General features: G+C 64.9%; 39 protein-coding genes, 1 tRNA gene and 1 pseudogene. 17 read left to right on the forward strand and 24 right to left on the reverse strand.

The annotated features are described in order from the left end of the window. The 5 genes from BFAL_RS08425 to dnaA form a co-directional block, all read right to left on the reverse strand. Positions 1-960, reverse strand: a 960-nt coding sequence (locus BFAL_RS08425; RefSeq protein ID WP_370696071.1) for an ATP-binding protein, incomplete at its 3' end; no start/stop codon positions are given. A gap of 257 nt (positions 961-1,217) precedes the next feature. Further along, positions 1,218-1,700, reverse strand: coding sequence for a DciA family protein (locus BFAL_RS08430; RefSeq protein ID WP_055427955.1), 483 nt, complete (start codon positions 1,698-1,700; stop codon positions 1,218-1,220). After that, positions 1,697-2,884, reverse strand: a complete 1,188-nt coding sequence (gene recF / locus BFAL_RS08435; protein WP_055427956.1) for a DNA replication/repair protein RecF — start codon at positions 2,882-2,884, stop codon at positions 1,697-1,699. Before recF ends, BFAL_RS08430 begins: the two co-directional genes overlap by 4 nt. A 174-nt stretch (positions 2,885-3,058) precedes the next feature. Further along, complete coding sequence (gene dnaN / locus BFAL_RS08440; RefSeq protein ID WP_055427984.1) at positions 3,059-4,183, reverse strand: DNA polymerase III subunit beta; 1,125 nt, start codon at positions 4,181-4,183, stop codon at positions 3,059-3,061. Between the two features lie 652 nt (positions 4,184-4,835). Continuing rightward, entirely contained in the window at positions 4,836-6,383 is a 1,548-nt protein-coding gene (dnaA, locus tag BFAL_RS08445; RefSeq protein ID WP_055427957.1) for a chromosomal replication initiator protein DnaA, read from the reverse strand. A gap of 314 nt (positions 6,384-6,697) precedes the next feature. On the opposite strand from dnaA, the gene rpmH reads away from it, so the two are divergent. From rpmH to BFAL_RS08480, 8 genes are all read left to right on the forward strand, one after another. Continuing rightward, positions 6,698-6,832 (forward strand): 50S ribosomal protein L34, encoded by a 135-nt coding sequence (gene rpmH / locus BFAL_RS08450; protein ID WP_055427958.1) that lies wholly within the window; start codon positions 6,698-6,700, stop codon positions 6,830-6,832. A gap of 28 nt (positions 6,833-6,860) precedes the next feature. Next, entirely contained in the window at positions 6,861-7,226 is a 366-nt protein-coding gene (gene rnpA, locus BFAL_RS08455; protein WP_055427959.1) for a ribonuclease P protein component, read from the forward strand. A gap of 26 nt (positions 7,227-7,252) precedes the next feature. After that, positions 7,253-7,552 (forward strand): membrane protein insertion efficiency factor YidD, encoded by a 300-nt coding sequence (gene yidD, locus BFAL_RS10745; protein ID WP_082440487.1) that lies wholly within the window; start codon positions 7,253-7,255, stop codon positions 7,550-7,552. Continuing rightward, positions 7,552-8,565: a membrane protein insertase YidC gene (yidC, locus tag BFAL_RS08460; RefSeq protein ID WP_055427985.1), complete on the forward strand. Its 1,014-nt coding sequence runs from the start codon at positions 7,552-7,554 to the stop codon at positions 8,563-8,565. Before yidD ends, yidC begins: the two co-directional genes overlap by 1 nt. A gap of 122 nt (positions 8,566-8,687) precedes the next feature. Next, on the forward strand, positions 8,688-9,206 hold the full coding sequence (locus BFAL_RS08465) for a Jag family protein (protein WP_055427960.1): 519 nt from the start codon (positions 8,688-8,690) through the stop codon (positions 9,204-9,206). Positions 9,207-9,242: 36 nt separating this feature from the next. Continuing rightward, a complete protein-coding gene (gene rsmG / locus BFAL_RS08470; RefSeq protein WP_055427961.1) occupies positions 9,243-9,911 on the forward strand; it encodes a 16S rRNA (guanine(527)-N(7))-methyltransferase RsmG in 669 nt (222 codons plus the stop codon). A gap of 250 nt (positions 9,912-10,161) precedes the next feature. Then, the gene (locus BFAL_RS08475; RefSeq protein ID WP_055427986.1) at positions 10,162-11,106 is read left to right on the forward strand and encodes a ParA family protein; all 945 of its coding nucleotides are present in this window, start codon (positions 10,162-10,164) and stop codon (positions 11,104-11,106) included. Position 11,107: 1 nt separating this feature from the next. Continuing rightward, positions 11,108-12,418: a ParB/RepB/Spo0J family partition protein gene (locus BFAL_RS08480; protein WP_055427962.1), complete on the forward strand. Its 1,311-nt coding sequence runs from the start codon at positions 11,108-11,110 to the stop codon at positions 12,416-12,418. 100 nt (positions 12,419-12,518) lie between these two features. On the opposite strand, the pseudogene BFAL_RS08485 reads toward BFAL_RS08480, so the two are convergent. The 5 genes and pseudogenes from BFAL_RS08485 to BFAL_RS11765 form a co-directional block, all read right to left on the reverse strand. Next, positions 12,519-13,586, reverse strand: a pseudogene (locus BFAL_RS08485) (NAD(P)/FAD-dependent oxidoreductase); the annotation flags it as partial. Between the two features lie 50 nt (positions 13,587-13,636). After that, positions 13,637-15,484 carry a protein kinase family protein gene (locus BFAL_RS08490; protein WP_055427964.1) on the reverse strand — a complete coding sequence of 616 codons (1,848 nt, stop codon included), beginning with the start codon at positions 15,482-15,484 and terminating at the stop codon, positions 13,637-13,639. Between the two features lie 96 nt (positions 15,485-15,580). Continuing rightward, positions 15,581-17,239, reverse strand: a complete 1,659-nt coding sequence (murJ, locus tag BFAL_RS08495) for a murein biosynthesis integral membrane protein MurJ (RefSeq protein WP_152973603.1) — start codon at positions 17,237-17,239, stop codon at positions 15,581-15,583. Further along, on the reverse strand, positions 17,236-19,569 hold the full coding sequence (locus BFAL_RS08500) for a DUF6049 family protein (protein WP_082440483.1): 2,334 nt from the start codon (positions 19,567-19,569) through the stop codon (positions 17,236-17,238). Before BFAL_RS08500 ends, murJ begins: the two co-directional genes overlap by 4 nt. Further along, positions 19,527-20,507 carry an NUDIX hydrolase gene (locus BFAL_RS11765; RefSeq protein WP_055427966.1) on the reverse strand — a complete coding sequence of 327 codons (981 nt, stop codon included), beginning with the start codon at positions 20,505-20,507 and terminating at the stop codon, positions 19,527-19,529. The genes BFAL_RS08500 and BFAL_RS11765 overlap by 43 nt, the downstream gene beginning before the upstream one ends. 90 nt (positions 20,508-20,597) lie before the next feature. On the opposite strand from BFAL_RS11765, the gene BFAL_RS08510 reads away from it, so the two are divergent. Next, positions 20,598-22,019 (forward strand): CCA tRNA nucleotidyltransferase, encoded by a 1,422-nt coding sequence (locus BFAL_RS08510; RefSeq protein WP_082440484.1) that lies wholly within the window; start codon positions 20,598-20,600, stop codon positions 22,017-22,019. 83 nt (positions 22,020-22,102) lie between these two features. Here BFAL_RS08510 and BFAL_RS08515 read toward each other — a convergent pair whose 3' ends face one another. From BFAL_RS08515 to BFAL_RS08545, 7 genes are all read right to left on the reverse strand, one after another. Next, positions 22,103-22,735 carry a LytR C-terminal domain-containing protein gene (locus BFAL_RS08515; RefSeq protein ID WP_055427968.1) on the reverse strand — a complete coding sequence of 211 codons (633 nt, stop codon included), beginning with the start codon at positions 22,733-22,735 and terminating at the stop codon, positions 22,103-22,105. Positions 22,736-22,768: 33 nt separating this feature from the next. After that, positions 22,769-23,746: a 4-(cytidine 5'-diphospho)-2-C-methyl-D-erythritol kinase gene (locus BFAL_RS08520; protein WP_082440485.1), complete on the reverse strand. Its 978-nt coding sequence runs from the start codon at positions 23,744-23,746 to the stop codon at positions 22,769-22,771. Beyond that, complete coding sequence (gene rsmA, locus BFAL_RS08525) at positions 23,746-24,699, reverse strand: 16S rRNA (adenine(1518)-N(6)/adenine(1519)-N(6))-dimethyltransferase RsmA (protein ID WP_055427988.1); 954 nt, start codon at positions 24,697-24,699, stop codon at positions 23,746-23,748. Before rsmA ends, BFAL_RS08520 begins: the two co-directional genes overlap by 1 nt. 13 nt (positions 24,700-24,712) lie before the next feature. Next, complete coding sequence (locus BFAL_RS08530) at positions 24,713-26,200, reverse strand: aggregation-promoting factor C-terminal-like domain-containing protein (RefSeq protein ID WP_055427969.1); 1,488 nt, start codon at positions 26,198-26,200, stop codon at positions 24,713-24,715. A 267-nt stretch (positions 26,201-26,467) separates the two neighbouring features. Beyond that, a tRNA-Thr gene (locus tag BFAL_RS08535) sits at positions 26,468-26,541 on the reverse strand. A gap of 115 nt (positions 26,542-26,656) precedes the next feature. Beyond that, on the reverse strand, positions 26,657-27,634 hold the full coding sequence (locus BFAL_RS08540; RefSeq protein WP_055427970.1) for a DsbA family protein: 978 nt from the start codon (positions 27,632-27,634) through the stop codon (positions 26,657-26,659). Positions 27,635-27,855: 221 nt separating this feature from the next. Continuing rightward, positions 27,856-30,030 carry a serine/threonine-protein kinase gene (locus tag BFAL_RS08545; RefSeq protein WP_082440486.1) on the reverse strand — a complete coding sequence of 725 codons (2,175 nt, stop codon included), beginning with the start codon at positions 30,028-30,030 and terminating at the stop codon, positions 27,856-27,858. A 357-nt stretch (positions 30,031-30,387) separates the two neighbouring features. Here BFAL_RS08545 and BFAL_RS08550 point away from each other — a divergent pair, with 357 nt between their 5' ends. After that, positions 30,388-33,291, forward strand: a complete 2,904-nt coding sequence (locus BFAL_RS08550) for a beta-glucosidase (protein WP_055427972.1) — start codon at positions 30,388-30,390, stop codon at positions 33,289-33,291. A gap of 556 nt (positions 33,292-33,847) precedes the next feature. On the opposite strand, the gene BFAL_RS08555 is transcribed toward BFAL_RS08550, so the two are convergent. Beyond that, entirely contained in the window at positions 33,848-35,224 is a 1,377-nt protein-coding gene (locus BFAL_RS08555) for an ATP-binding protein (protein ID WP_236691721.1), read from the reverse strand. 266 nt (positions 35,225-35,490) lie between these two features. On the opposite strand from BFAL_RS08555, the gene BFAL_RS08560 reads away from it, so the two are divergent. Both BFAL_RS08560 and BFAL_RS08565 read left to right on the forward strand, forming a co-directional pair. Further along, positions 35,491-38,022: a glycoside hydrolase family 3 C-terminal domain-containing protein gene (locus BFAL_RS08560; protein ID WP_055427973.1), complete on the forward strand. Its 2,532-nt coding sequence runs from the start codon at positions 35,491-35,493 to the stop codon at positions 38,020-38,022. 127 nt (positions 38,023-38,149) lie between these two features. Further along, entirely contained in the window at positions 38,150-38,650 is a 501-nt protein-coding gene (locus tag BFAL_RS08565) for a GtrA family protein (protein WP_055427990.1), read from the forward strand. Positions 38,651-38,652: 2 nt separating this feature from the next. Here the strand turns inward: BFAL_RS08565 and BFAL_RS08570 are convergent, their stop codons facing one another. Together BFAL_RS08570 and BFAL_RS08575 are read right to left on the reverse strand one after the other, a co-directional pair. Next, positions 38,653-39,990: a GHKL domain-containing protein gene (locus BFAL_RS08570; RefSeq protein ID WP_055427974.1), complete on the reverse strand. Its 1,338-nt coding sequence runs from the start codon at positions 39,988-39,990 to the stop codon at positions 38,653-38,655. Beyond that, entirely contained in the window at positions 39,990-40,748 is a 759-nt protein-coding gene (locus BFAL_RS08575; protein WP_055427975.1) for a LytR/AlgR family response regulator transcription factor, read from the reverse strand. Before BFAL_RS08575 ends, BFAL_RS08570 begins: the two co-directional genes overlap by 1 nt. Positions 40,749-41,160: 412 nt before the next feature. Between BFAL_RS08575 and BFAL_RS08580 the strand changes: the two genes are divergently transcribed. From BFAL_RS08580 to BFAL_RS08590, 3 genes are all read left to right on the forward strand, one after another. Then, positions 41,161-41,814 (forward strand): hypothetical protein, encoded by a 654-nt coding sequence (locus tag BFAL_RS08580; protein WP_055427976.1) that lies wholly within the window; start codon positions 41,161-41,163, stop codon positions 41,812-41,814. Positions 41,815-41,962: 148 nt separating this feature from the next. After that, positions 41,963-43,072, forward strand: coding sequence for a glycosyltransferase family 2 protein (locus BFAL_RS08585; RefSeq protein WP_055427977.1), 1,110 nt, complete (start codon positions 41,963-41,965; stop codon positions 43,070-43,072). A gap of 260 nt (positions 43,073-43,332) precedes the next feature. After that, positions 43,333-44,460: an ABC transporter ATP-binding protein gene (locus BFAL_RS08590; protein WP_055427978.1), complete on the forward strand. Its 1,128-nt coding sequence runs from the start codon at positions 43,333-43,335 to the stop codon at positions 44,458-44,460. A gap of 688 nt (positions 44,461-45,148) precedes the next feature. Here the strand turns inward: BFAL_RS08590 and BFAL_RS08595 are convergent. Further along, on the reverse strand, positions 45,149-46,558 hold the full coding sequence (locus tag BFAL_RS08595; protein WP_370696072.1) for a DUF4032 domain-containing protein: 1,410 nt from the start codon (positions 46,556-46,558) through the stop codon (positions 45,149-45,151). Positions 46,559-46,682: 124 nt separating this feature from the next. After that, positions 46,683-47,678, reverse strand: coding sequence for a 23S rRNA (guanosine(2251)-2'-O)-methyltransferase RlmB (gene rlmB / locus BFAL_RS08600; protein WP_055427980.1), 996 nt, complete (start codon positions 47,676-47,678; stop codon positions 46,683-46,685). Positions 47,679-48,057: 379 nt separating this feature from the next. Between rlmB and BFAL_RS08605 the strand changes: the two genes are divergently transcribed. Continuing rightward, positions 48,058-51,030, forward strand: coding sequence for a cation-translocating P-type ATPase (locus BFAL_RS08605; RefSeq protein WP_236691723.1), 2,973 nt, complete (start codon positions 48,058-48,060; stop codon positions 51,028-51,030). Between the two features lie 725 nt (positions 51,031-51,755). Here the strand turns inward: BFAL_RS08605 and BFAL_RS08610 are convergent. Together BFAL_RS08610 and dcd are read right to left on the reverse strand one after the other, a co-directional pair. Next, positions 51,756-53,459 carry a sugar-binding domain protein gene (locus BFAL_RS08610; RefSeq protein WP_152973605.1) on the reverse strand — a complete coding sequence of 568 codons (1,704 nt, stop codon included), beginning with the start codon at positions 53,457-53,459 and terminating at the stop codon, positions 51,756-51,758. A 614-nt stretch (positions 53,460-54,073) separates the two neighbouring features. Continuing rightward, positions 54,074-54,655: a dCTP deaminase gene (gene dcd, locus BFAL_RS08615; RefSeq protein WP_055427983.1), complete on the reverse strand. Its 582-nt coding sequence runs from the start codon at positions 54,653-54,655 to the stop codon at positions 54,074-54,076. Between the two features lie 681 nt (positions 54,656-55,336). Between dcd and BFAL_RS11080 the strand changes: the two genes are divergently transcribed. Beyond that, the coding region (locus BFAL_RS11080) for a hypothetical protein (RefSeq protein WP_201780451.1) at positions 55,337-55,741 on the forward strand (405 nt) is incomplete at its 3' end.

The following is a 55,741-nucleotide window of genomic DNA, read 5'->3' on the forward strand; positions in this document are numbered from 1 at the left end:
GGTGGTCCACTGCATCGCGATCTCGGCGGAGATGCCGAGCTTGAGGTCCTCGGCGTCGAAGTTGATGACCTCGTCCTCGACGGGCGTGGACTTGCGCGACCTGACCAGATAGTCGACGTAGTCCTTGATGCCGTTCGCGTACTGGTAGGTGACGGTCTGGTGGGTCTCCTCGAGCGGGTTGTCGCCGTCGCCGGCCACCTCGTCGCCGGCCTGGTCGGCCTGGCGCAGGTCGGTCAGGGAGATCTTGAGTCCCTTGTTGAGGAACGCCATCTGCTGGAAGCGCGAGCGCAGCGTCTCGAAGTCGTAGACGGTGGTCTCGAAGATCGCCGGATCGGCCCAGAACGTCACGGCGGTGCCGGTCGACTCGCCTTCGGCCATCGGCTCGCCCTTGGCCAGCCGCGCGGTCGGGTGCTGGTTGAGGTACGTCTGTGTCCAGTGGAAGCCCTGACGGCGCACTTCGATGTCGACGCGCGTGGAGAGCGCGTTGACCACGGAGATGCCCACGCCGTGCAGGCCGCCGGAGACCGCGTATCCGCCGCCGCCGAACTTGCCGCCGGCGTGCAGCTTCGTCATGACGGTCTCGACGCCGGAGATGCCTTCGCCGGGCACTTCGTCGACGGGGATGCCGCGGCCGTCGTCGACGACGCGGATGCCGTTGTCCGGCAGGATCGACACCTCGATGTGGCTCGCGTAGCCGGCGAGCGCCTCGTCGACGGAGTTGTCGACGATCTCGTAGACCAGGTGGTGCAGGCCGCGCGGACCGGTCGAACCGATGTACATGCCCGGGCGGATGCGCACCGCCTCCAGGCCTTCGAGCACCTTCAGGTCGGAGGCGTCGTAGTGCTCGGGGGTCATCGACTCGTCGAGCTCGCCTTCCTGCAGTTCGGTGGTGTTGATGTGTTCGTCCGCGGCCTTGAGCTGTTCTTCCTTGCTGCCGGCATTGTCCAACGAATCCGCCACAGGGCTTCCTTCCTACATGTTCCCTGCATGTTCTTCACGCGAAGGGTTGTTTCGCGGGTCATTGCCCCAAAATCGCCCGTTATGGGGGCATGGAGCGTTTTGACCATACTGCATGTGATTCTACTCGTTTTGTGCGACGAGCGCCAGAGAGCCCCGTAGAGCGCCTTGTACGTCCATATCCGCCCCGTCGGCCCCGCGCACACGCACGTCGCGCGGGCGGCGCACGTCACGCCGCGCACACGCGCGTGCGTCGCGCGCTAACCCCGCCGCGCGCCGCCGCGCGTCCACCGGCGCGTGTACCCGGCGGACGGTCCGACGACGCGGATGTGCGCGACGTCCAGTCCTTCCAGATTGCGTCTGATCGCGTCGGAGATCTGGGGGATGAGATAGGTGAGCGTCGTGGCCCATACCGGCGATTCGGTGCCGATGGTGAGCACGCCGTCCTTGAATCCGATGACGTGCGAGTGCCGTGCGACGTCCGCTCCGACGACGCGGTCCCAGTGGTTGTTGAGTTCGGAGATCTTCAGATGCGGTATCCAGGCGCCGTCGCGTGCGATGAGGGCCGCGACGCCGCCGAGGCGGGCCGGTTCGCGCCCGGGTTTGCCGAAGCTCTCCCACGCGGCCTCGGCGCGTTCGGCGCGTGCCTTGCGCGAGGATTCGCGCCGCGCGTAGCCTTCGAACACCTTCGCCGGCAGTTCGCGCGGGTCGAGCTTCAACGTCACGGCGATGGGCGGCGTCATCGCGCGCTCCCCGCTTCGCCGCCGGCGTATGCGCGCGCCAGCTCCTCCACGTCGATGATGGAGACCTCCCGCGCCTGGGCGGACGCGGGGATGTCGGGGATGTCGCCGGTCGCGGCGACGGTGACGAGCACCTGCTCCTGGTCGAGCGCGAAGTCGAGGATCTGCCGGCGGCGTGACTCGTCGAGCTGCGCGAAGACGTCGTCGAGGATGACGACGGGCTTGACGCCGCGGTCCTCGGCCACGGCCTCGTACAGCGCCATCTTGAGCGCGAGGGCCATCGTCCACATCTCGCCGTTCGAGGCGAATTCGCGCGCGGGGACGCCGTCGAGCGTGACCGTCAGATCGTCGCGTTGCGGGCCGATGAGGTTCATGCCGCGCGCCACCTCGCCGGCGTACAGCCGCTGGAAGTGCGCCGCGATGGCGGGACGCGGGTCGTATGCCGCGTCGCCGTCGGGCGCGTCCATGATCTCCGCGAACGAGGGCGCATAGGCGAGGCCGGCTTCGCCGCGCCCGGACGCGAGCCGCGCGTAGATCGCGGCGAACGGCGCCGCGATGCGGCTCACGATGCCGTCGCGCACGTGCGTGAGTTCCAGACCGGCGTCGATGAACTGGCCGGTCCAGACCTCCAGTCCGCTGATAGCCGCGTCGTAGGAGCCTTCGCGCGCGCCGAGCTGCTTGAGCAGGGCCGCGCGCTGCCGGGCGATGCGCGTGAACTGCTGGAGCCGCTGCGCGTAGCGGGGGACGAGCAGCGCGCCGGCCTGGTCGAGGAACGTGCGCCTTGTGGCGGGATCGGCGGAGACGAGCCGCTGGTCGTCCGGCGTGAACGCGACGGACGGCACTTCGCCGACGATGTCGCGCAGGTAGCGTGACGGTCCGGAGTCGACGCGCGCGCGGTTCGCGCCGCGCGCCGCGATCGTCGCCTCGTAGGTGGTGACGCGCGCCCCGCCGCCGGTCTCGTCGACGACGTTCGCGCGGATGGTGGCCTTCGCCTCGCCGCGCTCGATGAGCGGCAGCGAGGAGGACGTGCGGTGGCTGGTTCCGGTGGACAGCACCTCGACGGCCTCGACGATGTTCGTCTTGCCGAGTCCGTTCGCGCCGTGGAGCACGTTCACGCCGGGCGTGAAGTCGACCACCAGACGCTCCCAGGAGCGGTAGTGGTCGAGCGCGAGGCGTGAGACGTACACGATGGCGGCCTTTCCGGATGAGGGGTGACGTTCGGTTCTGTTCGATTGGAAGGGCCGGGGCGTCGGCCCCGGCCGTGATATCGCTTGTGGTATCGCCCGAGCGGGGCGAAAAAGCGATATCGGTGGTGATATCGCCGCTGGTGCTTGTCGGCAGCCCTTCAGACAGCCGTTCGGTCAGCTGTTGAAGCGCATCGGCACGAGCAGGTAACGGTAGTCGAGCGATTCGTCGGAGTCGGATTCCTGCTGGCCGTTGAACTCGACCGGCTTGACGGCGGTCGTCATCTTCATGCGGATGAACGGTTCGGTGATCGCGCTCAGACCCTCGATGAGGTAGGCCGGGTTGAACGCGACGGTGATGTCGTCGCCGTCCATGTCGATGTCGAGCACCTCAGTGGCCTGCGCCTCGTCGATGGCGCCGGCGGAGAGCGTCACCTCCTGACCGGAGAAGACCATGCGGATCGGCGCGTTGCGTTCGGCGACCAGCGCGACTCGCTTGATCGCGGCGATGAGCTGCTGGCGGTCGACGACCGCCTGGATCGGGTACTCGTCGGCGAAGAGGCGGTCGACCGCGGGGAACTCGCCGTCGATGAGCTGCGAGGTGGAGGTGCGGCCGGCGTTCTCGAAGCCGAGCAGCGACGGGTTGTCGACGTCGAAGTCGAGCACGACGTTCTGGTGCTCGTCGAGCGAACGGGCGATGTCCCGCAGCAGCGAGCCGCGCACCAGCGTCGTCGTGTCGACGTCCATGTCGTTCGGGGTCCAGGTGAAGCTGGCACGAGCCAGACGGAAACGGTCGGTCGAGGTCATGATCACCTTGTCGCCGTCGAACTTCATGCGCACGCCGGTGAGCACCGGGCGGTTCTCCTCGCGGGAGACCGCGACGCACGCCTGGGAGACGCACTGCACGAAGGTCGGGGCGTCGACCTGGCCGAGTTTCGCCGGAATTCCGGGAAGATCCGGGTATTCGGCCTCGGGCATGAGCTGCAGGGTGAAGTGCGATTTGCCGGAGGTGATGGTCAGCGTCGAGCCGTCGGTGGCGAGGGTGGTCGTCTCGGCGGGCAGGGATTTCGTGATGTCGGCGAGAAGCTTGCCGAGCACGAGCACGGAACCGGATTCGTCGACGCCGGCCTCGATGTGGTGCCGGGCGGAGATCTCGTAGTTGAACGCGGACAGTTGGAGCACGCCGTCCGCCGCTTCGAGCCTGACGCCGGCCAGGATTGGGTTGGACGGACGGGCGTCGATGACCCTGGTGGTCCACGCCACGGCGTCTGCCAGTGCGGCGGAATTGGTTTCGACCTTCATGGTTCCTGCTTTCAGTTCGTTTTCGTTCGCCACGCGCGATTCTCTCGTTCAAGCGTCGGTGGCGGAGGTTGTTCGTTCGGTTGTCGAGCTGGATTTCATTCTAGGCGATGCGCCGTGCGCGTCGCTTCGCTCGCGCGCGACGCAACGGTCACCACTGTGGTGATTGGGGAAGAACGTAAGGTAGTAGTCGTAATAAGGCCTGTGGATAGTGTGGAAAACACGGCGCAGGGCTTGCGGCTGTTGGCGTGGACGAGACTCTGACAGTGTGGATAACTTTGCGGAATAATGTGGATAACATGCCGAGTTATCCACAGGCTCTGGCTCGGTTTTGAGTTTTCCACATTCGACCCGGTTTCATCCACCGGTTTTCCACATCGAAACATGGAGTAATCCACCGGTTTTCCACTGGGGTTACCCACATTTGTGAATAAGTATGTGGATAACTTTTCCCCGTTTTTCTCGTTCCGCCGGAGTGTTGCAGGGCCGTTTCGGCCGGGAGAATCGATTGTGGCGAACGTTTTCATCGTTTTTTCAGGCACGTCGGAAAACCTGCCGGATTCGTTCGCCAGAAGAGATCCTGCCGGGCGTGGATGTCGTTCGGAGCCGGAACGGACGAGGCCGGGCCCGTGTCTTCACGGTGCCCGGCCATCGGTCATTGCTGTTTGAAGTCGGTATTGCCCTGCTTGAGGCGTACGGTGAGCTCCATCACGTAGGTGTAGATCTCCTGACGGTCCTGCATGCCGTTGGAGATGCGGTCGCAGGCGTGCATCACCGTGGTGTGGTCCTTGCCGCCGAACACCTTGCCGATGTCGACGAGGCTCAGACTCGTCATCTCGCGCGTGAGGTACATGGCCACCTGCCGTGCCGTCGCGATGTTCTTCATGCGCGATTTGCCGGTGATGTCCTCGAAGGTCAGATGGAAATACCGCGCCACCTGGCTGATGATGTCGGTCGGTTTGACCTCCACGTCGGTGGTGAAGAAGTCCTGCAGTGTCTGCTCGGCCATCGCGCGCGTCACCGGCTGGTTGCTCAGCGAGGCGACGGCGGTGACGCGCGTCAGCGCGCCCTCCAATTCGCGGATGTTCTCCGTGAACCGTTCGGCGATGAGATCGAGCACATCGTTGGGGATGTTGCTGTGGTTCATCGAGGCCATCATGCGCAGGATGGCGATGCGCGTCTCCAGGTCCGGCGGCTTCACGTCGACGGTCAGACCGGAGTCGAAGCGCGAGATGAGTCGCGCCTCGAAGCCCTTGAGGTTCTTCGGCGCCACGTCGGAGGCGATGACGATGCGCTTGTTCGCCTGATGCAGCGCGTTGAACGTGTGGAAGAACTGCTCCAGGGTGGCTTCCTTGCCGCCGAGGAACTGGATGTCGTCGATGAGCAGGACGTCGACCTCACGGTAGCGCCGGTTGAACTCGGCGATCTGCCCCTGGTTCTGGGTCGTGTTCTGCAGCGCCTCGATGAACTCGTTGGTGAACTCCTCCGAGTTGACGTAGCGCACCTTCAGGGTCGGGTCCTTGACGAGCGCGTAGTTGCCGATCGCGTTGAGCAGGTGGGTCTTGCCCAGACCGGACCCGCCGTAGATACACAGCGGGTTGAAGTCGCGGCCGGAGCCTTCGGCGACGGCCAGCGCCACCGTGCGGGCGAACCGGTTGGAATCGCCGGGCACGAAGGTGTCGAACGTGGCGTTCTTGTTGAGATGGGTCTCCGGATCGCGGGCCACTTTGTTGCGGCTCGTCGGGTATCCTGCGGACGTGGCGACGTCGGCCGGGGTCGGCACCTTCGGCACCGGCCCGTGGGAGCCGAACGGCTCCTTGCCGAGATCGGCGATCGACGGCGGTTCGTCATGATCGGCGGCGCGCTTCGGCGCGGACGCTCCTCTTCGGGCTGGTGCCGCGGGTTCGGCCGCGCGCGGGGCCGGGCGTCGGGGCGCGATCTTGAATGCGGGCGTCATGTCCTGGCCGGTGACCATGCCCATCGCTTCGAGCAGCGGCTGGCGGAGTTCGTTCTCCAACGCCTGACGCGTCACCGCGTTCTCGACGCACAGCACGATCGTCGTGCCGAAGACGCCCTCCGGGTACACGCCTTCCAGCCACCCCTTGTCGCGTGGGGAGAGGGAGGAGTTGTGCTTGAGCAATGTCAGCGTGTCGGACCAGATATGGTTGGCTTCCGCCACCGGGTCGCGGGGCTCGTCGGCCATGCCGGTCCTCCTTCCATCGCTCGCTCGAAATAAAGTGCGTCCACTATTGTTACTCAAGACTTGGAAGTTATCCACAGGCTTGCGTGTTGCAATCATTGGATTGTGAATAACATTCCTGTAATTTGTGGATAACTCGCGGCCCATAATCGGCTTCATGGCGCGCTTCCGGCGCGTCGCGGCGTGTCGTGACGACTTGGTGAATTGTGAATGAAATGCCTCTGTGTTGACGTTGGGGGAGGGGTGAGGGTAGTTTGGTATAGCTTGACTCACGTGGGAGCCGCGCGTCAGCGTGGCCGAAAGACTTAGGAGCAACTATGAAGAGGACCTTCCAGCCCAACAACCGCCGTCGTCACATGAAGCACGGCTTCCGTCTGCGCATGCGCACCCGTTCCGGCCGCGCCCTGATCAACCGTCGCCGCGCCAAGGGCCGCAAGACCCTGTCCGCCTGATCGCGGACGGTCGGCGGCTGAGGCATCAGTGGAACGACTGAAAAGCCACAGCGAATTCGTCGCCGTGCTCAAGCGCCGCCACAAGGTGTCGCGCAACGACATCGTCGTGCATTATCTGATGCGCGACGATGCGTCTTTGCATACCTTCGTGGCGCCTGAAGCGCGGCGCTTGGGCCTTGCCGTATCCAAAGCGGTCGGCAACGCCGTCACACGCAATACGGTCAAACGACGGTTCCGTGTACTCGCGCGGCGCTACGAGCAACGTCTCCCCGAGGGATGCGACATCGTGATGCGCGCGAAACCGTGTGCCGCCGCTGCGTCGTTCGATATGTTGGACGATCAGGTCGCGTCGGCGTTCGGGAAGATCGCCGAGCGCGTCGCGCAGGGGCGTTGAGCGCGATGCGCGGGGCGGCCGGCTTGATGATACGCGCGGTGCGTTGGTATCAGCGCACATTCTCCGCGCATCGCGCCGTGCCGTGCTGCAGGTATTACCCGAGCTGCTCGAACTATGCCATTCAGGCGGTGGCCCGGTTCGGTGCCTGGCGGGGAGGATTGCTCGCCATGTTGCGTCTGTTGCGGTGCCGTCCGTGGAGCCGTGGCGGCATCGACGATGTCCCGCGTCGGTTTTCGGTGTTCTATCGTTTCCGTTGGTCCAAGGCGCATGAGGAGCCTCGGCTCACGCCGCTGCCGACTGATGAATGGGGGAATCCCTTATCATGATGAATCAAAACCAATTCCTGCTTGACAGTGGTTTCTGGGGCTGGCTCTACAAGATCCTGACCCCGATCGAATGGCTCATGACGCAGATCATGAAGCTGTTCCACGATTTCCTGGTCATGCTCGGCATGCAGGAGATCGGTGTCTCCTGGGTGTTCTCGATCATCTTCCTCGTGCTCGTCGTCCAGGCGTGCATCCTGCCGATCTTCTACAAGCAGATGCTGTCGATGCGCAAGATGCAGGCGCTGCAGCCGAAGATGCAGAAGATCCAGAACAAGTACAAGGGCAAGACGGATCAGGCCAGCAAAGAGGCCATGAGCCGCGAGATGATGAAGCTCTATCAGGACAACGACGCGAACCCCGCCGGCTCGTGCCTGCCGATGCTCATCCAGGGCCCGGTGTTCATGTGCATGTTCTACGTGCTGTCCGCCATCCCGTACATCGCGCGTGAGAAGCGCGCCGCGCTCGGTGCCTTCGACGTCGAGACCGCGAAGCAGTTCTCCGAATCCAAGGTGCTCGGTCTGGTCAACACCACCGACACCTTCGGCAGCGGCGACATGGTCGCCAAGACCATCATCGTCGTGTTCGTCGTGCTCATGTGCGCGTGCATGTTCTTCATGCAGTGGATCAACATGAACAAGAACATGAACCCCGCCGCCATGCAGGGGCAGGCCGCCACGATGCAGAAGACGATGCTGTGGATCTTCCCGCTCATGTACATCTTCTCCGGCATGACCATGCCGTTCGCCGTGCTGGTCTACTGGCTGACGAACAACGTCTGCAACCTGCTGCGCACGTTCTGGCAGATGTACACGTTCCCGACGCCGGGCTCTCCCGCCGCGGATGCCAAGGAGGTCCGCGACCACAAGAAGGAGAACGAGCGTCGCGCCAAGGCCGGTCAGCCATCCCTCGAAGAAGAGGCGCTCGAGAAGGCCAAGGCCGAGGCCGAGCGCAAGGCGACCGAAGGATTCCAGCGCCAGCAGCCCCAGCGCAAGCGCAGGAACAAAAAGAAATGATGAGTAAGTAAGGCCCGGTGTTTTGCGTTTCACGTGAAACACCGGGCCGAGCTATCCCCGGTTCGGGCGGATGGCTGGTTTAGACTGTTTCCCATAGACCTATGACCGAAGGAGGACCTCTCATGGCCCAGAATGACGACAAGTCCGTCGATCAGCTCAATGATGAAGCTGACATCGCCGCCGACTACCTCGAGGGTTTGCTCGACATCGCCGATTATGACGGCGACATCGAAATGGGCGTGCGCAACGGGCGCCCGATGGTGCAGATCGTCGCCGATGACGACACCGACATCAAGAACCTGATCGGGCGCAACGGCGAAGTCGTCGATGCCCTGCAGCAGCTCACCCGCCTCGCCGTGCAGCAGAAGACCGGTGAGCGTTCGCGCTTGATCGTCGACGTCGACGGATTCCTCAAGCGCAAGCGCCAGCGTCTGCATGACATCGCGCTCGACGCGGTGGACGAGGTGAAGGAGACGGGTGAACCGGTCGACCTCAAGCCGATGAACTCGTTCGAGCGCAAGGTCGTGCATGACGTCGTCCGCGAGGAGGGACTCAAGTCCCGCTCGCACGGCGAGGAGCCGCATCGGTACGTCACGGTCTATCTGCGTGCGAACGCCGATGCCGATGAGGATGATGAGTGATCGACCCGCTTGCGGGGTTGCTGTGAGGGGAGTGGTATGACAGACCAGCTTGACGGTTCGCCGTTGTTGGCCGAGGTGCTCGGCGACGCCGTGGAACCATTGCGTGTGTTTCACGTGAAACTCGCACAGGAGGGTGAGCCGCGCGGGCTCATCGGGCCGCGCGACGTCGATATCATCTGGGAACGCCATATCCTCAATTCCGCAGCCATCGTGCCGTTCGTGCGCGAAGCGACCGATGGCGTGCGCTATAAGACGGTGGCCGATGTGGGCAGCGGCGGCGGATTCCCCGGACTGGTGGCAGCCGCCTGCCTGCCCGACCACGAATTCACGCTGATCGAACCGATGGAGCGTCGCGTGGAATGGCTCAAGGAATGTCGCGACGAGATGGGGCTGAAGAACGTGAGCGTGTTCCGCGCCCGGTCCGAGGAAGTCATCGACGCCATGCGCCGAGATCGTTCTCTGTACCCGTATGCGGTGGTGACCTGCCGTGCCGTCGCGCCGATGACCAAGCTCGCAGGGTGGACGTTGCCTCTGCTGAAGTCGCATGGCCGTCTTGTCGCGTTGAAGGGAAGGTCCGCACAGGCCGAGATCGACAAGGCGGCGCAGGAGATCGGCAAACAACGCGGCGTGAATCCCCGCGTGGTCGATGCCCAGGTCGGGCCTGGGCTGGAACCGACGCATGTCGTGCTGGTCGATAAGCGATAGGGGTGCGGTTATCCACATTTCCACATGACCGCGTAAGTTATCCACATTGTCAACCGAACGGTGGCTGTGCCGGGGAACGTTGATATATTAGGGTTTTGAAAACAGAGAAACGAGTCCGTCCACAGCCAGGAAATTGAGTTATCCACACTTATCCACATTTTTGTGGATAAGTGTGCGGATTCGGATGCTGGTCACGGCATCCGGTCCGTTGTGTTGTCAAGGAGAAGTCATGGCCGATAATCAGAAGCTGATGGAAACCGCCGAGCAGACCATCACGCGCATTTTCTCGGAAGGGGAGTCCCCGGTCGGCGCGGAGATCGCCCTTGAGTCAAACAGGTACGCGCAGCTGCAGCAGCAGGAGTTCCCCAAGCCCTCGAAGACCCGTCTGATCGCCGTGGCGAATCAGAAGGGCGGCGTCGGCAAGACCACGTCGACGGTGAACCTCGCCGCCGCGTTGGCCGAGCACGGCATGCGCGTGCTGGTCATCGACATGGATCCGCAGGGCAACGCCTCCACGGCGCTCAGTGTGGATCACGCCTCGGGGGAGCCGTCCGTCTACGACGTGCTCGAAGGCCGTCTCACCCTCGCCGAGGTCAAGCAGCCATGCCCCGACTTCGAATCCCTCGATGTGGTACCGGCGTCCATCGATCTGTCCGGTGCCGAGCTCGAGGTCGCCGATCTGCCGAACCGCAACTCGCTGCTCAAGGAGGCTCTCGACAAGTTCCTTTCGGAATCCGAGGACCATTACGACTATGTGTTCATCGACTGCCCGCCGAGCCTCGGTCTGCTGGTGATCAATGCGATGTGCGCCGTGCATGAGATGCTCATCCCGATCCAGGCCGAGTACTACGCCTTGGAGGGTCTGGGGCAGCTCATCAACACCATCGGGCTGGTCCAGAACCACTTCAACCCCAGCCTGACGGTCTCCACGATGCTGATCACGATGTTCGACCGCCGCACGCTGTTGAGCCGCGAGGTGTACAACGAAGTGAAGAAGCACTACCCGTCCATCGTGCTGGGCACGACGATTCCCCGCACGGTGAAGATCTCCGAGGCGCCGAGCTTCAGCAAGAGCGTCATCGCCTACGACCCGCACGGCATGGGTGCCATCTCGTACGGCGAGGCCGCGCTCGAGATCACCCGCCGGTCCGAACACGTGTTGGAAGCCATCGCCACCAGAATGAAGGAGGCCTGATATGTCGTCGAAATCCCGTCTCGGTAAAGGCCTCGGCGCCCTCTTCCCCGAACTGCCGGGGGAGGAGCCGGCTGAGCAGAAGCCCAAGGAGAAGGCTCCCCAGAAGGTGAAGCCGGAGCCGAAGCAGCCGGTTGTTTCACGTGAAACCAAGCCGTCCTCCAAGCATGAGGCGGCGAAGGGCGGCAAGTCCATGAAGCGCGCCGCGATGCCGGCGTTGAACGACATCGCGCACCCGAGCGACATGTTCTTCAACGATACGCTCGGCACGGCCCCCGCCGCACCTCAGCGCCAGCAGATCGGCTCCGCGAAGCCGAAGGCATCGATCACCGCGAAGCCCGCCGAGCCTGTTTCACGTGAAACCAAGGATGAAACCAAGGCCGAGGAGCCGCAGCTCAAGCCCGTTGAAGGCGGCTATCTCGCCGAACTGAAGCTCTCCGACATCGGACCGAACGCGCATCAGCCGCGTACCGTGTTCGATGAGGACGACCTCAACGAACTCGCCGCCTCCATCAAGGAGGTCGGTGTCCTGCAGCCCATCGTCGTACGGAAGCGCCCCGAGGCGCAGATCGAAGCGGCGCGAAAGTCGCAGGAGGGTCACGAGCCGGCGAACCAGTTCGACGGCCGCATGGACAGCCCGTACGAGCTCATCATGGGCGAGCGTCGTTGGCGCGCCTCCCAGCTTGCCGGGCTGGAGGCCATTCCCGCCATCGTCAAGACGACGGCCGACGACGACATGCTGCGCGACGCACTGCTGGAGAACCTGCACCGCGTCGCCCTGAACCCGTTGGAAGAGGCCGCCGCCTACCAGCAGATGATCGACGAGTTCGGTCTGACGCAGGCGCAGCTCTCCCAGTCGGTCTCGAAGTCGCGTCCGCAGATCGCCAACACCCTGCGTCTGCTCAATCTGCCGTCCGCCGTGCAGAAGAAGGTCGCCGCCGGCATCCTCACCGCCGGGCATGCACGCGCCCTGCTGGGTCTCAACGATCCGGAGGCGATGGACAAGCTCGCCGTGCGCATCATCGCGGAAGGTCTGTCCGTGCGCAGCACCGAGGAGATCGTCGCGATGGCGAATCTGGAAAGCGGCGGGCAGAAGAAGACGAAGCCGCGCAAGAACGATCCGTGGGCGGGTTCGCCGATTCAGAGCAATCTCGAAAACCACTTCGACACGAAAGTGTCCATCAAGGGCACAACGAAGCACGGTCGCATCGAAATCGTGTTCTCCTCGCCCGAGGATATGGACCGCATTCTCGGCCTGCTGATGCCGTCCGACGGCAAGGCTGCGGATGGTTCAGGCGACGGAGAATGGGTATGATGACGGATCTGCTGTAGATTGCTGTATCTGCAGTAAGTGCGTTACCGCGTTGCGTAGTGTGTTGCTGTTCCTGTTTTCTGCGACAGGACGGCGCAACCGGTCAGAGCGATTCGAGGTAATGCTGTGCGTCGAGGGCGGCGCGGCAGCCCATGCCGGCGGCGCTGATGGCCTGGCGGTACGTGCGGTCCACGCAGTCGCCGGCGGCGAAGACGCCCGGTGCGGACGTGCGCGTGCCGGCGCCTTCGACCAGCACATAGCCGTCGTCGTCCTTCGCGACGATGTCGCCGAGGAAGGCGGTGGCGGGCGTGTGCCCGATGGCAACGAACACGGCCGCGGTGTCCAACGTGCCGGTGTCACCGGTCACGGTATTGCGGATGTCGACAGACGTGACGCTCCCCGCGCGTGCGGGCGCGGCGGGAAGATTGAGCCCGCCGCCGAGCGACAGTCCGCCCAGATTCAACGACAGTGGCTTGACAGTCGGTTGTGCTGCGGCAACACCGGACGGCGCGGCCTCGCCGCCACGGATGCCGGTGACGACGGTGTTCGTAAGCAGCGTCAGCTTCTCGTTCGCCCGCGCCCGCTCGACCATGATCGCGGATGCTCGGAAGGCGTCGCGACGGTGGATCAGCGTGACCGACGAGCCGAACCGCGTCAGGTAGAGAGCCTCCTCGAATGCGGAATCACCGCCGCCGACCACGACGATCGGCTTGCCTTTGAAGAAGAACCCGTCGCAGGTCGCGCAGTAGGAGACGCCGCGGCCGGCATACTCCTCCTCGCCGGGCACGCCGAGCTTGCGGTACTGCGACCCGGTGGCGACGATCACCGCGTGCGCCTCAAGCACGTCGCCGGAATCCAACGTCACCCGCTTGACCGTACCGGCAGCGCCGGCACCGTCGCCGTTACCATCAACCAATTCCACCGAGACGACGTCCTCGTGGATGAACTCGGTGCCGAAGCGTTCGGCCTGCGCGCGCATCGCCTCCATGAGGTCGGGGCCGAGAATGCCTTCCGGGAACCCGGGGAAGTTCTCGACTTCCGTGGTGTTGACGAGCTGGCCGCCGGGCGCCAGCGCGCCCGTGACGAGCGTGGGGCGTAGTCCCGCGCGCCCCAGGTAGATGGCGGCTGTATAGCCGGCGGGCCCCGAACCGATGATGATCACATGTTGCACAGTCATACCGCCCAGCCTAGCAAGCGGTATGATGCGCGCGTGCAGGGCGTTCAGCGCCGGTATGCGTCGGTCACGTCGATGAGCTCGATATCCGTTGCCGCCGCGCCCGACTGGTCGGATGACTTGTCGGACGACTGGCTGGACGATTCGTTGCCGAACGGCACATCCTCCAGATTCTGCTGGGACGGCCACTGGTTGTTCTTGTCGATGTCGCTGTCCGCCGGGTTCGAGTTGCTGTGCACGAACGTGATCACGGCGAACGCGAAACCCGCGATGATGAACACGCTGGCGACGATGACCACCACCACCGTCGTCGTCATCTTGCCGAACAGGCGCTGCTTCGCCAGATTATCGTCATCGCCCTGATTGGCGGCGGAATTCGCCGGCGTGGTTTTCGGCGCGAAACTCGGCGGCTGCTGCATCGAGGAGTCCGGTACGGCGACGCCTCGCACATGCGGCGCCGGGGCGAACGACGCCGGCTTCTCGCCATGCTCGATGGGAGCCATGCCGACGATCGTCGCATCCATATCCGGCGTGTGCGGCGGAATGGACGGCGAGGGTGCCGCCGGCCGTGCGCCGGCATCCGCACGCTGGTGCTGCTGCGTCTCCGGTTGCGATGCCGCCTGCGCCCCGCGGCGTGCATCCGCCTGCAGGTCGCGACGGATCGACGACACGTCGATGGCTTCGGTGGCCATGTTCGGATCGATGAGCACCGGGATGCGTGTGGTCTCCTCGCCGGGGTCGACGCCTGGAGCGCCCGCCGGCAGCGCCTGCGTCTGGAACGAGAACTCATGGAACAGGTCGTCGCCCTGATACGCGTGCTGTGTCGGACGTTCCGGCAACGTGGGCAGTGCCATCGTGCGATTGTCCGAAGACGAGACGCCGCCGGGCTGGTCCGACGATTCCCCCACACCGAACACGCGCGGCGAATAGTTGTCGAACGCCTCCTGCATTTCGGCGAACGTCTGCTTGTTCTGCGCGGCTACCACCCGTTCGGCGTGACGGGCCGCTTCGGCCTCGGTCAGCGGACGATGGATCGTCAGTTCCGGCAGCTTCTCCGACGAGATCACGGTGCTCGGCAGTTCGGCCAGGTCGTCATCGCCGAGATCGCGCAGATGCACGTTCGCGATGGACCCGGTACCGGCGTCGGTGGGCAGTGCGATGTCGCTGTCGGTCAGGTCGGTGAGCGGTTTGAAGTCGCCGAGCAGGGCGGTCAGTTCGAGGAGCGTGAGCATGGGTTCGCTGCGATGGCCATCCTCCTTGGTGAGTTCCAGACCACGGGAAAGAATCACCTGGAATTCGCCGGGGATGTTGCCGACAGCACGCAGATCGTACGTGATGCCCGGCCGGGAGGGGGTGCGCGTCAGCAGTGCGTACAGCACGGCCGCCAGCTGACGGATGGCGAGCTGCTCGCCCTGGACACGTTCAGGCGCGTCGGTCGGTTCGGCGAGCAGGTCGGGCAGTGGCGCGTCCGCGATCTCCACACCCTGCACGGATACGCGGATCGTGTCGGTGGACAGTCGCGGCGTCTCCAGTGCGCCGGCGATGGCGGCGACTTCGCCGATGATGGAACGCATCGCCTCGAAGCTGAGATTGTCACGGGCCGTGCCGTTGAGGTATTCGGTGAGCGACAGGCCGCTTTCGATGCGTGTGACGAGCACGGCGGCATCGCCGGCCCTGCGGAACTGGAGCACCGGCGTGAGCCCGTTCTTGCGGCCGAGCTGTGTGGCCAGCGCGGACACGTCCTCGAGGGTCTTTCCGTCGGTAAGCACGAATAGCTGGCAGTCGTGATCGAGCACGCGGTCGTTGGCCTGCCACGCCTGCACTCCGGGTTCGTCGCGAAGCAACGTGACCAGAGTATATCGGTTGAACAGCGTGTCTCCCAGCTGAGGCTTCATAGTTTCTTCGACTCCGTATGCGTAAGCGCTTCAGCGCCACCACGAGTCGATGACGCTGTTGACATTCTAATCATGGGGCTGGTCGAAAGGAAAGGGCTACCGGCCCTTATGCAGACGTGAGGTGAGGCGTGCGGATGCCGAGCGCAGGATGGAGATGAATTCCTCGCAACGCAGCAGCGCCAGCATCAGCGCGTACACGACGGCGGTCAGCACCGTGGTCATTGCGCAGAAGCCGAACGCCTGGAACCAGTTGAGGCGATCGAATCGCAGCGAGGCGCCCAGCAGCGTCATCATCGGGTCGGTGAGCAGCCATGCGGCGGCACCGGCGACGACCGCCGCGACCAGCGCCTTCCCATACGTCGATATGATGCGTGCGCCATCCAATGAGCCGGCGAAGCGGCGCCGCAGCATCATCACCAATGAGGGGAAGCTCAGCAGGTAGCCGACCGTCATCGCCAATCCGACGCCGGCCGTCCAATACCGTGGCTGGCACAGCCACATCACGCCCAGTTCGAACACCACCTGGATGATGCACACCTGCAGCTGGAACAGGAACGGATGGCGGCCGTCCTCGAACGCGTAGAACGTGCGCTGGATGAGCAGGTACGCGCTCGTCAACGGCAGACCGATCGCCAACGCGACCATCGGACCGGCGATGAGCTTCGCCTCCGACACGTTCACGCTCGGCAGCAGCGCGATGGTGATCGGCACGGGCATCACGACGATCGCCATCGTGAAGTACATCATCAGCACGCCCACATTGCGCAGGGCACCGCTCAGATCCTCACGCGCCCCGTCGAGATCGTGCTCGGCGATCGCGCGAGAGATCTTCGGAAAGATCGCGGTGGCGACCGAGACCGCGATGAGCGAATACGGCAGGATGTACAGCGTGAACGCGTTCTGGTAGGAGCCGTTGCCGGCGATGCCGTACAGGTCGTCACCCGCGAAGGGGGCGCCGTTGGTGATGCGCGCGTTGACGATGTTCGCCAATTCCTGCACGCCCATCACGCCGACGCTCCATGCGGCCACCGGTCCCATGGCCTTGAGGCCGATGCCGCTCACACCCCACTGCGGACGGTAATGGATGCCCAACCGCATCAACGGCGCGAACAGGATCACCGCCTGGAAGGCGACGCCGAGCGTCCACGCGCCGGCGGTGAGCGCCACGCGATCGGTCGTCCAGAACGTCAACGGTTCGCGGCTCGCGTTGCCGAACAGTACGAGGAACAGCGTGAATCCGGCGCAGCTGATCACGTTCGCGCCCACCGAACTCCACGCGTAGGTGACGAAATTGTCCTTCGCGGCGAGGATCTGCCCGAGCACCGTGTACAGGCCGTAGAAGAAGATCTGCGGCATGCACCACAGGGTGAACGCGTTCACCAGCGCGCGTTCCGCAGGCCCCCAGCTGTGGTCGAGGTACAGCATCGTGAGCAGCGGCGTCGCGAGCATCATGAGCAGCGTCACGCCGAGCAGCAGTGCGACCGCCAACGTGATGAGCTTGTTGAGCCGTTCCTGCGCGTCATGCTCCTTCAGGGTGCGCACGATCTGCGGCACGAGCACCGCGTTGAAGATGCCGCCGGAGATCACGGTGAACAGCACCTGCGGGATCATCGCGCCCGTCTGGTAGGCGTTCGCGGCGATGCCGGTCGTGCCGAGGCATGCGGCGAGCAGGATTGTGCGGATCTGGCCGGTGATGCGGGAGGCCATCGTCCCCGATGCCATGATCAGGGAGTTGCGGCCGACGTTGGAACTCATTCGTCGGGGTCCTTCTTACGGTTGAACTGTCGCCACAGGCCGAGCACGCCGAGCGCCACGGCCAGACCGATGATGATGAATCCGGTCTTGTCGCTGATCTTGAGCACGCAGTTGATGGACGTGCGCTGCTGCTGGCCGAACGCGACGTCGTTGCGGTCCTGCAGCGAGACGGTCGCGACGGCCGAACCGGAGGTGGCCGCGCGCAGCGAGAACGTCACCTGTGCCTCGCTGCGCGGAGGTATCGTTACGGTGTTGCGCCGCGACGTGGCGATCTCCGGCGAGTCGGTGATTGAGAAGACGCGCACGGTGACCGGGTACGGCGTGCTGTTGCTGACGGTCACCGGCATAGTCGCGGTTTCGGAGACCATCGTCACCGTTTCCGACGGGGTGAGCGTCACACCGCCGATCACGTCGCCGGCGAGCTGCTGCGCGCCCGAAACGGCGGTGAGCGCGGTGGTCGTGTCGACGTCGGGAGAGCCGCCGTCGGCGGCCAGCGCGTGCAGCGCGAGCGTCGCGTGCGCGGCGAGCAGGCGTTCGGTCCACGCGCGTGCACCGGACGTGCCCTGCGTGCTTTGCGTCGCCGTGCGTTTCGCGTCCTGCCGCGCGAGCGCCTGCGCGTCGTCCGCCTGCGCGTCGGCGGCGTCGAGAACGGAGTCGCGGAAGCGGATGATGTCGTTGCGTCCGGCGGTCAGCGTGGCGAGCGTGTTCGTGACGTTCGACGAATCCGCCTGCGACAGGCCCGCGTCGGTGGGGACGAGCGCCTGTGCGTCGTCGCCTGTCGTGTACGGCGTGGTCTGGGCGAGCGTGTCGAGGTCGGTGACGTGCAGCCATGATGCGGATTCGACCGCGTTCATGAACATGTCCACATCGGAGGCGGCCGTGTCGGCGTCGAAGCAGACGAGCAGATTGCGTTCGTTGTACGGCTGCTCCATCTGGTAGAACGCGCTTTGCGCGACGAATCGGGCGAGGCGGCCGGCCGTGGTCGCCTCCGCGCTGGCCTTCGCGCTGGTGGCCTTGCCTTTGGCGAGGTCGCCGAGCTCGTGCTGTTCGACGAGCACGGTCACGTCGCCCGCATCGGTGGGGACGGTCACGACGCCGGTATGCACCGTGTCCGTGTCGGTCGGTTCGAAGTCATGCGTGGAGATGACGGTCGTGTAGCCGTTGCGGCGTGCGGCGGTCAGCGCATCCATCGTCCACTGGCCCTGACCCTGCCAGGCGACGGTGCGCGTGGAGGCGTTCTGGTCGCCGAGCGCGCTGCGGTAGCTGGTCGTTGCGGCGTCCGCGTTCCATGAGGCGTCGGCGATGCCTGCGGCGGCGTAGCGTTTCGCTGCATCGTTCTGCGCCGCGTATGCGGTGATGTCGAATCCGGCGGGCTGCATGACGGCCTTCGTGCGCGGTGGCATCGCCAATGCGTCCAGATACGTCGGGTCGGCGACGGTCTGCAGTGAGGGATGACGGGTGAGCGTCTGTTCGAGCGTGTGGTCGAATCGCGTGCTGTTCTTGTCGAGCACGGCCACGTCGGTGGTGTCGGCGGTCGAGTCGCCGGTGCCGCCGGCGGCGGAATCGGCGTTCGTGCCGGAACCGGCTGTCGTGGTGCCGCCTTCGGTGGTGACGAGCGTCTTGAGGGTCTCCGAATCGGCCGTCCAATGGCCGCTGGTCAGCGGCATCGCCATCGTGATGCCCATCGCGGGCGTGTCCGCGTTGTCGAGACCGGCGGTGGAGCGCGTCAGGAACGTGTGCGTCGCCGTGGCCGTGCCGTCATGCGAATACGTGACGAGCAGCGGCTTCGGCCCCCAGTTGAGCATCTGCGTGAGTGCCTGCGCGTCCGGTCCGGCGTCGATGGCGATCGTCGCGCTCTGCTTCGGCTGGAGCGTGGGAACGGCGGTCGAGCCCAACCGCGCCGGCGTGGGGATCGGACTGTCCGATTGCGACCATTCCTGCATGTCGGTGCGCGAGGTGAACGTGAACATCGGGTTCGTGTCCAACGTGACCTCGCCGGCCGCCCACGCGTCGTCGCCGGTGTTCGTGATCGTCGCCTTGAGGTGGAAGCCCGAGGCGTCGGTCACCACGGCCGTCATGTCGGTCAGTGCGATGATCGGGGCGGACGCGCGTTCCGCATCGGCGTTCGTGCCGGACGTTTCCGACGTGCCGGACGACGCGTCCGACGTGCCGCCGTCGGCCGCGAAGGCCGGAAGCGCGGCCGAACCGGCCACGAACGCCACGGCCAGCAGCATGCCTGCCAGAACGCGCCACCATGCCGGGATGCCTCGTTGTGTGGCGTATCGGTTCACTCGTTTGCCTGCCTGTTCAGTTTCCGGGAATAGAGCCATGCGATCTTGCGCTCATTAGGGTAGCTGAGCACGTCGTCCAAATCCTTGAAATCCACCCAGATCGCGTCTTCCGCCTCATGATCGGGGTCGCCCTCCACCGTGAGTTCGCCGCCGGTGCGCCGCAATGCGAAATGGTGGACGAGCTTGTGCACGCGCTGCGTGGCGCCCGTGAACCAGTAGTCAATCGTCGCGATCGACTCGACCACCTCGCCGAGGATGCCCGTCTCCTCATGCACCTCGCGAACCGCCGTCTGCTGCGGCGTCTCGCCTTTCTCGATATGCCCTTTCGGCAGGCACCATTCGAGATGACCGCTGCGCGAATGCCGTGCGATGATCGCCACGCGGCCCTGCTCGTCGAAGACGAGTCCGCCGGCGGAGTATTCGCGCACGACGGGCAGCTCCTGCGCGTCGAGCGACGCGAATTTCGTGGGGCCGTCCGAGGTGCGGCGCCGCGGCATCATAGCGGGCGTGGGCATGCGCGAGGCGGCTGACGCGTCGTCCGTTTCGGCGGGTTCCACCGTCACCGACGCGGTGACCGAGGTCTCCACGCTCGTCGTGATGCGCTGCCCGTTGGCCGTCGTGTTCGAACCGGTGACGCGCACGCGCGCGAACACGGTCGCGGGGGTCGGCATCGACATGGGCGTCGATTTCGCCGCCTCGCGCGCGACCAGCGAGGCGACGGTCTGCGCGGTGTCGATGGTGCCGGCGGTGTCGATGATGTCGTCCACCGTCGGCGTATGCGCGGCCGACGGGCCGGATGACGCGCCCGCCTCCGGTTCCGGCGCGTCTTCCCGCGTGCCGCGCGGGGCGGATTGCGGCTTCGGGCGGGATTCGGACGTGTACATGAGCACGTCGCGCTCGAAGCCGTTTTGGGCATGGCTGGCCGCGGCATCGTCGGCATGCCCGAGCATGCGCGCAAGGTCCGCGGGCGTAATCATGCCTTCCACCTTACTCAAGTCCGTGTGCAAGTCGAGTGACGGTATGCTGGTAGCGACAGAATAAGAGGAAACGTATCCGAAAGGATTGGCGTGGGTTTCGAAGTTTGGCCGGAAGCCATTGAATTGGGTCGCATGTTCGCCGCCGAGGGCTATGAGCTGGCGTTGGTGGGAGGCCCCGTACGCGATCTGCTGTTGCACCGCCGCAGCCACGACCTCGATTTCTGCACGTCCGCACGCCCCGAACAGTTCGAGCCGATTTTGCGCCGCTTCGGGCATGACGGCTTCTGGGACATGGGCCGCAAGTTCGGCACGTTGGGCGCGATGCGCCGGCGCGACGACGGCACCGAAGTCAAGGTGGAGGTCACCACCTACCGTTCCGACACGTACGATCCGGACTCGCGCAAACCGGAGGTGCAGTATGGCGACACGTTGGAGGGCGACCTCTCCCGCCGTGATTTCACCGTGAACGCGATGGCGCTGCGCGTGCCCGACCTGGAGTTCGTCGACCCGTTCGGCGGTGCGAACGACCTCGCCAAGGGAGTGCTGCGCACCCCGGTCGACCCGCGGCAGTCGTTCGACGACGATCCGCTGCGCATGATGCGCGCCGTGCGGTTCGTCGCGCAGCTCGGCTTCTCCATCGAGCCGGAGACCGCCGAGGCGATCAGCGCCATGACCGAACGCATCTCGATCGTTTCCGCGGAACGCGTGCGCGACGAGCTGACGAAGCTGCTGCTGTCGGACAGGCCGCGCGCCGGCATCGAGGCGTTGGTCGAATCCGGTCTGGCGGACATCGTCCTGCCGGAGATTCCCGCGCTGGAACTGCAGATCGACGAGCATCACCGCCACAAGGACGTCTTCGAGCACACGATGATCGTGCTCGACCGTGCCGTCGCGCTCGAAACCGACGACGACGGCCCGGTGCCGCGCCCCGACCTGACGCTGCGTCTCGCCGCGATCATGCACGACGTCGGCAAGCCGAAGACGCGACGGTTCGAGCCGGGCGGCAAGGTGAGCTTCCACCACCACGACGCGGTGGGCGCGAAACTGACGCGCAAACGCCTCAAGGCGCTGCGCTTCGACCATCACATCGTCGAGGACGTGAGCGAACTCGTGAACCTGCACCTGCGGTTCCACGGCTACGTGGACGAGCCGTGGACGGATTCCGCGGTGCGCCGCTACGTGAAGGACGCCGGGCCGCTGTACGAGCGGCTCAACCGCCTCACCCGCGCCGACGCGACCACACAGAACCGCCGCAAGGCGCACATCTTCGCCACCGCGATGGACGAGATGGAGGCGCGCGTGCGCGAACTCAAGGAGAAGGAGGATTTCGACGCGATCCGCCCCGATGTGGATGGCAACGAGATCATGGAGATTCTGGGCCTGCAGCCCGGCCCGCAGGTCGGCCGCGCCTACAAGCACATGCTCGAATACCGGCTCGACAACGGCCCCGTGGAGCACGAGGTCGCCGTCGAGGAGCTCAAGCGCTGGGCGGCGGAACAGTCGGAGCAGTAGCCGCAGTAGGTATCAGGTATAGGGAAAGCCCCTCGGGTGTGCCGAGGGGCTTTCCTGTAAGTCGCTGTACGGGAATCGGCGGACTAGTTGATTTCGGTGTGGGCGTCCGCCTTCTTCAGGCCTTCGTTCTGCATGTCCGCGACGGTCTTGCAGCCTTCGAAATCCTTGATGGTGTCGCCGTGCTTCTTGACGTCCTTCTCGGAGGTCAGATCGGTGAACGTGGCGCCGATGACCACATCCACCAGACGGTCCTGACGGTCGTCCATGACGAGCTGTGCGTCCGGAATGTACTCCTTGAGGGAATACGCCGGGTTGATGGCGTTCACGCCGAAGTAGATGGTGGTGCGGGCGACCTTCGAGCTGCTGTAGGTGTCGATGGTGCGCACGTCGAATTGGCGGTCCTTGAGGGCTTCGCCGACGGCCGCGCCAAGGCCGGTGAACTTGGTGCCGTTGCGCACGCGCAGGATCACCGTGTTGTTGTCCGCCCACTTCATCGCGGTGCCGTCCTCGTTCTTCGCGGCGCATGGCACGGCCACGCCGTAGTTCGGCTTCGTGACCTGCTTGGCCTTCTCGTCGACCTGGATGACGCCGGTGAAGAACAATGTGGCGACGACGAGCGCCACGACGAGAATCACGCCGGTGATGGAGAACACGATCTTCTGACGGCGCAGCACATACGCCTTGCGCGCCTCGCGCTCGTCATACTCTTCGGCCATTCGGTTCCCTTTCGTTCGCTGTGCTTGATTACCTTAGCGTGCAACCGTGACGCTGACCGCCGGCACCGCAGGCGCTTGCGCGGCTATGATGCGGTCCACCGCCCGCGACCGTTCCCAAGCGGCGAGCACGTCGCGGCGAATGTCCGGTGTGGGCGTGAACGCCACCACGGACGGCCCCGAACCGGAGACGAACGCGTGGCTTGCGCCCGCCGCCAACGCCGCCTCGACGGCCTGGCCGCTGCGCGGATGGAGACTGACCGCGGCCTTCTGCAGGTGGTTCCGGTCGCCGTCGCCGGCACCCAGCGCATCGAACGCGGCGTACACTTCCGGAGTGCTCAGTTGCGCCTGATAGGCACCGACAAGCAGCGAGCCTTCATACCCCTGCGCGCGCAGCTCACGTTCCTGCGGCGAACCGGGGGCGAGGCTTTCGATGATCTGCCCGTAGCCGGTGCCGCGCGCGTAGCCGCCGGCCACGCAGAACGGCATGTCCGCGCCGAGCGTCGCCGCGACCTCGCGCAGGCGCGCGACCGGCCAATCCAATTCCCAAAGCGCGTTCAACGCGAGGATCGTCGCGGCGGCGTCCGCCGAGCCGCCGGCCAACCCCGCGCCGACCGGAATGCGCTTGTCGATGGTCAACGCGACGTCGGGCTTGCGCCCCGCCGCCTCGGCCATCGCGAACAGTGCGAGCACGGCGTGATTGCGGCGCATGTCGGCCGATGACGATGCCAGATCGCCCAGATGCTCGCCCGAAATGTCGAGGGAGAATCCGCTGTCGGCCGGCTTCGCGGCGACGGTGACCGTGTCCGTCACACTGACGGCGCAGTAGATGGTGTCGAGTTCGTGGCGTCCTCCCCATTCCGGGTGCGCGGCGCCGACCTCCAGTGTGAGGTTCGTCTTCGCCGGGCAGTCGACGCTCACCACGTTGCCGGGCAGCGTCTCGTGACGGTGGGCGCGGGGCGTGGCCGCAGTGCGCGGCTGGCGCGATGCGGGCGCGACGGCGGTGGTGCTCATCATCGTTCCTTCGCTTCGTCGGCGGAATCCGCGGTGGCGCCGGACGTTTCGGCCACGGCTCGTGCCAACGCGGTGAACTCGTCGATGGTGAGGGTTTCGCCGCGGCGCGTCGGGTCGATGCCGGCCGCCGCGAACGCCGCCGCCGGCACGGTTTTCTTCAGCGCGGCGTGCAGCGTCTTGCGCCGCTGCCCGAACGCGGCGTCGATGAGGCGGAACGTCCCGTCGCGCAGACGTTCGTCCGCGTCGCGCGCCGCATCGTCGCCGCCGGCGCGGCGCGTGCGTGTGAACGCGACGAGCGCGGAGTCGACGTTCGGCGCGGGCCAGAACACGTTGCGGCCGATGGTGCCGACGCGGCTCGCCTCGCCGTACCACGCGAGCTTCACGCTCGGCGTGCCGTAGATCTTGCTGCCGGGCGCGGCGGCAAGACGATCCGCGACCTCCTTCTGCACCATGACGAGGAAGGAGTCGAGGTCGTCGAAACGTTCCAGCAGCGTGAGGATGATCGGCGTGGCCACGTTGTACGGCAGGTTCGCGACGAGCGTGAACGGCGTGCCGTCGGCGAAACCGGGCAGGTCGGCGGGTGTGACGGCCAGTGCGTCCCGGTTGATGACCGCGAACCGGTCCACGGCTTGGGGCATGAACTCGGCGATGGTTCCGGGCAGACGTTCGGACAGCGGCGGGTCGATCTCGACGGCCGTCATCGTCGCTCCGGTTTCGAGGATCGCCAGCGTGAGCGAGCCGAGACCGGGGCCGACCTCCAGCACGTGGCTGTTTGGGCCGACGTGGGCTTCGCGCACGATGCGGCGCACCGTGCCCGGGTCGATGACGAAGTTCTGCCCGAACTTCTTGGTGGGGCTCACGCCGGCCTCGTCGGCGATGCGGCGGATGTCGGCCGCGCCGAGCAGATGGCCGGTTCCGGTGGGGGTCACGTCGTTGCCTGTGCCTTCCGAAATGGGGTTCACGATATCAGTACCATCCCTGCTGTTCCCAGATGCGCTTGCAGTTGGTGGGGGAGCCGTAGCGCTGGGCGATGTAGCTCAGGCCCCAGTCGATCTGGACGGCGCCGTCGTCCTGCCAGCCGACGCCCATCTTCGATCCGGGCAGCGCCTGCGGGATGCCGTACGCGTCCGAATACGGGTTGTCGGCGTTCCAACGCCATCCGGATTCCTTGTTCCACAGCCAGGCGAGCGCGTCCCATTCGGCGCCGGTCCAGCCGCGCTGTGCCGCGGCGGCCGCGGCGTAGGTCTGCGCCTGCGCGACGCTGGGGTGCCACAGACGGCCCGAGCCGGAGCTGGAGCCGCCGGAGTTGTTGGAGTTGCCGCTGTTGCCGGAATTGTTGTTGGACGAGCCGTTGTTGCCCGAATTGTTATTGGAGTTTCCGGAGTTTCCGGAGTTGCCGGTGTTGTTGGAATTGCCCGAATCGTTGCCGTTCGAGCCGTTGTTGCCGGAATTGCCCGAATCGTCCTTGTCGGAGGAATCGTCCTTGCTGGAGGAGTCGTCCTTGTCGGAGGAATCGTTCTTGCTGGAGGAATCGTCCTTGTCGGACTTGTTCGTGCCGGCGTCGGCCTTGCCGTTGCCCGTATCCTTCTTCGGCTCCTCGACTTTCTCCGGCCCGACCGCGATGACCTGGTCGACCGCGATCTTCGTCGTGGTCTCGCTGGCGAGCGTCTCGCTCTCCGCGACGCCGTCGACATAGGTGACGTCGTAGACCTGCGTGACCTCGCCGTTCTGGCCTTCCTGACGGACCACCGTCTGGCCGGACTCCAGCGAGGAGTCGATGATCGTGCGCGTCGCATACGGCACGGACTTGGTGCGTGTCTCCTGACCGTGCGTGACGCGCTTGACGCGCAGGATGGTCTGATCGCCGTCCTCCTCGACGCTGACGCGATCCTCCTTGCCGACGTTGATGCCCTTGGAATCGAGGATCGAGGCCGCCGGAAGCTTGCCGTTCGGCGCTTCGGAGGACTTGCCGTCGGCGATTACCGTGACCGGGCCTTCCTTGTTGATGACCAGGCCGCCGGTGAGCTGGTTGTAGATGTTGTCGATGTCGACGGTGATCTTCGAAGCCTCTTGTTCGTTCGCCTTGAAGAATCCGATGAGCTGGTCGGCGCTGTCCGCGACGGTCCAGAACGGGATCTCCTCGCCGTCGACGTTCACCGTGGTCTGGTATGCGCTGCGCACGGTGACGACCGCGTGATTGGCCAACGTGCCGCCCGAGGACGACTGCACGAGGTCGTGCGTCTTGACGTCGACGCCCTGCTCCTCCAACAGACGGTCGACGCTCATCGCATACGTTTCCACGTTGGTCGTCTTGCCGTTGACCGTCAACGCGACCGATTTGCGGGCGGTGAACGCGAACGTCGCCACGCAGGCCGCAAGCACCGTCACGACGCACACGGCCACACGGATGCGACGCAACATCACGAATCGTTGCGGGGTCCATCGCCGTGCCATGTCCGTTACCTCATTTCCCGCCCGAATCGATCCGGGCGCACTCGGTGCCCATCGTAGCGCACGATCTGCAAAGAAAAAGAAAAAGGGGGCGGGAGAGAAGGGGAAGTTCCCGCCCCCTGTTACAGGCCGGAGAAGGTTGGGGGACTCTCCGGCCGAGTCTAGGAAACCGTATTAGGGGGAAGGCTCCTAGACGACTTACCCGTGTTAAGTATGGTGTTGCGCGCTTCCCCGGCGCACCACTAGTATACGCCGATTTCACGCACGACGAGCCTCTTGTCGGGATCGAACCGACGACCTGCCGCTTACAAGGCGGCCGCTCTGGCCATCTGAGCTAAAGAGGCATGGAGTACGACGGTGTGTCGCACACGCGGGAACCCAGCATAGCAGTGACCGGCGGACGAATCCGCGGCCGCCGGTCACTGCTATGCTGGGGGATGACGGGGAAGCCCCGTCCGGTCACTTGCCGGTGGTCACGGAGATGGGCTTGCCGTCCGCGCCGATCGACGGCAGCTGGCCTTCGACGCCCACCTGGTCGTCGGTGAGGCCGAGCGCGGTGACGAGACCCTCGTTCGAGGTCATGCCGGCCGTGGTCAGCTGGTTCATATCCCAGTATTCGCCGTTGATGCGCACCGTCGGGGTGGTCATCTGGCCCTTGTAGCTGCCGGAGACGTTGAACAGTTCGGAACGCTTCGGGTTGTACGTGTTGATGGCGTCGAGCCAATCCGTGTACTTGTCGACGGAAGCGGCCTTGGCGACCTTCTCGGAGACGCCGGCCTTCGTGGCCTGCTGGCGCATCTGGTCGTCGGAGGTCTTCACGCCGGAGTTCTCGGCCGGCTGGAAGTCGTCGGCGTACATGTTCTGGATGAAGCCGAGGATGTGCGAGGCGGACTTGTCCTGCTCGGCGATGGTGAGCAGCAGGTTCGCGGCGCGCGTCGAATACTCGTCGGGGCTCCACGTGTCGCCGAACGACATCGGATGCAGGTCGAGGTTGATCTGGCCCGCCTCGACGAGCTTGGTGAGCGTCTCGCCGGAGGCGCGCTCGAAGTTGCCGCAGCCGGAGCACATGAAGTCCATGTACACCTCGACGGTCGGCACGTCGTCGATCTTCTCGCCCACGCCCTGCTGCGAGACGATGACGCCGCCCTTCTCGTCGGCGACGCTCGGCTTGGTCTTCACTTCCTGCAGTTTCGTGTACGCCTGATCGACGGTCAGGTTCGCGCCGGAGTTCTGCGCGGCGACGTGCGAACGCCAGATCGCGATACCGGCGACGGCCACCAGCGCGACGACGATGACGGTGACGATGACGCCGATGATGGTCTGCTGCCGGCGTTCCTTCGCCGCCTGTTCGGCGCGGGCCTTCGCCGCGGCCTCCTCGGCTTCGCGACGGGCGGCGCGGGTCTTGCGCGGCTTGGTGTTGTTGACTTTCGAGGGCATACGAAACGATCCTTTCCCAACCACTGGATGCCCGATCGAAGCCCGTGGGGCGGTCCTGCCGGCCCTGCGGCTCGATGGTTCGACGGTCTGAAGGTCAGTCTAGCCCACGAATCGACATATATGCCGGGAGCCGATTGAATTCCGGGTGAACTGAGCGCCGTCCCTCCTCCGCGCGATTTTGGTGCGCAAAACCGCCCCCAAGCGCACCAAAATCGCGCGGATCAGCGGCGGAAGGCGCCGGCGCCGAGACGGAGCATGCCGCCGTTCGGCCACATCGTGGTGAGAATCCACGCAATCGCCGCCACAAGCGCCAACGCCAGTCCGGTGGGGGAGAATGGCCCGTAGGTGAGCCACGGCAGTTCATACGGCCACATGCCGTTCGGCATGGGGGTCATCGTCCACGGCAACTGCGCGGCGACGGTCGTGCCGACCATGCCGGCGAGGTCGATGAGCGCGAACTGCACGGACCTGCCGAGCGCGGCGAGCAGCCCTTTGACGAGATGCCACGGCAGTTGGACGACGCGCAGCGCGGCGTCGGACCCCTTGCGCATGCCGCCGCGTCTGCTCTCGCGTTCGATCTGTGATTCCGCGCTGTAGCCGACGGTGAACAGCAGCCACATGAGCACGGCCGCCGCGGCGAGACCGATCAGCGGCTGAAGCACGGCGGCGACGGCGGGGATGACGGCCAACGCGCACAGGACGGACACGCCCTGGTTCAGGTAGCGTGCCCGGCGTGCGTCGGACGTGTTGCGGTGCTGCGGTGTGCCGGCGGGCGCAATCGGAGGATTGCCTGGATACGGCTGATCCGCATACGGTGGTTGGGGCTGCGGCGGTAACGCGAATTGGGGCGGCGTCGGCTCCGGGACCGGCTGCGGTTGCTGCGCGGCACCCGGCGTGAGTGCCTCCGGCAACGCGGGCGGCGCCGGAGGCTGCATGCTCTGTGGCATCACCGCGGTCGCCTCCGGTTGCAGGAAATCAGGCACGGTGCCCTGCTGTTTCGGCGTGACGACCGGAATGTCGCGCGACGAGGTCGGCACGTAGGCGGGCGGCATCGAGGCGGCGGTGCGGTTCGAGGCGTCCGCCACGCGCTGCAGCGGCGATTGCGCCCGGCTGGTCGCCGTGCGAGGCATGGGGCGCGTGCCGGTGGGCGACGTGTTCGAACGTGCCGGATTCACCGCCGAAGACGGGATCAACGGCGGGATCGAGGCGTCGTCGGGGCCGAGCATGTCACTGGGCAGCGTGACCGTGCACTGGTCCGGCGTCAGCGCCTGCGTGGCGTCGGCGCCGTCATCGCCGCTCCACGTGGCGCGCGCCGAACTGTTCGCCGGCGCGGGCGAGCTCGCACCCGGCATCACCGACGTGGCCGGGAGCGCCGACGTGGCGCCAGTGGCGGGCGCGCTCGCGCCGAGCACCGCGGTCGCGGCGTTGGGGCCTCCCTCAAAAGGGTGCATCACCTCGGTCGCGCCGGCGGCATCCGCGCCGAATCCATCATCCCAATTCATCGGATTCAGCGCGTCCAACGCGATCGCATGCAGCAGCTGGTCGGGCGTGCAGCGTTTGCGCGGATCCGGGTCGAGCGCGCTGCGGAACGCGGTCAACGTGTGCGCGGGAAGCCCCGCGAGATTCGCGTTGCCGCTCGCCTCGCGCTCCAGCACGGCCATCAGCGGTTTCGTGCCGAACACCGGCTCGCCGGTCGCGGCGAACGCGAGCACGGAGGCCGTCGACCACCAGTCCGTCGCCTCGCTCGAATCGGCGCCGTCGATGATCTCCGGGGCGATGAAGCCCGGCGTGCCCATCACCAGGCCGGTGCGCGTCACGTGGCTTTCGCCCTCGCCCATCGCGATGCCGAAATCGACGAGCACCGGGCCGGACGCGGAGACCATCACGTTCGTCGGTTTGATGTCGCGGTGCACGATGCCCGCCGCATGCACCGCGCGCACCGCCTCGATCAGCTTGCGTGCGAGACGCTCCAGATCGTCGCCCACATACCGGCCGTTCGCGGCGACGTCGTCCTTGAGATTGCGTCCCTCGATGAGCTCGGTGACGATGAACGCGAGGGCGTCGTCGAGCTCCATGTCGACGATGCCGCACACGCCCGGATGATTCACCTTGCGCAACGCGAGGGCCTCGCGGCGCAGACGCTCGCGAGGCGTGACGTTCTCCTTGAGATTCGGGTCTTGCGCGGGCCGGCGGGAGTCGGGTGCTCCCGCGGCGGCGGACGCATCGTCGGCGAGCGAATCGCGCAGGATCTTCATCGCGTATACCTGACCGCCGTCGTCGCGCACGCGCCATACCGAACCCATCGCGCCGGAGCCGAGACGCGAGATGAGCGTATAGCCGCCCACCACTTCGCCCGGTTCCAGATTCAACGCCGTCAGATCACTCATACCGCCTATCCTATCCGCGATCGCGGCGACCGGAACCGTTGTGCCGGTTTCGTTCCCGACGGCATGTCGCGCGTAGTCGCGCGCGGGCGCGGGGCTGCCTGACCGGACCTGTGGCCATGCAGAATCATGCAGAATATGCGCGCGAAACGACAGAATGGGGTGTGCGGGCCGCAGGGCGCGCGCGAATCTGCGAACCTGAGGTCATCGGCTTCGAAGGAGTGCCTGACGACGCGACCCAATGGAGAGCGGGCAGACATCCCCTTCGAGAACGATCCGGTGCAAGGGCAGTACGGGATCGTGTGACGGATCCGATAACGGTATCGGATGCGGTCGCCGCGATAAGGAAAAGAATCAAGGAGGAGAACGATGCTGAGCATCAATTGGAGCGACGTGTGGAACGTCATCGCGTCCGTCGCGCCGCAGCTGATCGCCATCGCCGTCGTGTTCGTACTGGCGTTGGCGCTGACCATCGGCGTGAACAAGAAGACCGTCAAGCACATCGGCACCCGCAAACTCATTCATTCCGAGTCCTGGCTGGTGTTCCTCGTGGCGACCGTCGTGGCGGTGTCCATGATGGTGTTCGGCCCGCTGGCTTCGCTGCTCAACAGCGCCACCGCCACCAAGTACGAGCTGTCTTCGACCACCATCTCCAACGCCAACAAACTCGCCAAGGAGATTCAGGCCGAAGCCATCACCATGCTCAAGAACGAGAACGACAACCTGCCGCTCGCCTCGAAGAAGGTCAACGTGTTCGGTTGGGGTTCCACCAACCCGGTCTACGGCGGCACCGGCTCCGGCTCCATGAACCAGAACTACAAGACGACGTCGCTGCTCGACGGTCTCAAGGAAGCCGGCATCGAAGCCAACTCCGACCTGAGCAAGCTGTACACCGACTACCGTGCCGATCGCCCGGTCGTGGCCATGGCCGAGCAGGATTGGACCCTGCCGGAAGTGCCGGCCGCGCAGTACTCCGACAAGCTGATTTCCGATGCGAAGTCGTTCTCAGACGAGGCCGTGGTCGTCATCACGCGCGTCGGCGGCGAGGGCGCCGACCTGCCGATGGACATGACCGCCAAGGGCATCACCTACACCGACAACTCCAAGGACTACAAGGACTTCGAAAAGGGCCAGAGCTTCCTGGAGCTGAGCCAGACCGAGAAGGACATGATCGATCTGGTCACCAAGAACTTCGACAAGGTGACCGTGGTCTACAACGGTGCGAACGCCTTCGAGCTGGGCTTCGTGGACCAGTACCCGCAGATCAAGTCCGTGCTGTGGTGCCCGCCGGCCGGCCAGACCGGTTTCTCCGCGCTCGGCGATGTGCTCGCCGGTGAGACCAACCCGTCCGGCAAGACCTCCGACACCTTCCTCAGGGACCTCACCAAGAACCCGTCCTACAACAACTTCGGCGACTTCAAGTACGACAACATGTCCGAATTCGGCACCGAGAACTTCGAGGAAGGCAAGACCTCCCCGGCGTTCGTGAACTACGTCGAAGGCATCTACGTGGGCTACAAGTACTGGGAGACCGCGGCCGACGAGGGCGCCATCAACTACGACGACTACGTGCAGTACCCGTTCGGCTATGGTCTGTCGTACACCACGTTCGAGCAGAAGATGGGCGACGTGACGTACTCGGATGGCAAGGTGTCGTTCGATGTGACTGTCACGAACACGGGCGACAAGGCCGGCAAGGACGTCGTCGAGGCGTACTACAACCCGCCGTACACCAATGGCGGCATCGAGAAGGCGTCGACGAACCTCGTGGCGTTCGAGAAGACGAAGGAGCTCAAGCCGGGCGAGTCCGAGACGGTGAAGATCTCGTTCGATGACGACGACATGGCCTCCTACGATTCCAAGAGCGCGAAGGCATATGTGCTGGAGCAGGGTGATTACGAGGTGTCCATCCAGTCCGACTCCCACACCACGATCGACGAGAAGACCGTCAACGTGCCGAAGACCATCACCTACGATTCGGACTCGAACACGCATAATGGCGACAAGACCGTGGCCACCAACGTGTTCGATGACGCCGCCGGCGACGAACTGGGCGTGACCTACCTGAGCCGCGCCGACCACTTCGCGAACTACAAGGAAGCCACCGCCGCCCCGACCAACTACACGCTGCCGGACGACCTCAAGGCCGAGTTCCGCAACAACTCCAACTACAAGGCGTCCGAAACCAACAAGGATTCCGACGAGATGCCGACCACCGGCGCCAAGAACGGCGTGCGTCTGGCGCAGCTGACCGGCAAGGACTATGACGATCCGCTGTGGGACCAGCTGCTCGACCAGTTGACCTTCGACGAGATGGACAACCTCATCGCCTTCGGCGGCTACGGCACCCAGGCGGTGAACTCCATCGGCAAGATCGCCCTGACCGACGTCGATGGCCCGGCCTCCCTGAACAACAACTTCACCGGTGTCGGCTCGATCGGCTTCCCGTCGTCCACCTCCGTGGCCTGCACGTGGAACAAGGATCTCGCCAAGCAGTTCGGCGACGGCATCGGCGACATGGCCCACGACATGCACGTGGCCGGCTGGTACGCTCCCGCGATGAACATCCACCGCAACGCCTTCGCCGGCCGCAACTTCGAGTACTTCTCGGAGGATGCCCTGCTCTCCGGCGTGATGGCCTCCCAGCAGATCGCCGGCGCCCAGGCCAAGGGCGTGTACGCCTTCATGAAGCACTACGCCCTGAACGATCAGGAAACGAACCGCATGAGCGAGCTCAACACCTGGGCCAACGAGCAGTCGATCCGTGAGATCTACCTGAAGCCGTTCGAGATGTCAGTGAAGGAAGGCGGCTCGGGCGCCGTGATGAGCTCCTTCAACTACATCGGCATCGAATGGGCCGGCTCCCACACCGGACTGCTCAACACCGTCCTGCGCGACGAGTGGGGCTTCCGCGGCATGGTCCTGACCGACTACTTCGGCGGCTACGGCTACCAGAACGCCGATCGCGCCATCCGCGGCGGCAACGACGTGATGTTGGCCACCACCGACGTGACCAACCACGTGACCGACAAGTCCGCCACTTCGGTCAAGGCGATGCGTACCGCCTCGCACAACATCCTCTACACCGCGGCCAACAGCTGGCTGTACGAGGATGGCGAGCCCGAGGTCGCCACCCCGATCTGGAAGACCATCACCTACGTGGTCTGGGGTGTGACCGCCGTCCTCGTGATCGGTCTTGAGTTCCTGGCCATCAAGCGCTTCCTCAAGCGCCGCAAGGCCGTGACCGCCGCCCCGGTGGTCGAGGCCGAGTAGCACTGGATCTCACAATTCCTGGCGGCGGAAAATACGGAGATCATTCCTATGCTCCGTATTTTCCGCCGCTTGTGCTGTTTCAGAGGCGGTTTGTACGGAGCAGTGGGTTCATCTCCGTACAATCCGCCCCTCAGCCGTTCCCAGCGGCGGATATTACGGAGCAGTGGCCTTATCTCCGTGTTTTCCGCCGCCAGGTGACGCTGGTTTCCGTTGAGCATTGCCGATTGTCCTCCGGACATTGATCATCGTTGGCATAGGGTCGCCGCGCGGCGGAAACGATAGGTCATGTGCGCGGCGCGAACCGCAGTGTTGCGCTCATTACCTTTGACTTCTCAACATTGTTGAGAAGCTGCCACCCAAACTTCTCAAAATTCCTGAGAAGTTACATTTTGGGTCTTGTACGGCGGTTCTGGTCGTTGCCATTTGTACGCAGCGTCCGCAATCGCATGGCGGACTGTTGAACCGTTCTGTAGTGTGTCCATAATTGCAGTACGAGGTGGCTGCTGAAGGCGGTCGACGGGAAAGACCGTGGCCGCAGGCTGCCAGCCCCTCCGGCTCACCCCTCCAGCGCCCACTTCCACGCCGGTATGACGCGTAAGGTCCCGGCTCCGGTGCTGATGCTCTCCTCATCGTGCAATGTCAGAATCACGCCCGAGTCAAGCCCTGTTCGCTGCATGACCGCGGTCAGTGACCCGATTTCCCGCTTGCGGGTCTTATCCGCCGTCATCTGCGCCGTCACCTGATACAGCGCGTACGGTTCGGCCGCCAACGCGTCCCCGACGAGGAAATCGACCTTCTCCTGCCTTGCGCCGGGCATGGTGTATGACGTCACCGCTTCCGTGCGTCGCCCGGCCGTGCGTCGTCGCAGTTCGCAGAACACGGCTGTTTCCAGTCGTTTGCCGAGATCCTGCTGGTTCGCGCGGGACACGGCATAGGCCATGCCCTGATCGACCGCATACACTTTTGGCACGCCGGTGCTGTTCGGCTTGAGCGAGGTGGTGTATTCGGGCAGTTCGTGGATCAGATACGCCTGCCTGAACAGTTCCAGCAGTGTGTTGACCTTATCCCAGTACACTTTCCAGCCGTTGGCTTTCAGTGCCGCGACCAGCGAGTTCACGGACAGTTCGCACGCGGTGTTGCGCAGCAGGTAGAGCGCGGTTTGCGTCGCCATCGCGATGTTCTCGCGCCCGAACCGTTCCGCGACGTCGCGTGCGACCACGTCACGCATGTAGCCTTGCAGCATTTCGATGCGGTCGGGGGCGTCAAGCCGTTGTACTCCGGGGAACCCGCCGGTGACCAGATACCGTTCGTATGCGCCTTCGAAATCGGTGGTCTCCTGTGGCGAAAACACGGGAGCATCGGACGCGCCGGCCGGATCCGGTACGGCGAGACCGTGGAACTCGCAGTATTCACGGAACGACAACGGCGCCATCTCGTGCGGATGCGAACGGCCGCGGAAGCTCGTGGCGATTTCGTCGCTGGATAGTTTCGACGACGATCCGGTGATGACGAGCGTCACACGCTCATGCTCAGCGATGCGCTGGCAGAATCCCTGCCAGTTCGTGCATTCCTGCACTTCGTCAAGGAACAGGTAGGCGCCGTCGCGTCGGGCTTCGGGATACTGCCGCCAGTATTCGTTGACGATGTCGTCCAACACGGTGTCCGGCATCGGCTGGAGGCGATCGTCGGCGAAGTTGAAGTAGAGGATGCGGTCGCGTGGCACGCCCGCGTCGAGCAGGTCGCGGATCATCTGGAACAGGTAGAACGTCTTGCCGCAACGGCGGATGCCGGTGATGATGTGCACGATGTTGAACGCGGCGGGCTCGCCCAGCCTGCGGATGACCTCATCCCGTCGCAGCGGCCGGGGGAAGTCGAAGCTCATGGCCTCCCGTACCAGCATGGCGTACGATTCGCGTGGATTGTCGGGAACCATCGGGTGCCTCCCGTCATCGATGGTCAGCGGGTTTCTACATCACCCAATAATACAACTTCTCAAGAATTTTGAGAAGTTGCCACCCAAACTTCTCAAAATTCCTGAGAAGTAACGATTTCTGCGCGAGGCCGGCGCTCGGCCGTGTCGGCGACGCCATTCATGCGGGCGAAGCGACAGGTTATGTGCGGGGGTGAACACGTCAGCCACGAACCTGCTTGAATCGAAGACAACAGCGAACCGTGCAACGGCGTACAGGAGATAGTGATATGGAACTCGAAGAGCTCTCGGTGACCGAGAAGGCGGCGATGCTTTCCGGCGGATCCGAATGGGATTCACGCGGCAACGACCGCGCCGCCATACCCAGTTTCGTGATGAGCGACGGCCCCCACGGCGTGCGTCGCCAGCTCGGCGAAGGCGACCACCTCGGCCTCGGCGCCTCGAAGCCCGCCACCTGCTTCCCGACGGCCGGCACGGTCGCCGGCTCGTGGGACCCGGCCCTCGCCGAGGAGATGGGCGAGGCCCTCGGCCGCGAAGCGCACGACCTCGACGTGAACGTGCTGCTCGGCCCCGGCCTCAACATCAAACGCAATCCGCTGTGCGGCCGCAACTTTGAGTATTATTCCGAAGATCCGATCGTCGCCGGGCGCATGGCCGCCGGCCTCATCCGCGGCATCCAGTCGAACGGCGTCTCCGCCTGCCCGAAGCATTTCGCCGTCAACAGCCAGGAGCTGCGCCGCCAGGCCTCCAACTCCGTCATCGACGAACGCACGATGCGCGAGATCTACCTGACCGGTTTCGAGATCGCCGTGCGCGAGGCCGCGCCGATGACCATCATGACCTCCTACAACGAGATCAACGGCGTGTACGCGCACGAGAACAAGCATCTTCTGCAGGACATCCTGCGCGACGAGTGGGGTTTCGACGGCATGGTCGTCTCCGATTGGGGAGGCTCCAACTCCGCCGTCGCAGCCGTCAAGGCGGGCGGCTCGCTCGAAATGCCGAGCCCCGGCCTCACCTCCGTGCGCGAGCTCGAGGGTGCGGTCGCCGCCGGCACGCTCTCCGAGGCGGACCTCGACGCCCGCGCACGCGAAGTCGCGAAGATCGCGCGCGCCACGCGTTTCGACGGCGTCGGCCGCGACGACCTACTCAAGGACGACATCGCCGCCGCGCACCATGAGGTCGCGCGTCGCGTCGCCGAAGGATCGATGGTCCTGCTCAAGAACACGTCCGCCGCCGCCCCCGTAGCCGAAACAGCCGCCCCCGTCCTCCCGCTCAAGCCGGGCACGCGCGTCGCCGTCATCGGCGACATGGCGAAAACGCCGCGCTTCCAAGGCTCCGGCTCGTCGAAGGTGAACGCCACGCGCGAAGAGAACATCCTCGACGCGTTCAAGGCGCAGGAATCCGCCGCAACCGTCTCCGGCACGGACTCACCGTCCGTCACCGTCACCGGCTACGCGGCCGGCTACGACCGTCAGGGCGCCGCGAGGCCGGACCTCGTGCGTGAGGCCGTCGCGCTCGTCTCCCGCGACGACGTGGATGTCGCCGTCGCCGTCGTCGGCCTCGACGAACGCAGCGAATCCGAAGGCCTCGACCGTTCCACGATGGCGATCCCGCAGGTGCAGAACGATCTGGTCACCGCGCTCGCCGCCACCGGCAAGCCGGTTGTCGTCGTGCTCGTCGCCGGATCCCCGGTCGAACTGCCGTGGCATGACAGCGTCGCCGCGATACTGTACGTCGGCCTGTCCGGCCAGGCGGGCGCGTCCGCGACCGTGCGCGCGCTCACCGGCCGCGTCAATCCGTCCGGCCATCTCGCGGAAACGTGGCCGCTGCGCTACGACGACTGCCCGTCCGCCGGCTGGTATCCGGCCGTCGGCCGCGACGCGATCTACCGCGAGGGCCCGTTCGTCGGCTACCGCTATTACGAGACCGCGGGCGTGCCGGTCCGCTTCCCGTTCGGCTACGGACTGTCCTACTCCGCGTTCACGTACGCGGGTCTCACCGCCGACGAGACCGGCGTCACCGTGACCGTCACGAACGACTCCGACGTGCCCGGTGCGACCGTCGTCCAGCTGTACGTGAGCGGCCCGTCGCGCACGCAGCAAAGCGACGGCGACGCGCGCGGCGTGCTGCGCCCCGCGCGCGAGCTCAAGGGATTCGCGAAGGTCACGCTCGCCGCGCACGAGACGCGCGACGTGCGCATCGATTTCGACCGCTACACGTTCCGCCATTTCGACGCGGCCGCGCACGGCGGCGCCGGCGCGTGGCGCGTCGAATCGGGCGTGTGGACGCTGCACGTCGGCACGGACGCCGAAACGTTGCCGCTGAGCGTTCCGTTCGCCGTCGCCGGCGACGTGGACGCGGCTCCCGCCGACCCGTCGCTCGGCGCGTACCTCACCGGCGACGTCAAGCACGTGACCGACGCCGAAATGACCGCGCTGTTCGGGCATGAGGTGATCGCGCCCGGCAAGCCCGCCGTGTTCGGCGTCAACGATCCGATCTCCTCGTGGTCGGGGTCGCGCGGATTCGTCGCGCGCACCGTCGCGAACACGTTGAGGAAACGCGAGGCGGACGTGCGTGAGAAGACGGGCGCCCCCGACCTCAACACGCTGTTCATCCTCAACATGCCGCCGCGCGCGATGAGCAAGATGACGCAGGGCATGGTCGATTCCGCGATGGTCGACGCGATCGTGAAGATCGGCAACGGGCGCACGTTCCGTGGCCTCGGATCGCTGATCTCCGCCTACTTCCGCAACCAATCCGCCAACAAGCGCACCGCAAAGGAGCTGAACCATGACTGACACCGCGAACACCGAGGCCGTGAACACCGAGGCCGTGAACACCGTGCCGGGCGGCGCCGACGGCAAGGCCGATGCCGCCGCGAGCGGCAAGGGCTCCGCCGTGCCGACGGCCGCCGAGCTGGCCGCGATGGGACCTGTCCGCCGTTGGATCGCCACGCATCCGACGATCTGGGAGTTCATCCTGTTCAACGTGCTGTCGAACATCTCCACGATCGCCCGATTCGTGTTCACGTGGATCGGCACCGCCGTGTTCGTCGGCGCTTTGGGCCTCATCGCGCCGTTCCACTTCCTGATCTTCAACTACCCGGAGTCCGGCAACGGCTTGGGCGGCTTCCTTACGTTCCTCGTGGCCGAGGTCATGGCGCAGGTCGTCAACTTCTTCGTGCAGATGAAGTGGGTGTTCAAGTCCGATTCCAGCTTCGCCGACGCCGCATGGAAGTACGCGATCCTCGCCGTGGTGATCGTCGTCGTCAACCTCGTGCTGCCCGGCTACGTGACCGCGCTGTGCCAGGGCTGGGGCATGAACGCCGGTCTGGCCGGCACGATCGCCTCCGTGGTGAACACGCTGCTCGCCGTGGTCGTCAGCTACCCGATCCTCAAGTTCTGGATCATGCCCAAAACCAAGTAGGCCTACGGAATCAGCACGGTCAGGGTGAACCAGTGGTCCTCGGCCGTGATCGACACATCGCCGCCGTACTGCGCGGCGATGTGTCGAATCGATTTCACGCCGAACCCGTGACCCGTCGCATTGCGCTTCGTGGTGCGCAGATTGCCCGCCGCATCCTTCTTCAGCACGGCGTCGTAGTAGTTCTCCACGCGAATCACCGTGAACGCCCCCTGCCGGTAGAGCGCGAGCCGGATAAGCCGCTGCTGCGGGTCGTCGAGCCGCGACGTCGCCTCGATCGCATTGTCCAACGCGTTGCCGAACAGCGTCGCGATGTCCATCGAGGTCATGCGCGTCTTCGCAAGCAGCGCACCGTCCGCCACCGCAGTGAACGTGATGCCGCGTTCGTGGCACGTGCGCGTCTTCGTCGTCAGAATCACGTCGAGCACCGGATTGCCGGAATGCTGCTGCGCGCTGTAGTCCGCCACCGAACGTTCCAACTGCTCGAATCCCGCCGCCGCATGCTGCGGATCGACCTCCGCGCGCAACGCGGCGATCTGATGTTTGAGGTCATGCGCGAGCCGCCCGATCGACTCGAGATTCTGCTTCGAGGCGAGATACTCCTGATGCTGGCTCTCCAACTGCGCGTTGATCGAGGCGAGCTCCATGTTCGCCGCGAGCCGCCGCGCCTGCTCCTGTTGCGCGTACAGGATCACGAACCCGCAGAAATCGACCAGCGTACGGATGTAGAACACCTCCTGGCCGATCTTGCCCGAGAACGGCGTGTTCGTCGAAACGAAGCTCAGATTGCTCATAGCGAATGTCACGATAGTGATCGCCACCGTGCCCACCGCAAGCTGCGCGGTAACGGCTGTCGGCGCATCCGACGAGAAATTGCCGCGTTCCGCAAGCCACGCCGCGGCGAAGCACAACGCGTACGTGGCGATGAGCGCCAGCGTCGAGAACGGTTGCCGATGCGGCAGTCCCATGCCGTACTCCAGAAACATCGTCAGCTGCCAGTGCAGCGACGCGACGAGCTCGGCGAGCACGAACGCGCGCGCCGCAAGATACAGCCCCTCGCGCTTGCCCGTGCCCGCGCCCAGCCAGATCACCGCCCACATGCAGCCGAACGCGAGCAGCATGCCGACTATCCAGAACCACAACGGCATCGCGCCCGACAGATACTGCACGGCGGTGATCGCCACGAGACCCGCCGTGGCCGCCATCGCCGTACGCTGCCACGTCACGCGACGGTACACGACCATGATGTACGTCATGCACGCGAGCCACTCGCAGATAGCGGTGAACAGGCGGGGGATGTCCGGCATCGCATTCGTGATCGACGTATCCAGAAAACCGCTCATCAGGCGCCGCCCGCCAGCCCGGCGTACTGCGCCAACGCGCCCATGAACGCCTTCTTGCGCGGCCGGCTCACGCGCAGCCGCTCGCCGTTCGACATCACGCAGTCCTGGTCCTCCATGCCGGTCACATGCCGCAGATTCACCAGATAACAGGAGTTCGAGCGGAAGAAATCATGCTCCGCAAGCCGTTCCTCGAACGATTTGAGCGTGCCCGTCACCGACAGTTTGCCGCTCAGCGTGTGGATGATGATCGTGTGGCGGATCGACTCGACATACAGCACGTCGGCGAGCTCCAGACGTTGAGGCGAACCGCCCGCGTCGATGAGGATGGACTTGTCGCCGCGCCGCCTCACCATGTCGATCGAGCGTTTCATCTCCTGCTTGAACGCGAACCACGGCAGCGGTTTGAGCAGATACGAGAGCGCACCCACCTCGTAGCCTTTGATCGCATATTGCGGTGCCGCGGTGATGAACACGATGACCACTGAGTCGTCGCGCTCGCGGATGCGCCGTGCCGCCTCCATGCCGTCCATGCCGGCCATTTCGATGTCCAGCAGGAGGATGTCGTACACCGGCATGTACTTCTCGACGATCTTCGCGCCGTCGTCGAACACGGAGACGGTGAACCGCACGCCGCCGCCGGGGCCGCCCGCACCTGGGTTCTCGCTTTCGCTCTCGCTTTGATACCGATTGAGATAGTCCAGCACCTTCTGGCATGCGGAGGCGTCGTCCTCGACCACCCCGACCCGGATGTCACGCATGTGAACCTCCCTTGCGCATCATTCGCATCCCTACGGTTCGATTGTATCCGTGGGGGTGAGGGGCCGCGGCGGAACAGTGCTTAAGGAGCCGTATGTGCAAAATGACGCAGTTCAAAATGGCGTTTTGTGCAAAATGACGCAGTTCGGGGGAGTGTGATCGGTTGTGGGCGAGTGTTGCTGGCGAGTGTTGCGGGCGAGACTGGAAACGGATTGGCGTCATATGGTGAGTTCGGGGTCACGCTGGGGTCACGCCGTGACTCCGGTACCGTGCGGCGAGTCCGGCGTCTCATTTCCGGATTGCGGCTGCCGGGCGGTGGTGTTATGCATCCGGAGCCCGGGCCCGTACAATGGGTGTGGGATGGACGCGCCGGCAACGCGCAACGGCGCGGGCGATGGCAAGGGGGACTGAAGCATGGGACTGTTTTCACGTGATGGGCGGGACCGCAACCACGACGGCTACGTTTCTCCGTTCGACGCCGATGAGACGCAAGCGTATGTCGATCCCTCGCGGTCGCTGGATCAGGAAAGCCCGACGCAGGAACGTGCGCGGCAATCCGCACCGGACCCCTCGATGCGCGTCAATCGGCCGCAGTCCGGTCAAACGCGTTCCGGCCGAACCGCGCAGACCAAGCAACCGGCGGACACATCGCAGTCGCAATCACAATCGCAGTACGGGCAGCACACCGAACGACGCCGCAACCCCGCCGCGGCCACAGCGCTCCTGTTGGCGATCGTGGGTGTGGCGTACCCCGCAATCGCGCCCGTCGGGTCGGTCGACCCGCGTTGGATTCCCTCCATCTCCTTCGTTACGGCGCTGTTTGCGCTGCTTGCCATCGTGAGCTATGCGCGCAATCGCAGGAACGGCGGCCTGGTCCGTGCGATCATCGCGCTGCTGTGCGCGGGCGGACTGATGAGCGGGACGATCGAAACCGGGCACGTGTCGGTCGTCGTCCACAACCCGCTCGACGGCACGAGCATCTCCGCTTCTAGCCTTCCCGGCAGTAGCGCGCCCGACGTGAAGACGCTCGATAGGACGGTGAAGGTCGAGACGCAACCGGTTGTCTGATTCGGCTGACCGGCTGGGGTGCCGGTCCGTTCGGTATGGTCCTTGATCCTTGGCGGCGGCGATGCTTCCACGGTTTTCGATGTGCGGATCGTCCGTGCGGCTGCCTGATGTCACCGTTCGTTCGCCTGAGGGCGTTACGCTGGTGCGCATGGAACAAGAGCCGTTGGTCAGCATCGTCATTCCCGTGTACAAGGTCGGGAGGTTCCTCGACGCCTGCGTGGAAAGCGTGGTGGCGCAGACGTACCGGAACCTCGAGATCCTGCTCGTCGACGACGGCTCGCCGGACGAATGCCCGACCATGTGCGACGCGTGGGCGGCGCGCGACCCGCGCGTGAGCGTCATCCACAAGACGAACGGCGGACTGTCCGACGCGCGCAACGCCGGCATCGCGCACGCCACCGGCGACTACATCTATTTCGCCGATTCGGACGACACCGTCGCGCCGAACCTCGTGGAGGACTGCCTCAAGGCGATGCGCGAGTACGACGCCGACCTCGTGATGTTCAAGTTCGACACGATCTCCGAATCCGGCAGGACGCTGCTGTCCGACTACCGGCACAACGATTTCGACCAGGTGCAGGTGCTCGAACCGGTCGAAGCCGTCAAAATGCAGGTCAAGGCGGAGATCGACGGCTACTTCTGGTCGTTCTTCGCACCCGCGTCCACGTATCAGGGCACCGGGTTCTCGTTCCCCGTGGGGCGCAAGATCGAGGATCTGTCGCGTATCTGCAATGTGATCGGCGAGGCCACGCGTGTGGTGCGCATTCCGGAAGTGCTGTACCACTACCGGATGCGCGAGGGGTCGATCACGGCGTCGCTCGATCCGAAACTCATGCGCGACTGGATGCGCGCCGCCGACGACCGTGAGGAGTACATCGACGCGCGGTTCCCCGAACTGAAACGGTTCATGAAGCTGCAGCAGCTCTCCTTCTTCGCGAATCTTGATTACGAGACGATGCGGCAGTCGCTGATCGCCGGGCTCAAGATCGACCCCGAGGACGCGGACGCGCTGCGCCGCCGCATCGACGGACTGCGCAGCGATGTGGAACAGGACGGCGAGGAGAGCATCCCGGACGCGTTGCGTGAGCTGCTGGGTCTGCTGCGTCTGACCATGGCGAAGGGTGCGCCGAAGAGGGAGGATGACAAACCCACGTTGTCCGAGTTGTTCCGTGACATGCGTGAGGATTGGCGCCAGCTGCGCATCCAGTGGGCCGATGCAGCGCCCGACGCCTCGGGCGGGCGCCGCGAGCGCGCGTGAGGCGCTTGGTGGTGCAGCGAAACGCCCATGCGAAAGCGTTTTCCTTGCGTGGTTGTGAATGGCGTGTATAGTGAAGCGCAGGTTCGGCGGGAATGGTTCCGCCGGTCCCGAACAAGTAAACGCTGAGGTTTGCGCGTTACCGGGGGCAGCAGCGATGCGGCCGATGGCGACGAACGGATTGAAGCACCGAATACACCAACCGCATAATCCCTTTACAACGGATCGTGAGGCACGTACCTGCCTCTGAAAGGATTGAAACCATGGCTGAAGTCATTTTCGACCACGTCACCCGCATCTACCCGGGCAACGACAAGCCCTCCGTGGACGACCTGAACCTCGATATCAAGGACGGCGAGTTCCTCGTCCTCGTCGGCCCGTCCGGCTGCGGCAAGTCCACGACGCTGCGCATGCTCGCCGGCCTCGAAGAGGTCAACAAGGGCCGCATTCTCATCGGTGATAAGGACGTCACCACCATGCAGCCGAAGGACCGCGACATCGCCATGGTGTTCCAGAACTACGCGCTGTACCCGCACATGACCGTCGCCGACAACATGGGCTTCGCCCTGAAGATCGCCGGCACCCCGAAGGAGGAGATCCGCAAGCGCGTCGAAGAGGCCGCGAAGATCCTCGACCTCACCGAGTACCTCGACCGCAAGCCGAAGGCCCTCTCCGGTGGTCAGCGCCAGCGTGTCGCCATGGGCCGCGCCATCGTGCGTAAGCCGAAGGTGTTCCTCATGGATGAGCCGCTCTCCAACCTCGATGCCAAGCTCCGCGTCCAGACCCGTACCCAGATCGCCGCCCTGCAGCGTCAGCTGGGCGTCACCACCCTGTACGTGACCCACGACCAGACCGAGGCCCTGACGATGGGCGACCGCATCGCCGTCATCAAGCTCGGCATCCTGCAGCAGGTCGGCGCCCCGACCGAGCTGTACGATCGCCCTGCCAACGTCTTCGTCGCCGGCTTCATCGGCTCCCCGTCGATGAACATCAACGTGCACCCGGTCGTCAACGGCAAGGCCCAGATCGGTGAGGACACCGTCGACCTGCCGGCCGAGGCCGTCAACAAGCTCACCCCGGAGGACGGCGGCAAGATCGTCGTCGGCTTCCGCCCGGAGGATGCCTCCCTGGCACCGTCCGACGACCCGAACGCCTTCTCCCTGAAGGTCGTGAACGTCGAGGATCTCGGCTCTGACGGCTACATCTACGGCAACATCATCACCGATGGTTCCGCCGCCGAGGAGGCCCAGGTCATGTCCGACCAGAACAAGCTCACCACGGTTCGCGTGAGCCCGCGTGCGCTGCCGAAGGTCGGTGCGACCGTCAAGATCAAGATCGATCCGGCCAAGATGCACCTGTTCGCCCCGTCCACCGAGCTGCGCCTCAACTGAGCGACCGGTATCAACACTTGGTAAAGCCTTATCGCTTTGCCAACCATTAAACGAGGTTATTTCTCTTCCTCTCTTATAGCCTCGTTGGAAAGCCCCGCATAGCTGCGGGGCTTTTCTTTTGCCCTATGGAAACGCGTGACAAACACCGCGGTATCAAGATGCATATTGAGCAATGCGACGTAGCAGCTTCTCGGCATTCGTGGAGCAGGATTGGTTGTGTGGAGCATCGACGCTCCACACGAAGGGTCGGGTTTTGGCGTGTGGAGCAGTGATGCTCCACACGAGGCTTGTAGGGGATTTGCTGAGGGTTGTGTGGAGCGTTATCGCTCCACACAATGCGCATGGAAGACGAGGAGCGAACGTGTGGAGAGCGGCCTCTCCACACGTGGCGTATATGGGGATTCCGGCACGAGTGTGGAGCATTATCGCTCCACACAGGCCACGAGTACCGGCTTGGAATCGACGTGTGGAGCACTGGCGCTCCACACGTCGATTAATGGTCAGCCTTGTGGCCGGCGTGGGGCTGCCTTCGCTCGCCTACGGAAAGCCCACCGGGCTTTTCGTTTGGCGACTCGCTCAGTGGCTCCGGTAATTAAGGACCGGCCTATGGCCGGACCCAGACCTGCCTTCGCTCGGCTGTCGCCGCGCTCGGGGCTAAGCCCACCGGGCTTCCCGCTTGGCGACTCGCTCAGTGGCTCCAGACGGCGGCATCCGGGTCGAAGTCGGGGTTGTAGCCGTCGTCGTCCGCGTCGTTGTCGTAGTAGGTGGATTCGTCGTCGATGACGCCCGAATCCGCTTCCTCGAGCAGCGTGTCGATGTCCTTCTTGTTGAGCACCTGACCGGGCAGCACGTTCTTGATGAAGCTGGTCACGGCCTCGCTCATCGGCACGTCGTGGCCGGCCTTCTCCGCCAGGAACCACCGGTGGTCGAGCACTTCGTGGAAGAACTGCGCCGGTTCGATCTGCGAGCGGTATTCGCGCGGGATGGAACGCACGGTAGGCTCGAATACCTCGCGCATCCAATCGGTGGCGACGATCTCCAGGTCCTCGCCCTCGCGCCATGTGGAGGCGCGGTAGGCGTCGAGATCGTTGAGCAGTCGGCGTGCCTGGTTCTCCTGCACGTCAAGACCGGTGAGACGCAGCAGCTTGCGGTTCGCGTAACCGGCGTCCACCACGCGCGGCCGCACGAGCACGCGCTTGCCGCCCTCTTCGGTCTTCATTTCCAGCTCGTCCACGTCGAAGCCGAGCTCGTTGAGCTTGTTGACGCGCTTCTCGATCTTCCACATCTCGTCCGGGCCGAACTTGTCCGTGTCGGTGAGCGCGCTCCACAGCGAATGGTAGCGTTCGACCAGCCGGTTGCCGACCTCGATCTCGTCCACGTCGCCGGGCAGCAGCTTGCCGGAGCTCAGATCCATGAGTTCGCCGATGATGTTCGTGCGCGCCAGATCGATGTCGTATTCGCGCTGGCCTTCGGTGAGGTTCACCTGCAGGTCGCCGGTCTCCGCGTCGACGAGGAACGCGGAGAACGCGTCCGCGTCGCGCAGGAACAGCACGTTCGACAGCGACACGTCGCCCCAGTAGAATCCCGCGAGGTGCAGGCGCACGAGCAGCACGGCCAGTGCGTCGATGAGTCGTTCCGCGGTGTCCGGGCGCAGGTTGCGCGCGAACAGTGCGCGGTACGGCAGCGAGAATTTGAGGTGCTTCGTCACGAGGATCGCTTCGAGCGGTTCGCCGTTCGCGTCGTGACGTCCGGTCACGACGGCGATCGGACGCACGGCCGGCAGTTCGAGCTTCTGCAGTCTGCGCAGTATCTCGTATTCGCGTTCGGCCATCTGCCGTGTGATTTCCTTCATCGCGTACACTTCGTCGCCGACGTGTACGAATCGCACGACGTGCCGGGAGATGCCGCGCGGCAGGTTGGCGAGCAGGTCTTCCGGCCATGTGGCGAGCGGCTTGTGCCACGGCAGCGTGAACATCTTCGGGTTTGAGCTGGCTGCGGTGATGTTCAGCGCTTCCGGTTCCGCGGCGCCGGGTTTCTCGTCTTCGGCGAGGACGCTTGTCGCGCGTCCGGCGCGCGGGTCGAGTTGGGACAGGTTCATGGATGCTTGCATCGTTGCGTGTACCTCGTATGTCCGTTGATGGTTCGATGGTGCGGTTGCGCGGCCGCTGTCCGTGCGGCGCGCCGCCGGACATGACGGGCGCGCCGCACGGATCGTGAATCGGTCAGGAACGTTCCCCGGCCTTGCGTCGCGCGTTCGCGACGGCGTACAGGCTGATGCCCGCCGCGACGGACGCGTTCAACGATTCGACCTGGCTGGAGATCGGGATGCCGGCGACCGCGTCGCACGCCTCGCGCACGAGACGGCTCACGCCCTTGCCTTCCGATCCGAGCACGACCACCAGCGGGTCGGTCTCGAAGCCGGTCTCGCCGACGAGCTTGTCGCCGCCGCCGTCGAGCGCGACCGCGTAGTAGCCGCGCTCCTTGAGGCTTTCGAGCGCCTTCGTCAGGTTGACGACGCGGCACACCGGCATGTGCGCGGCCGCTCCGGCGGACACCTTCCACGCGGCAGCGTTCACCGATGCGGAACGGCGTTCCGGCAGGATCACGCCGTTCGCGCCGAACGCCGCGGCGGAACGGATGACCGCTCCGAGGTTCTGCGGGTCGGTCACGCCGTCGAGGGCGATGAACAGCGGACGTGCGGCGATGCGCGCCGCCGCCGAGTTCGCGGCCTCCATCGCGCGCGACTTCTTGTCGGCACGGTCGGCGAGTTCCGCGAGCGAGGAGTACTGGTACGGGTTCACCTTGAGGATGACGCCCTGATGGTTTCCCGAACGGGCGATGCGGTCCATCTCCAGACGGTCCGCCTCCATCATGTGCAGGCTGTGGGTTCCCGCCAGTTTGACGATCTCGCGCGTGCGGTCGTCGTGTTCGATGCGCGTGGCGATGTACAGCGTGGAGCTGGGCACGCCGACGCGCAGCGCCTCCAGCACCGAGTTGCGGCCGAACACGAGATCCGACGTATCGTTCGACGAGAACTTGTCGGCGCGGCGGCGGGCCGCGAGGCGGGGATCCGCCATCTGGCGGCGCATCGCCGCGTTCTTCATCCGGTATGCCTTGTGGTATTCGCGGTTCTCGGCCTTGGGCGTCGGTCCCTTGCCGCGGAGCGCGTTCCTATGCTTGCCACCCGACCCCTTGGTCGGTCCTTTCTTAGTAACCATAACGGCCATTGTCCCAGCACCCCGCCCCAATGCACGGCGTGCGGCGCCGGTTCGTCACCTGAACGTCGCATGGCGGTCGTCTAGCCGTCGCCCGCGGGATGCCTGTCCGTCGGGTGCCGTCGGGCCTGTGAGAGTCACATACGGAACGAAACCCGACAACCCCTCCAACACGCGACCGGTATGGTTATGCCGGTGGGCAAAACCGTATGGAATAATGGCAACCGTATGCATCGGCGGCAGTTGCGCCGGTGCCCATAACCGCGCAGCATGCGGCGCATCGGGGAGAAAACCGGTGCTCCACGTGTGCTGACTACTCCGCGGCTATACCAAGGAGACCATCATGGTTGATCGCACGAAGGGTCAATCCGCCGCGTCCGCAATGATCGAGGACGCCGCATCCACGGGGGAGGTACGCGCCCAGCAGGCGCTGCTGAACGACATCGACCCCAGTCTGGCGGGCGCCGCCCAAGTGGCGGAGGCGTTGGGCGTGAACCCCGACACCGGATTAAGCACCGAGGAGGCCAAGCGGCGTTTGGAACGGTTCGGCCCGAACGAACTCGCGGGAGCGCCGCCCGTGCCGAAATGGAAGAAGTTCCTCGCCCAATTCCAGGATCCGCTCGTCTACCTGCTGCTCGCCGCCACCGTCATCTCCGTGATCGCGTGGTTCATCGAACGGGCGAACGCCGTGCCCGGCGCGGAAGGCGGCGAGGCGCTGCCGTTCGACGCGATCGTCATCGTGCTCATCCTCATCGTCAACGCCGTGCTCGGCTACATCCAGGAGGCGAAGGCGGAGGCCGCGGTCGAGGCGCTTGCCAGCATGACCGCGCCCACCACGTCCGTATTGCGCGACGGCAAGGTCGTGCGCATCAACACCGCCGACGTCGTCCCCGGCGACGTGATCGTCCTCGCGGAAGGCGACTCCGTCTCCGCCGACGGCCGTCTCGTCACCGCGGCGAGCCTGCGCATCGCCGAAGCGTCGCTCACCGGCGAATCCGTGCCCGTCGGCAAGAAGCCGGACACGCTCGCCGAAGCCAAGGCGCTCGGCGATCGCGCGAACATGATCTTCAACGGCACGTCCGTCACGCAGGGCACCGGCCGTGCGATCGTCACCGGCACCGGCATGAACACGCAGGTCGGCAAGATCGCAGACATGCTGTCCGCCACCGAAGACGAGCAGACGCCGCTGCAGAAGGAAATGGACTACGTGTCCAAGATCCTTGGGCTGGCGGTCATCATCATCGCCGTGGTCGTGCTCGCCGCGCTCGCCTTCCTCGAAGGGTTCAATGACATCCACGACGTCATCGACTCGCTGCTGCTCGCCGTTTCGCTGGCCGTCGCCGCCGTGCCGGAGGGTCTCGCCGCGATTCTCACCGTCGTGCTTGCGCTCGGCGTGCAGCGCATGGCCATGCACAACGCGATTGTGAAGAAGCTGCATTCCGTGGAGACGCTCGGCTCCGCGTCCGTCATCTGCTCGGACAAGACCGGAACGCTCACGCGCAACGAAATGACCGTCGAACGCGTCGTCACGCCCAGCGGCGAAGTGCAGATCACCGGCACCGGCTACGCGCCGGAAGGCAAGATGGTGGCCGTCGGCGGCGGCAGTCTGGCCGACAACCCGCAACTTCAGCATGAGGTCGTCGACACGCTCGCCGCGGGCACGCTCGCGAACGACGGCGACCTGCGCGAGGAGAACGGCCGTTGGGAGATCGTCGGCGACCCGACTGAGGTCGCGCTGATCGTCGCCGCGCGCAAGACCGGCGCGATGCGCGGCTACGAACGGTTCTCGCGCGTGGCCGAAGTGCCGTTCACATCCGAACGCAAACGCATGTCCATCATCGCGAAGGATTCGACCGAAGGCGACGAACTCACCGTGTTCGCGAAGGGCGCGCCGGACGTGCTGCTGTCGTACTGCACGCGCATCGCGGTCGGCGGGCAGGTGCGCCCGCTGACCGAAGGCGACCGGCAGACGATTCTCGCGACCGTTGAACGGCTCTCCTCCGAAGCGTACCGCACGCTCGGCCAGGCGCACCGCCCGCTCGGCACCGCGAATCTGTCGCAGGTGCCCGGCATCGCCGCGAACGCCGCCGGCCAGGTGAACGACATCGCCGATCAGGCCGACGTGATCGAGGCCGACATGATCTGGAACGGCATGGTCGGCATCATCGACCCGCCGCGCACCGAGGTGCGCGATTCCGTCGCGGAGGCGCATCGCGCCGGCATCCGCGCAGTCATGATCACCGGCGACCACCCGCTGACCGCCGCTCGCATCGCCTCCGACCTCGGCATCATCGACAAGGGCGGCAAGGCGCTCACCGGCGACCAACTCGACGAACTCGCGGCGCGGGACGCCGCGACCGGCGACGGCAAGGGGACCGCGGCGTTCGACAAGGCCACGGCCGAAGTGTCCGTGTACGCGCGCGTCGCGCCCGAACACAAGCTGAAGATCGTCGAATCGCTGCAGCGCCAAGGCAACATCGTCGCGATGACCGGCGACGGCGTCAACGACGCCCCGGCCGTCAAGACCGCGGACATCGGCGTCGCCATGGGCATCACCGGCACCGAGGTGACCAAGCAGAGCGCGAAGATGATCCTCGCGGACGACAACTTCTCCACCATCGTGGCCGCCGTGCGCGAAGGCCGCGTGATCTTCGACAACATCCGCAAGTTCCTGCGCTACCTGTTGAGCTCCAACGTGGGCGAGGTGTTCACCGTGTTCTTCGGCGTGGTGCTCGCCGGATTCCTCGGCATCCGCCAACCGGAGACCGTGGGCGTGACCGTGCCGCTGCTGGCCACGCAGCTGCTGTGGATCAACCTGCTCACCGACGCCGCGCCCGCGCTCGCGATGGGCGTGGACCCGCAGACCGAGGACGTGATGAACCGTCGCCCGCGCAAGGTCACCGACCGTGTGATCGACGCGTCGATGTGGGGCGACATCGTCTACATCGGTCTCATCATGGCCGTGGTCACGCTCATCGGCATGGACATGCATCTGGCGGGCGGCCTGTTCACCGACCGTTCCGTGGACGCGCTCGGCCATGAGGCGCAGATGGTGGAGGCCCGCACGATGGGCTTCACAATCCTCGTGTTCGCGCAGCTGTTCAACGCGCTCGCCTCGCGTTCGCACCTGCAGAGCGCGTTCGTCGGCATGTTCTCGAACAAGTGGCTGTGGGGCGCGATCGGCCTGTCCATCGTGCTGCAGCTCGTCGTGATCTACGTGCCGTTCCTCAACACCGCGTTCGGCACCACGCCGCTCAGCGTGATGGCCTGGGTCGAATGCATCGGCCTCGCCGCCTTCGTGCTCGTCGCCTCCGAACTGCGCAAGCTCGTCCTGCGTGCGATGGCCAAGCGCTAGGCAAGATCGGGGCGGTTCACCATCATGTGTGGAGCAGCACTGCTCCACACAAGCACGTGAGCAATGTCGTGTGGAGCGCCAGTGCTCCACACGACGAGCCTCAGCCGGCATTCTCGGCCAGTGTGGAGTGATATTGCTCCACACAATGCGCAGCGAATCCCCTACAAGCCTTGTGTGGAGCGTCGCTGCTCCACACGCCACAACCCGGCCCTTGTGTGGAGCGTCTGTGCTCTACACGTCGATTCCGAGCCGGCATCCGCAGCTCATGTGGAGCCAGACCCTTCTCCGCGAAATGCCGCGAAGCCGTCATGTCGCGGCGAGGTCATGCCTGATGCGCGGAATGAGAGTATACGGGAATTGTGGATAATCTATAGGCCTTGGCCGCCCGGCGGGCTGCGCTGCAGATAGTCGGGTTTGCGATCGGCCATACCCCCGATGTGATGTTGCCTCCCCGAATAAGGGAGGCGCGTCACATCACGGGTCAAATGCAAGCCGCATCGCCTATTTCTCGGTTCTGGTCCAGTATCCGTTCCTGCTTCCCAGTAGTAGAGGCTCATCACCACCCTGCAGGTGATCCCCGATATCCGGCCAAATAGGACGGTTCCCGCTATTTACAGCGCCAAACGGACGATTTGGGGGTGCTATTTCGTCCGTTTGGCGCTGTAAATAGCGGGATAACGGTGTATTGGTCGGGGCAGCTGGGGCGATTGGGTTGGGTCGGCTGCCTACTCGTTGGTTGAATTGCCGGAACCGTCACCGGCGCCGTTGTCGGAACCGCTCTGGTTCTGTTCCTGGCCGCTCTGCTGGTTCTGTTGGGCCTGCTGCTGCTCTTCCTGCTGCTTGCGCTGCTGCTCCTGTTGGGCTTGCTGCTGCGCCTGCTGGTCGGCCTGCTGCTTGGCGGTCATCGACGCGTTCACGTCCGCCATGGCCTTTTCCAGCTGGGATTTCGCATTGTTCACATCGGATTCCGAGGGGCTGGTCTGGCCGGCGACGTTGTTCGCGTTGCTGATCGCGCTCTGCAGCGAGTTGCGCGTGCTCTCGTCGGCCACCTGACCGGCCGAGTTGTTGAGCAGGCTCTGCGCGTTGGCGATCGAGCTGTTGAGGTCGGACTTCAGCGCGTTCGAGGTCTGCGACCCTTTGCTGTCGCTCACGGCCTTCTCGGCATCTTCGATCTTCTTCGCCGCGCTGTCGGCCTGCTTGCGCGTGTCCTTGAACTTCTGCGTGTTCGACTTCAGCTCGTCATTGGTCATATCGGCTGCGCAGGAGGCGTCCGTCTTGATGTTCTGCGCGTCCGCGACGGCCTGGTTGAGCGTGGTGAGCGTGTTCGCATCCGCCACCTGGCTGGCGTTGGTCGAGGACGCGGCCTGCTGGCCTTCGGTAATCTTCGCCTTGAGGTCGCTCATGCCGTCGTTGTACTTGTCCTGCGCGCTGGTGCAGGAGGCGTACAGTATCTTGCCGCTGTTCGCGCGGTAGAACATCACGCCGCCGACGGCCAGCGCGATCACGGCGATCACCGCGACGATGATACCGGCGATCTGACCGCTCGACAGTGGCTTCTTGCTGCGTCGGCCGTCGCCGGACCCTCCGTTGCCGTCGTCATCATCGTCGTCTTCGTCGTAGTCGGCGGGGGCGATGGTCGGCGGCATCGCGGCGGGGGAGGATTGCGCCGAACGCGCCTCCTGCGCCGCTTCGGCCATCATGTCCGGCGTGAACACTTCCGTCGCCGCTTCGGTCGGGTCGGCGGGGGAGGACTGCACCCCTGCGGCCAGCGGGTCGGCGTCCGGCTGCGTGCCGGCGAGCTGCTGCGCTGCGGGGAACGCCATCGTGGCCTGTTCGCCGAGGGCTGCGGTTTGGCCGGGGGCGGTCTGGCCGAGTATTTCGGTCTGTGTGGTCTGGCCGGGTGCCATCTGCGGCTGCCCGTACGCCATGGTCGCCTGCGCCTGATCGATGGATTGCGTCGCCTGCTGCAGCGGATCGAACGCCTGAGTGGGTTGTTCGGTCGGTTGCGTCAGGGGCTGCGTGAACTGTGTTGCGCCGAGCTGCTGCGCTGCAGGGAACGGCTGCACCGATTGAGGGGAACCGGGTTGTGCGAACGCCTGATTCGGTTGCGCGGTGGCGGGCGATTGCGGTTCGAGGTTCTGTAGCGGATCGAACGCCTGTGTGGGCTGCCCGGCGGATGCAGGCTGCGGTTCGGCATCCTGCAGCGGGTTGAACGGTTGCGTGGATTCGCCGAACGTCGGAGCATCCACGGTCGCCGGTGCCGAATGGCGCCCATGCCGCGGCGTGACGACGGGTGCGGCGAATCCCGGCTGATCGGCCTGCACCTGCGCTGCCGCGGCCTGTGTGGGCTGCGTGAATTGCGCGGGCTGTACCTGTGATACCGCGGGCTGCGTCGGTTGAACGAACTGTACCGGTTGATTCTGCGGCATTTGCGGCATCCCAGTGACAGACTGTACCGGCTGTACCTGCTGTTGCACAGGCTGAGCGAACTGTGCTGGCTGAGTCTGCGGTGCCATCGGCTGGATCGGTTGAGTCTGCGGCATTCCCGTGACCGGTTGTACCGGCTGTGTCGATTGCGCCGGTTGCATCGGCTGCACCGACGGTTGCGTCGGCTGCGTGAATTGCATCGCCTGGGTGGGCTGAACGGTGATCGGTTGCACGGCGGCGGGCTGTACGTACTGCGGCTGTACGGACTGCGGCTGTACGGATTGTACGGGCTGGGCAAGCTGGACAGGCTGGACAGGGGGAACCGTCTGTGCCGGCTGCGATGCGGCAGGTTGAACGAATTGCTGCTGTTGCGCGGGCTGTGCCGGCTGCGACTGTGCGGCCTTTTTCTGGAAATCGAACTGGAACTCACCACTCGGATCGGTCATCGCGTCTCCTCAATCCCGTCACTGTCTCTCATCATGCAGATCTTCTCAGGTCATACTGCATTCGCCAGTATTCACAGTACCGTCATATCGTCACGATGGGCGCCTTCGCCCGTGCGTCGTGATACACGGAAGCGCCCCGCATCGTCGCGTGTGGGGCGCTTCCATGACTCTCAGTCGTCGATGTGGGCGCGGTAGAAATGCTCGTAGGAACGGCTCGGCGTCGGGCCGCGCTGCCCCTGATAATGCGAGCCGACGCCTGCGGAACCATACGGATGTTCGGCGGGGGAGCTCAGCTGGAAGAAGCACATCTGGCCGATCTTCATGCCGGGCCACAGCTTCACGGGCAACGTCGACACGTTCGACAGCTCCAACGTGATGTGACCCTCGAAGCCGGGGTCGATGAATCCGGCGGTCGAGTGGGTCAGGATGCCGAGACGGCCCAGCGAGCTTTTGCCTTCAAGACGTGCGGCGATCGTCGGATCGAGCTTGACGTACTCCCACGTGGCGCCGAGCGCGAACTCGCCCGGGTGCAGGATCCACGGTTCGTCGGGGTCGACGGCGAACTCTTCGGTGAGCGCGCCTTGGTTCTCGGACGGGTCGACGTAGGTGTAGGCGTGATTGTTGAACAGGCGGAAGAAACGGTCGAGCCTCACGTCGATGGAGGCGGGCTGGACCATCTCCGGGGTCCACGGGTCGAGCGAGATATGCCCATCGGCTTGTGCGGCCAGAATGTCGCGGTCGGACAGCAGCATGAAAGCTCCTCACGGACGAATAAGACGAATGTGTTACTGAATCACCACACTACCGCCCACCCATAACAGTGGAGACATCGGCTACGCGCGATTTTCGTGCGCGGAAAGGGGGCGGAGCGCAACATAATCGCGCCGAGAATCGGGATTCCCAGACTTCTCACAGGTAAACATATCGGTAAACCCAGAATCGCATGGTTATCTATGAATTGTCAGCACAAGCCGACATGGAGCGCAAGCCCCGACAACTGAACCTTTCTTCTTCTCTCTCCTTTCTCTGGCCCCGGTGGTTCCCCCACCGGGGTTTTCCTTTGCTTGTGGTCACTGGCGAGTAATGAGCGGATAGTCGTGGCGCGCAGGCAGTGGCGAGCTGGTATCTCGTGCCGTTCATTCGTTGATGAATTGACTGCCCCTCGGACCCGCTTCGCAGGCCAGCTCCCCTGACGAGGGGAGCTGAAGAACGGGATAAGCGCATTTACGGCGCAGGGCACTGGCCGTGGGGCACGGTGCGTGTTGTCGGCGGATGTGGACATCACCCTGCGGGATGATGCGCTCGCGAGCCTTCGCGCGGTAGACTTGGGGCCAATGGGGCGACGGCTGCCCCACCGGTTGACGACGGAATGGCACGGAAGGGAACGCGCCGCCCATGCTCGCCATGCGCGGCACACACGAAGGGGATGACATATGAAGGACGAGGAATACGACTTCTTCGCGGAAGACGACGACCAGCCAGGTCGATCGGATTGGAGTGCCGGCGATACGCGATTCACGGATACCGGCATAGGTGCCGGCGCCGGTAGCGGCGCAGGTGCTGTCACCGGCACCCGCGCCTCCAATGTCAGCGCCTCCAATATCCACGTCTTCGGCAACCCCGACTTCAACCCCATTCCGAACGCCTATCACACTTCCGTCCGCAATCCCGGCGCCACAGGGAATCCCGGCGTCACAGGGAATCCCGCGAACGTTCCCGTCTCCGTACCTGTCTCAGCCCCCACATCCGTTCCCGCCCCCACATCGGTCCCAGCTCCCGTTCCCACCCCTGCCCCCGTCTCAGCCTCCACCCCAGCCACCGTCACCGTATCCACCCCC

It is taken from the genome of Bifidobacterium aesculapii, assembly GCF_001417815.1.
GTDB lineage: Bacteria > Actinomycetota > Actinomycetes > Actinomycetales > Bifidobacteriaceae > Bifidobacterium > Bifidobacterium aesculapii.

Bases quoted from the DNA above. Each gene is read 5' to 3' on its own strand.
- rpmH (WP_055427958.1), top strand. From the start codon at position 6,698: ATGAAGAGGACCTTCCAGCCCAACAACCGCCGTCGTCACATGAAGCAC.
- BFAL_RS08430 (WP_055427955.1), bottom strand. From the start codon at position 1,700: ATGACGCCGCCCATCGCCGTGACGTTGAAGCTCGACCCGCGCGAACTG.
- BFAL_RS08585 (WP_055427977.1), top strand. From the start codon at position 41,963: ATGGAACAAGAGCCGTTGGTCAGCATCGTCATTCCCGTGTACAAGGTC.
- rlmB (WP_055427980.1), bottom strand. From the start codon at position 47,678: ATGGTTACTAAGAAAGGACCGACCAAGGGGTCGGGTGGCAAGCATAGG.
- dcd (WP_055427983.1), bottom strand. From the start codon at position 54,655: ATGCTGCTGTCCGACCGCGACATTCTGGCCGCACAAGCCGATGGGCAT.
- BFAL_RS08555 (WP_236691721.1), bottom strand. From the start codon at position 35,224: ATGGTTCCCGACAATCCACGCGAATCGTACGCCATGCTGGTACGGGAG.
- BFAL_RS08595 (WP_370696072.1), bottom strand. From the start codon at position 46,558: ATGAACCTGTCCCAACTCGACCCGCGCGCCGGACGCGCGACAAGCGTC.
- rsmG (WP_055427961.1), top strand. From the start codon at position 9,243: ATGACAGACCAGCTTGACGGTTCGCCGTTGTTGGCCGAGGTGCTCGGC.
- BFAL_RS11765 (WP_055427966.1), bottom strand. From the start codon at position 20,507: ATGATTACGCCCGCGGACCTTGCGCGCATGCTCGGGCATGCCGACGAT.
- BFAL_RS08520 (WP_082440485.1), bottom strand. From the start codon at position 23,746: ATGAGCACCACCGCCGTCGCGCCCGCATCGCGCCAGCCGCGCACTGCG.
- BFAL_RS08500 (WP_082440483.1), bottom strand. From the start codon at position 19,569: ATGGCTCTATTCCCGGAAACTGAACAGGCAGGCAAACGAGTGAACCGA.
- BFAL_RS08565 (WP_055427990.1), top strand. From the start codon at position 38,150: ATGGGACCTGTCCGCCGTTGGATCGCCACGCATCCGACGATCTGGGAG.
- BFAL_RS08465 (WP_055427960.1), top strand. From the start codon at position 8,688: ATGGCCCAGAATGACGACAAGTCCGTCGATCAGCTCAATGATGAAGCT.
- murJ (WP_152973603.1), bottom strand. From the start codon at position 17,239: ATGAGTTCCAACGTCGGCCGCAACTCCCTGATCATGGCATCGGGGACG.
- BFAL_RS08560 (WP_055427973.1), top strand. From the start codon at position 35,491: ATGGAACTCGAAGAGCTCTCGGTGACCGAGAAGGCGGCGATGCTTTCC.
- BFAL_RS08530 (WP_055427969.1), bottom strand. From the start codon at position 26,200: ATGGCACGGCGATGGACCCCGCAACGATTCGTGATGTTGCGTCGCATC.
- BFAL_RS08590 (WP_055427978.1), top strand. From the start codon at position 43,333: ATGGCTGAAGTCATTTTCGACCACGTCACCCGCATCTACCCGGGCAAC.
- BFAL_RS08580 (WP_055427976.1), top strand. From the start codon at position 41,161: ATGGGACTGTTTTCACGTGATGGGCGGGACCGCAACCACGACGGCTAC.
- dnaN (WP_055427984.1), bottom strand. From the start codon at position 4,183: ATGAAGGTCGAAACCAATTCCGCCGCACTGGCAGACGCCGTGGCGTGG.
- BFAL_RS08480 (WP_055427962.1), top strand. From the start codon at position 11,108: ATGTCGTCGAAATCCCGTCTCGGTAAAGGCCTCGGCGCCCTCTTCCCC.
- dnaA (WP_055427957.1), bottom strand. From the start codon at position 6,383: ATGGCCGACGAGCCCCGCGACCCGGTGGCGGAAGCCAACCATATCTGG.
- BFAL_RS08570 (WP_055427974.1), bottom strand. From the start codon at position 39,990: ATGAGCGGTTTTCTGGATACGTCGATCACGAATGCGATGCCGGACATC.
- BFAL_RS08605 (WP_236691723.1), top strand. From the start codon at position 48,058: ATGATCGAGGACGCCGCATCCACGGGGGAGGTACGCGCCCAGCAGGCG.
- BFAL_RS08490 (WP_055427964.1), bottom strand. From the start codon at position 15,484: ATGAAGCCTCAGCTGGGAGACACGCTGTTCAACCGATATACTCTGGTC.
- BFAL_RS08515 (WP_055427968.1), bottom strand. From the start codon at position 22,735: ATGGCCGAAGAGTATGACGAGCGCGAGGCGCGCAAGGCGTATGTGCTG.
- BFAL_RS08610 (WP_152973605.1), bottom strand. From the start codon at position 53,459: ATGCCGCAGAATCAACCGGTACAGTTCGTTCAACCGACGCAGCCCGCG.
- BFAL_RS08575 (WP_055427975.1), bottom strand. From the start codon at position 40,748: ATGCGTGACATCCGGGTCGGGGTGGTCGAGGACGACGCCTCCGCATGC.
- BFAL_RS08475 (WP_055427986.1), top strand. From the start codon at position 10,162: ATGGAAACCGCCGAGCAGACCATCACGCGCATTTTCTCGGAAGGGGAG.
- yidC (WP_055427985.1), top strand. From the start codon at position 7,552: ATGAATCAAAACCAATTCCTGCTTGACAGTGGTTTCTGGGGCTGGCTC.
- BFAL_RS08540 (WP_055427970.1), bottom strand. From the start codon at position 27,634: ATGCCCTCGAAAGTCAACAACACCAAGCCGCGCAAGACCCGCGCCGCC.
- yidD (WP_082440487.1), top strand. From the start codon at position 7,253: ATGATACGCGCGGTGCGTTGGTATCAGCGCACATTCTCCGCGCATCGC.
- BFAL_RS08550 (WP_055427972.1), top strand. From the start codon at position 30,388: ATGCTGAGCATCAATTGGAGCGACGTGTGGAACGTCATCGCGTCCGTC.